This is a genomic window from Brevibacterium sp. Marseille-P9724 (genome assembly GCF_902500275.1).
In the GTDB taxonomy this organism is placed as follows: Bacteria; Actinomycetota; Actinomycetes; order Actinomycetales; family Brevibacteriaceae; genus Brevibacterium.
The window spans coordinates 173014-230684 of sequence record NZ_LR722992.1; the positions used below are offsets into that span (position 1 = coordinate 173014).

Annotated in this window: 39 protein-coding genes and 1 pseudogene (1 of these 40 running past the window's edge); 27 read left to right on the forward strand and 13 right to left on the reverse strand. The window is 61.6% G+C overall.

All coding sequences use genetic code 11. From position 1 onward, the window contains the following. Window positions 1–129 precede the first annotated feature (129 nt). Window positions 130–1026, forward strand: coding sequence for a 3-hydroxyacyl-CoA dehydrogenase (locus GC119_RS05565; RefSeq protein ID WP_151952665.1), 897 nt, complete (start codon window positions 130–132; stop codon window positions 1024–1026). Between the two features lie 249 nt (window positions 1027–1275). Here GC119_RS05565 and GC119_RS05570 read toward each other — a convergent pair whose 3' ends face one another. After that, window positions 1276–3348 carry an HtaA domain-containing protein gene (locus tag GC119_RS05570; RefSeq protein ID WP_151952666.1) on the reverse strand — a complete coding sequence of 691 codons (2073 nt, stop codon included), beginning with the start codon at window positions 3346–3348 and terminating at the stop codon, window positions 1276–1278. A 176-nt stretch (window positions 3349–3524) separates the two neighbouring features. Between GC119_RS05570 and GC119_RS05575 the strand changes: the two genes are divergently transcribed. The 8 genes from GC119_RS05575 to GC119_RS05610 all read left to right on the forward strand — a co-directional run bounded on the left by GC119_RS05575 (window position 3525) and on the right by GC119_RS05610 (window position 12714). After that, window positions 3525–4796, forward strand: a complete 1272-nt coding sequence (locus tag GC119_RS05575; RefSeq protein WP_070576074.1) for a heme/hemin ABC transporter substrate-binding protein — start codon at window positions 3525–3527, stop codon at window positions 4794–4796. 191 nt (window positions 4797–4987) lie between these two features. Next, window positions 4988–6010: a FecCD family ABC transporter permease gene (locus tag GC119_RS05580; RefSeq protein ID WP_019174173.1), complete on the forward strand. Its 1023-nt coding sequence runs from the start codon at window positions 4988–4990 to the stop codon at window positions 6008–6010. Then, a complete protein-coding gene (locus tag GC119_RS05585; protein ID WP_062020000.1) occupies window positions 6007–6858 on the forward strand; it encodes a heme ABC transporter ATP-binding protein in 852 nt (283 codons plus the stop codon). Before GC119_RS05580 ends, GC119_RS05585 begins: the two co-directional genes overlap by 4 nt. Beyond that, window positions 6855–8216 (forward strand): hypothetical protein, encoded by a 1362-nt coding sequence (locus GC119_RS05590; protein WP_151952667.1) that lies wholly within the window; start codon window positions 6855–6857, stop codon window positions 8214–8216. The genes GC119_RS05585 and GC119_RS05590 overlap by 4 nt, the downstream gene beginning before the upstream one ends. After that, a complete protein-coding gene (locus GC119_RS11025; protein WP_226829287.1) occupies window positions 8213–10405 on the forward strand; it encodes an HtaA domain-containing protein in 2193 nt (730 codons plus the stop codon). Before GC119_RS05590 ends, GC119_RS11025 begins: the two co-directional genes overlap by 4 nt. A 60-nt stretch (window positions 10406–10465) precedes the next feature. Continuing rightward, window positions 10466–11119 carry a heme oxygenase (biliverdin-producing) gene (locus tag GC119_RS05600; protein WP_061941810.1) on the forward strand — a complete coding sequence of 218 codons (654 nt, stop codon included), beginning with the start codon at window positions 10466–10468 and terminating at the stop codon, window positions 11117–11119. Between the two features lie 237 nt (window positions 11120–11356). Continuing rightward, window positions 11357–12349 (forward strand): hypothetical protein, encoded by a 993-nt coding sequence (locus tag GC119_RS05605; protein ID WP_151952668.1) that lies wholly within the window; start codon window positions 11357–11359, stop codon window positions 12347–12349. Then, window positions 12349–12714, forward strand: coding sequence for a GntR family transcriptional regulator (locus GC119_RS05610; protein ID WP_019174168.1), 366 nt, complete (start codon window positions 12349–12351; stop codon window positions 12712–12714). Before GC119_RS05605 ends, GC119_RS05610 begins: the two co-directional genes overlap by 1 nt. Window positions 12715–13075: 361 nt before the next feature. Here GC119_RS05610 and GC119_RS05615 read toward each other — a convergent pair. Both GC119_RS05615 and GC119_RS05620 read right to left on the reverse strand, forming a co-directional pair. Then, a pseudogene (locus GC119_RS05615) lies at window positions 13076–13198 on the reverse strand (DUF4411 family protein); the annotation flags it as partial. Then, window positions 13198–14355: an ImmA/IrrE family metallo-endopeptidase gene (locus tag GC119_RS05620; RefSeq protein ID WP_151952669.1), complete on the reverse strand. Its 1158-nt coding sequence runs from the start codon at window positions 14353–14355 to the stop codon at window positions 13198–13200. The gene GC119_RS05620 and the pseudogene GC119_RS05615, both read right to left, overlap by 1 nt. Before the next feature lie 228 nt (window positions 14356–14583). On the opposite strand from GC119_RS05620, the gene GC119_RS05625 reads away from it, so the two are divergent. Next, window positions 14584–15831: a trans-sulfuration enzyme family protein gene (locus GC119_RS05625; RefSeq protein WP_151952670.1), complete on the forward strand. Its 1248-nt coding sequence runs from the start codon at window positions 14584–14586 to the stop codon at window positions 15829–15831. Window positions 15832–15897: 66 nt separating this feature from the next. Here GC119_RS05625 and GC119_RS05630 read toward each other — a convergent pair whose 3' ends face one another. The 3 genes from GC119_RS05630 to panC all read right to left on the reverse strand — a co-directional run bounded on the left by GC119_RS05630 (window position 15898) and on the right by panC (window position 19450). Continuing rightward, window positions 15898–17379, reverse strand: coding sequence for an APC family permease (locus GC119_RS05630; protein ID WP_151952671.1), 1482 nt, complete (start codon window positions 17377–17379; stop codon window positions 15898–15900). A gap of 286 nt (window positions 17380–17665) precedes the next feature. Continuing rightward, on the reverse strand, window positions 17666–18466 hold the full coding sequence (locus tag GC119_RS05635; protein WP_151952672.1) for a DUF805 domain-containing protein: 801 nt from the start codon (window positions 18464–18466) through the stop codon (window positions 17666–17668). Between the two features lie 90 nt (window positions 18467–18556). Further along, window positions 18557–19450: a pantoate--beta-alanine ligase gene (gene panC, locus GC119_RS05640; RefSeq protein WP_151952673.1), complete on the reverse strand. Its 894-nt coding sequence runs from the start codon at window positions 19448–19450 to the stop codon at window positions 18557–18559. 209 nt (window positions 19451–19659) lie between these two features. Between panC and efeU the strand changes: the two genes are divergently transcribed. The 4 genes from efeU to GC119_RS05660 all read left to right on the forward strand — a co-directional run bounded on the left by efeU (window position 19660) and on the right by GC119_RS05660 (window position 24415). Next, entirely contained in the window at window positions 19660–20655 is a 996-nt protein-coding gene (efeU, locus tag GC119_RS05645) for an iron uptake transporter permease EfeU (protein WP_070576106.1), read from the forward strand. After that, window positions 20652–21902 (forward strand): iron uptake system protein EfeO, encoded by a 1251-nt coding sequence (gene efeO, locus GC119_RS05650; RefSeq protein WP_070576109.1) that lies wholly within the window; start codon window positions 20652–20654, stop codon window positions 21900–21902. The genes efeU and efeO overlap by 4 nt, the downstream gene beginning before the upstream one ends. Further along, window positions 21899–23194: an iron uptake transporter deferrochelatase/peroxidase subunit gene (gene efeB, locus GC119_RS05655; protein WP_070576111.1), complete on the forward strand. Its 1296-nt coding sequence runs from the start codon at window positions 21899–21901 to the stop codon at window positions 23192–23194. The genes efeO and efeB overlap by 4 nt, the downstream gene beginning before the upstream one ends. 90 nt (window positions 23195–23284) lie before the next feature. Next, entirely contained in the window at window positions 23285–24415 is a 1131-nt protein-coding gene (locus GC119_RS05660; RefSeq protein WP_070776520.1) for an aminotransferase class V-fold PLP-dependent enzyme, read from the forward strand. A gap of 56 nt (window positions 24416–24471) precedes the next feature. On the opposite strand, the gene GC119_RS05665 is transcribed toward GC119_RS05660, so the two are convergent. The 3 genes from GC119_RS05665 to panB form a co-directional block, all read right to left on the reverse strand. After that, window positions 24472–25677, reverse strand: coding sequence for a CaiB/BaiF CoA transferase family protein (locus GC119_RS05665; protein ID WP_070576116.1), 1206 nt, complete (start codon window positions 25675–25677; stop codon window positions 24472–24474). Window positions 25678–25775: 98 nt separating this feature from the next. Next, the gene (locus tag GC119_RS05670) at window positions 25776–26837 is read right to left on the reverse strand and encodes a threonine aldolase family protein (protein WP_070776519.1); all 1062 of its coding nucleotides are present in this window, start codon (window positions 26835–26837) and stop codon (window positions 25776–25778) included. A gap of 13 nt (window positions 26838–26850) precedes the next feature. Beyond that, window positions 26851–27798: a 3-methyl-2-oxobutanoate hydroxymethyltransferase gene (panB, locus tag GC119_RS05675; RefSeq protein WP_070576121.1), complete on the reverse strand. Its 948-nt coding sequence runs from the start codon at window positions 27796–27798 to the stop codon at window positions 26851–26853. Window positions 27799–27931: 133 nt separating this feature from the next. On the opposite strand from panB, the gene GC119_RS05680 reads away from it, so the two are divergent. From GC119_RS05680 to GC119_RS05700, 5 genes are all read left to right on the forward strand, one after another. After that, entirely contained in the window at window positions 27932–29212 is a 1281-nt protein-coding gene (locus tag GC119_RS05680) for a dicarboxylate/amino acid:cation symporter (RefSeq protein WP_176745922.1), read from the forward strand. Between the two features lie 170 nt (window positions 29213–29382). Then, window positions 29383–30858, forward strand: a complete 1476-nt coding sequence (locus GC119_RS05685; RefSeq protein WP_070576124.1) for an alanine/glycine:cation symporter family protein — start codon at window positions 29383–29385, stop codon at window positions 30856–30858. Window positions 30859–30892: 34 nt separating this feature from the next. Beyond that, window positions 30893–34627 carry a DEAD/DEAH box helicase gene (locus GC119_RS05690; protein ID WP_151952674.1) on the forward strand — a complete coding sequence of 1245 codons (3735 nt, stop codon included), beginning with the start codon at window positions 30893–30895 and terminating at the stop codon, window positions 34625–34627. 172 nt (window positions 34628–34799) lie between these two features. Then, entirely contained in the window at window positions 34800–35438 is a 639-nt protein-coding gene (locus GC119_RS05695) for an SDR family oxidoreductase (RefSeq protein WP_070576130.1), read from the forward strand. 131 nt (window positions 35439–35569) lie between these two features. After that, window positions 35570–37408: a thiamine pyrophosphate-dependent enzyme gene (locus GC119_RS05700; RefSeq protein WP_083304231.1), complete on the forward strand. Its 1839-nt coding sequence runs from the start codon at window positions 35570–35572 to the stop codon at window positions 37406–37408. Window positions 37409–37592: 184 nt separating this feature from the next. Here GC119_RS05700 and GC119_RS05705 read toward each other — a convergent pair whose 3' ends face one another. Further along, window positions 37593–38669: a LysR family transcriptional regulator gene (locus tag GC119_RS05705; RefSeq protein WP_070576132.1), complete on the reverse strand. Its 1077-nt coding sequence runs from the start codon at window positions 38667–38669 to the stop codon at window positions 37593–37595. A 218-nt stretch (window positions 38670–38887) separates the two neighbouring features. On the opposite strand from GC119_RS05705, the gene GC119_RS05710 reads away from it, so the two are divergent. The 4 genes from GC119_RS05710 to GC119_RS11030 all read left to right on the forward strand — a co-directional run bounded on the left by GC119_RS05710 (window position 38888) and on the right by GC119_RS11030 (window position 43895). Further along, window positions 38888–40078, forward strand: a complete 1191-nt coding sequence (locus GC119_RS05710; protein ID WP_151952675.1) for an NAD(P)/FAD-dependent oxidoreductase — start codon at window positions 38888–38890, stop codon at window positions 40076–40078. Between the two features lie 80 nt (window positions 40079–40158). After that, the gene (locus tag GC119_RS05715) at window positions 40159–41727 is read left to right on the forward strand and encodes an aldehyde dehydrogenase family protein (protein WP_151952676.1); all 1569 of its coding nucleotides are present in this window, start codon (window positions 40159–40161) and stop codon (window positions 41725–41727) included. Between the two features lie 272 nt (window positions 41728–41999). Beyond that, a complete protein-coding gene (locus tag GC119_RS05720) occupies window positions 42000–43280 on the forward strand; it encodes an HAD-IC family P-type ATPase (RefSeq protein ID WP_226829289.1) in 1281 nt (426 codons plus the stop codon). A 27-nt stretch (window positions 43281–43307) separates the two neighbouring features. Then, complete coding sequence (locus GC119_RS11030) at window positions 43308–43895, forward strand: HAD-IC family P-type ATPase (protein ID WP_226829291.1); 588 nt, start codon at window positions 43308–43310, stop codon at window positions 43893–43895. A gap of 228 nt (window positions 43896–44123) precedes the next feature. Here GC119_RS11030 and GC119_RS05725 read toward each other — a convergent pair whose 3' ends face one another. Further along, window positions 44124–45056 carry a hypothetical protein gene (locus GC119_RS05725; protein ID WP_070576142.1) on the reverse strand — a complete coding sequence of 311 codons (933 nt, stop codon included), beginning with the start codon at window positions 45054–45056 and terminating at the stop codon, window positions 44124–44126. 294 nt (window positions 45057–45350) lie between these two features. Next, window positions 45351–46160: a TetR/AcrR family transcriptional regulator gene (locus tag GC119_RS05730; RefSeq protein WP_176745923.1), complete on the reverse strand. Its 810-nt coding sequence runs from the start codon at window positions 46158–46160 to the stop codon at window positions 45351–45353. A gap of 125 nt (window positions 46161–46285) precedes the next feature. Here GC119_RS05730 and GC119_RS05735 point away from each other — a divergent pair, with 125 nt between their 5' ends. The 4 genes from GC119_RS05735 to GC119_RS05750 all read left to right on the forward strand — a co-directional run bounded on the left by GC119_RS05735 (window position 46286) and on the right by GC119_RS05750 (window position 57521). Then, window positions 46286–47779, forward strand: coding sequence for an aldehyde dehydrogenase family protein (locus GC119_RS05735; protein ID WP_151952677.1), 1494 nt, complete (start codon window positions 46286–46288; stop codon window positions 47777–47779). A 43-nt stretch (window positions 47780–47822) separates the two neighbouring features. Next, window positions 47823–49571: a choline dehydrogenase gene (gene betA, locus GC119_RS05740; protein WP_151952678.1), complete on the forward strand. Its 1749-nt coding sequence runs from the start codon at window positions 47823–47825 to the stop codon at window positions 49569–49571. Then, entirely contained in the window at window positions 49568–51721 is a 2154-nt protein-coding gene (gene betT / locus GC119_RS05745; RefSeq protein WP_151952679.1) for a choline BCCT transporter BetT, read from the forward strand. Before betA ends, betT begins: the two co-directional genes overlap by 4 nt. A 424-nt stretch (window positions 51722–52145) precedes the next feature. Continuing rightward, complete coding sequence (locus GC119_RS05750) at window positions 52146–57521, forward strand: SdrD B-like domain-containing protein (RefSeq protein ID WP_193215628.1); 5376 nt, start codon at window positions 52146–52148, stop codon at window positions 57519–57521. 110 nt (window positions 57522–57631) lie between these two features. Here GC119_RS05750 and GC119_RS05755 read toward each other — a convergent pair whose 3' ends face one another. Continuing rightward, window positions 57632–57671: the final stretch of a proline dehydrogenase family protein gene (locus GC119_RS05755; RefSeq protein ID WP_151952681.1), read on the reverse strand. It continues 3902 nt past the right edge of the window; the window shows 40 of its 3942 coding nt (coding positions 3903–3942); its start codon lies beyond the right edge, outside the window; it ends in the stop codon at window positions 57632–57634.

Sequence of the window (57671 nt, forward strand, 5' to 3'; positions counted from 1 at the left end):
ATCGCCAACGGAATAATTCGCGGCGCCCAGGCATTTGCGTAGATAGAGGGCCAACTGGCAGAAAGCTCGAGATCTCAGAGATGTTGACCCGCGCGAATAAGAGGACTTTTCTCTTTGGAGATGACAAATATGACTGAGTTCAAGACTGTAAGCATCCTCGGCGGCGGCGTTCTCGGATCACAGATCGCCATGCAGGCCGCATACCACGGCAAAGACGTCACCATTTACGATGCCTTCCAGGAATCGCTCGATAAACTTCCCGCGCGCTGGGACTGGATGCGCGCCGGATACGAAGAAGACCTTGAGGACTTCACTGCCGACAAGTTCGATGAAGCTCTGAAGCGGATCTCCACCACCACTGATCTCAAAGAGGCAGTTTCAGACACGGACATCGTCATCGAAGCAGTCCCAGAAAACCTTGAACTCAAGCGCGAGACGTGGGAAAAGGTGGGCAAGCTGGCTGATGAGCGAACCGTGTTTGCGACGAACACCTCGTCGCTGCTGCCGTCGCTCTTTGCTGACTCGTCCGGCGCTCCCGAACGCTTCCTTGCCATCCACTACGCCAACCGCATCTGGAAGCAGAACCTCGCCGAAGTCATGGGAACCCCGAAGACGGACGAAAAGTTCGTCGAAAAAGCACTGAAGTACGCGGAAGAAACCGGCATGGTTCCCGCTTACGTGAAGAAGGAAACCCCCGGCTACTTCCTGAACTCGATGCTCATTCCGTGGCTGAACGCAGGCAAAGACCTGTACATGAATGGAGTCGGCAACCCCGAAGACATCGACAACGCCTGGAAACTCGGAACAGGCAACCCCCGCGGTCCGTTCGAGGTCTACGACGTCGTCGGCTTCCACGTTGCCTCCCACATTGCCCGCAACTCCGGCACAGAGATCGGCAAGGGCTTCGCCGACAAGCTCCAGGAGGCCATCGACGCTGGATTCAGCGGCGTGGCTGACCGCAAGGGCTTCTACGTCTACGACGATGCCGGCAACATCACCGGCGCAAACGACTTCTTCACGAAGTAATGCGCTGAGCCCCAGTTGCTGTTTCTGCTGGGGCAAGAAGAAGCGCAGACTTCCGACCCTTCTCGGGGGAGCCGGCCCCTGGGCTTGACCTACCATCTGCGCGGATGAATCCGTGCCACAGACCCCTAATACAGATGGCATAAAGGTCTGGCGGTTCGATGCCTGTCGAAAGGGTGGGAAGCGAACGGCCGGCCGGGCTTTCGCCCGACCGGCCAGGAGAGAGTCAGTGCAGGAACTCCTGCGCTTTGCTTAGATTCGGCGACCAGAAATGATTACGGCCACTCCACCGACTGCAAGCAGTGCGATGCCAGCAAGCCCAACTGCCAGACCGGTCGCACCGGTGCGCGGCAGGCTGCCGGAGGCAGAGGAGCTCGGCTTCGTGCCATTGTCCTGTGAACCTGAAGTTCCCGAGGTGCCGGGCTTGTCAGCTCCAGGAGCTTCCGCACCGGGCTTCTGGTCTTCAGGGTCCTTGGCATCCGGCTTTCCCTTGTCGTTTTCGCCTGCTTCAGGAGCCTCTTCGGGGTCCTTAGCGTCCGGTTCGTTCCCTTCGGGGTCCTTGGCTTCAGGGTCCTTAGCCTCGGGGTCCTTGGGCTTGTCGCCGTCATTGTCCGGGGTGCCGGGCTCGTTCACATCGGGATCCTTAGTCCCGGGTTCTTTGGCGCCCGGATCCGTCGGCTTGTCGTCGCCGTTTTCCGGTGCTTCGGGCTCGGTCGGGTCCTGCGCTTCGGGGTCCTTAGCCTCGGGGTCCTCGGGTTTGTCGCCGTCGTTGTCCGGGGTGTCGGGTGCTTCGGGTTCGTTGGCTTCGGGATCCTTCGGGTCCTGCGGTTCCGGATCCTTGGGGTCGTTAGCCTCGGGATCCTTGGGGTCGGTCGGCTTGTCGCCGCCGTTTTCCGGGGTGTCAGGAGTTTCCGGTTCCTTCGGATCCTGCGGTTCGGGGGCTTCCGGTTCCTTGGGCTCTTCTGCCGGGAACAGCGAGTTCTTCTGTTCGTCGGTGAGGTTGATGTTGGAGCGGTGGAGGACGGTGTCGTCGTTCGGGTTGCCGTGGGCTACCCATACGACGGTGTCGTAGTCGGTGTCCTTGTTCAGTTTGTCTGCTGCTGCGGTCGCCTGGGCGTCGAGCTTGCCGTCCTTGATGTTGCTGCTGGGAATGTACTCAACGGCAACCGGTTCCTTCGACGACTTTTCAACGGCAGCCGACCTAGCGGACGGACGTGATAGTTCGATTTCGCTGTTCTTGACCTTACGGTCGACAATTGCGACGTAGACACCGTTGGCATCCCGACCAGTGCTGGCCTTGGGCAGCACGCCATAGCCTTCGCCGGTCACATTGACCGTCAGGCCCTTGTCAGAAACAGAGGGCGTGCTCTTAGTGGTGTTCTTAATCGTCTCCTCATCGACCTGCGGTTCAGGCTCTTCGGCCGTGTACTTCACGGTGATCTCAGTGGGCTTCTTGCGTGGGTCCGCAGCTCCGCCGGATGTGTACCAGTACTGGGTCTGGCCGGTCTGTACGTTGTAGTCCACCCAACTCTTGGGGAATGAACCCCAGCCGTCTTTTTCTTTGTTCTGGTCTGGCTGTCCGCTGTCGATGCCCTCGTAGTCCGGGGTGACGGTGAAGCCGTTTTCATCGAGCTCAACCTTGTTGTTTTCGAAGTCGGCGATGGTGCCTTCAACGGGGTTGAGCTTTTCCCACTTGGACAGGTCCTCCATGTCGGTGCCGTAGCCGGAGAAGGTGCCGGTGAGCTTGCCCTTGCCGTTCTTCACCTCGAGCTTCGGGTCACTCACCGACCAGTAGGTGTACCCGGAGTAGTACACCAGGGTGAACGAACCCTCCCACTGAATGGTTCCAGAATTCGTTTCAGGGTCGATTGTGCCTTTGCCACCGGAGATCTCAACGAAGTTGCCCGATCGCTTGGCTTTGTCGCCGTTCCACGTGTTGAGCCTCTCGCCTTCCGGGGTCTGGCACTTGTTGTCCCACGTGATCGGCTGTGTGCCGCCATCAGCGGTAGGCCGCAGGATCTTGACATTGCCCTCTTCCGGGCTGAAGAGCTTCTTAGCTTCGGCATCTTCCTTTGACCACGGCGAGGACTGCCCGGCATCGCCGGATACACCGGCGGACAGGAAGTTGCATGTGCCGGGAGCATAAGCGCCCGCACCGGATTCGGCGTTGATACCCCAGCTGAAGACAGCGTCCGAAACATTGAGTTCTGCGGCCTGGGCGGGGTGCGCGGACAGCAGACCGGCCCCGCCCAGCGCGAGTGCCACGCTTCCGGCCAGGCAGGCGCGCCAATTGCGGCGCGAAGGCGCGCTCGATGATGACTTCATTGTTCTCCTTGTGGACTTACGTCGTGCGTACAGTTCGCAACTGATTTACGAGAAACTAACTTGACCTAAAACGTTTAGGTAAGGCTATCCTTAGTGACAGTCACCCTGTAAGTCAACTCACGGTTTGGTGAATGTTTGTTGAGTGCCTCAGGCGCACCCGAACAGAAAAGGAAGCAATGAAACTCAACTCTCGAGCGTGGCGCCGGGCTGAAGAGCCCGGTCGCCCAGGAGGCCTGAATCGGGCTTTGCGCCGTATGCCTCGCCGAAGAAAACGGCGTGCCGCGGCAACCGCAGCGGTGCTCGCCGTTGGGCTTTTTCTGTGGAACAACGGTTTCCACAACGTCGGCACCCTCAATGTCGCGCACTCCCAACAGTGCGTACCCCCGCCGGCAACCTCGGCGGCGCAGCTTCCGAACATCCCGGATGTTCCCAGTTCCGAAAAACGTCCGGTCAGCAAGATCCACGGCCCGACCACTGCCTACACCCAGGCCTCCGAAATCCGGCCGATTGCAGATTTCGCAGATCAGCAGCAGACCCTCCCGGTGACTGTCACCTCGGACGATGGCCCCGAACAGACGGTGCGTGACACCTCGAGAATTCTGGCGCTCAACCAAAACGGCGGTTTGGCCGCCGCGGTTGTCGGCCTGGGTCTGGGCTGCAATCTGGTCGGCCGTGATGTTTCCACGCAGATGTCGTCGCTCATGCCGGGCCAGAAAGAACTTCCGCTGGTTACCCAGAACGGGCACGAACTCAACGCGGAGGCAATCCTCAATCTGGCACCCACAGTGGTGCTGACCGATTCGACGATTGGTCCCTATGACGTTCAGCTTCAGCTGCGCAATGCCGGCATCCCGGTGGTGTTCATTCCATCGGCGACAGAGGACGGTGTGCAGGGCGTCAGCCCGCAGATCGTTGCGGTTGCCAAAGCGCTGGGCCTGCAGGATGCGGGTGAACAGCTGGCCAAGCGCGTCGATAAGGAAATCGCCGAAACCCAAAAGAGAATCCAGGCACTCGCACCGGACAATCCGGCGGACCGTCCGCGCACGGTGTTCCTGTATCTGCGCGGCGATATCTACTACTGGTTCGGCAAAGGCTCCGGCGCAGACTCTCTGATTCAGGCAATCGGCGGACGTGATGTTGCGACTGAAGTCGGCTTTGCGGGCATGTCACCGACCAACGCGGAAGCCCTGGTGAAGGCCGCCCCGGACGTCATTTTGGTCATGACGAAGGGCCTGGAGAGCGTCGGCGGCATCGACGAAGCCCTCAAACTGCCGGGCATCGCGCAGACTCCCGCCGGCAAACACCGTCGGATTGTCGATATGAGCGACTACGAAGTCATGAGCTTCGGCCCACGCACCGCGGAGGTCATCGCCGCCCTGGGCACCGCGGTTCACGCCCCCGAATACGCCTACGTCCCACAGGAAAAGTCCGCTGAAGCGGACGCCTAAGGAGAAAACCCTTGAGCACTACTCATTCCAGATCTGCTGAGCGTTTCGATGCGCCCGCACCTTTTGCCGGTTCGCCTTTGGACGAACAGCGCACGAGGCGCCGCTCCCGTTCTGCTTCTTCGGCACCTGCCGCCCGGGTTCCGGGGGAGGGACGCGGTGAGAAGCCTTCCGGGAGGGTGTCGGCTGCTCGGGTGACCACCGTCTTCACGACTTTGGTGGTTCTGCTTCTTGGCGGAACTCTGCTTTCGGCCATGTTGGGTCAGCTCTACATTGCGCCGAAGGAAGTTGTGGGTTCCGTTCTGCAGTCGGTGGGCATCAACTGGCTGCCCGGTCCGTCGCACGAATTCGGTGCTGAGGCCCTGTGGGAGGTGCGCTTCCCGCGGATTGTTCTGACGGTCTTCGTGGGTGCTGCCTTGGCTATTGCCGGTGCTGTTATGCAGGGCATCTTCGGCAACCCGCTGGCTGAACCGGGCACGATCGGAGTGTCTTCCGGTGCTGCCGTCGGTGCGTCGTTTGCGTTTCTGCACGGCCTGAGCTTCCTGGGCGGATTCACGGTTCCGTTCCTGGCGTTTGTGTGCGGTCTGGTCACAACGATCGTCGTGTACGTCTTGGCGCGGTCGAACGGCCGGACGGAAGTCGTCACTTTGATCCTCACGGGTGTTGCGGTCAACGCGATTTCCGGTGCGCTCATTTCGTTCATCGTGTTCAAAGCCCCCACGCAGGCACGTGAGCAGATCGTGTTCTGGCAGATGGGCAGCTTCAACGGCAGCCGGTGGGAACAGGTTGCGATTGTCGTTCCGCTGGTGGTCGTGGGAATCGGCCTGACGATGTTTCTGGCCCGGGGCCTGGACCTGGTGTCTCTGGGTGAAAAGGCGGCCCGCCACCTGGGTGTCGATGTTGAGCGTCTGCGCTTGTACGCCATGGTCCTGTCGGCTCTGCTGGTCAGTGCTGCGGTTGCGTTTGTCGGCATCATCGCCTTCGTCGGTCTGGTGGTTCCGCACCTGATGCGCATGCTGTTGGGACCGGGCCACCGTCTGCTGCTGCCGGCATCGGTGCTCGGCGGCGCGGTGCTGCTGACCTTTGCCGACCTGGCTGCGCGCACGCTCATCGAGTTCGCCGACCTCCCGATTGGCATGCTGACCGCGCTGATCGGCGGACCGTACTTCTTCTATCTGCTGCGCCGCAGCCGTCGTGAGGCAGGAGGCTGGGCATGATCGAAAAGCTGCGTCGCAGCCGTGAAAGCCGTCTGCCGGAAGTCCCCGCACCGGGAAGCACCGTGCTGTCGGTGGACCAGGTGACGGTGTCCTACGACGGCGAAAGGAAGGTACTTGAGGGGGCCAGTCTGGATGTCCGGGCGGGCGAGGTGCTGGCTCTTGTCGGTCCCAACGGCGCCGGGAAGTCCACACTTCTGGGTGTCATCACCGGGGATGTTGAGGAAGCCTCCGGGTCAGTCACCATCAACGATCACCCGTCCTATGCCTGGAACACCCGCGAACTGGCTATGCGCCGGGCTGTTCTGCTGCAGCAGGTCGATGTGTCCTTCCCGTTTACGGTGTTGGAGGTCGTTGAAATGGGCCGCGCCCCGTGGCAGCGGACGCAGGCGGCAGCCGATGACGACACGATCGTGTCCGCAGTCCTGGAGCGCACGGACACGAGCCGCTTTGCTTCCCGCACCTTCACCTCGCTGTCCGGTGGCGAGCGTTCGCGTGCCGCTTTGGGCCGCGTCCTTGCGCAGGCCGCCCCGATTCTGCTGTTGGACGAACCGACAGCGGCTATGGACATCCGCCACCAGGAGCTCGTGCTGACGATTGCCCGTGAATACGCGGCCACCGGCTCCGCTGTTGTCGTGGTTCTGCACAGCCTTGATCTGGCCGGCGCCTACGCAGACCGAATTGCCCTGCTCAACAACGGCCGCATTGCCGCTGACGGCACACCGGAAGAGGTGCTGACGGCCGAGCGGATCAGCGAAGCCTACGGCCATCCCGTCACTGTTCTCACCGACCCGGTATCCGGTTCACCGCTTGTGGTGCCGGTTCGCCCTTCCAGAAAGGACATGTCATGAATCAGCCTGGACACGCACCGGGCAGCCGGAAGAAGCGGCTGGGGCTGCGGCGGTTGGCTGCCGCGGCTGCCGCTGTGCTCATAGGCGGCATGGGCGCTTTCGCGAGTGCCGCTGTCAGTTCCGAACCCGCCCAGGCGGCGGCCCGGGTTTCCGTGTCGGGGACGCCTTCTGTTGACGGCACCTCGACCCTCAAACTCTCCGGCAGCGGTTTCCAATCGGTGCAGAACGGCTTTGGCGGCATCTATGTTCTGTTCGGTGTTGCCGAAGGCACGTGGCAGCCCAGCAAGGGCGGCAAGACGGGCACAAACCTGCGCTACGCCTATGACGATGAATCGAATCCGGTGGGCTATCAGCTGTTCGTCACGTTCCCGGGATCGTCAACAGCTCACGCTGCCAACGGCGGCACACTGAAGGCCGACGGAACATGGTCAGGCGAAATCATCCTGCCGGGCGCTCGCTTCACGTCCTATGACCGCGAGCGCAATCCGGTCGATGTTGACTGCACGCGTGAGCGCTGCGGCATCATCACGATCGGCGCGCACGGCGTGGCGAACGCCAAGAACGAAACCTTCACGCCGATTGAGTTCCCTGCTGCCGCAGCGGCTGGCCAGTCCGGCGGCGAACAGCAGCAGAACAACGGCGCATCCGGCGCGGCAGCCGCACCGAAAGCCAATGCGCAGAAGGACAACAAGGACCAGAAGAACGCAGACGCCCCCGCCGCACCGGCACCGGGAGCAGCGGGTGGACAGCAGCCGGTGTCAGGGCCCCTGCTGGAGCCCGATCAGGTTGATGCGATCAACACGAACGCCAACCGCATGGTGTTTCTGCTGATGATCGGGGTTGTTCTCGCCATCTGTGCGGTTGCCCTGGCCGTGGGAGTCGGTTCCTACATGGCAGTGAAATCGCTGCTTCTGGGTGTCAGCCCCGAAGCATTGGAGCGCGTGCGCACGCGCAGGGCTAAGCGCGCTATCGCGGCAGAGCACAAGCGCGAACGCAAACTGCAGAAGTTCCGCGTGAAGCAGGATGCGCGCACCCGCAAACGCGAAAGGGCAGCCGATGCCAAGATCGCCCGCGCTGACATGGAAGACGCGGGAGTGCGCTATCCGGTCATCGCCCAACAGCACTCCTACGCTCAGCAGCCCGGTGCACAGGACCAACCTGCGGCCGGACCCATGCGGTTCTTTGAACTCATCCACAACGACGCAGGGGCCACCGGCAGCCACACGCAGCGCCAGGCGGCGGGCGGTCAGCAGGTGCATTCCGAGGGCACACCACCCGGTGCTGCAGGAGGAGATTCCCCAACGCTCGTCATGGATCGCCTGCTGGGCGAAGCAGATGCACGGGAGGATCAGCGATGAAGCGCACAGCAATAACCCTGGTGGCAGCCGCGGCAGCTTTTCTGCTGTTCCTCTTTGCTGCGGGTATCGCAATCGGCACGGCAGCTTTTGCATCGCCTGCTGACAGCGCGGAAGGGTCCGAGGCTGAGTCGTCGAAGCTGAAAATCTCAGACGCCGCCCTCACGTGGGGAATCAATGCAGAATCCGGCTCAGGTGCGTATCTGCCCGGTTCATGCAACTTCCTTTCCGCAGGTGTGGCAGGCGACAACGGGGGATCCTCGTTGTGGCCGAATGACGCCGAAAAGCGCGGACTGTTCAAGGCGAAAGACGGCAACGTGGAGATTCTGCGGCCCACCGCTGATGGCGGCACGCAGCCGATCACGTGGGACAACAAATGCCAGACCCCGGAAGGCAAACGCGTCAACACCTCAGGCGTGAACTCTGGAAACTACGTCCAGTTCTCCGGCGGTAAGGGAGAAGTGGACACCGCTGCGAACACGGGCACCATCCAGTGGGAGGGTTCGTTCACCCTGGTGTACTACTCCGGATACACCTACTGGTCGGTGAGTGATCCGAAGCTCGAGGTGAAGAACGGCAAGGGCAAGCTCACCGGCACCTTCTCCGGCTACGGGACCGACATGGAGGACCTATCCAAGTGGGAAAAGCTCAACCCCGTTGAAGGCACCATCGCCGACTTTGAAAACAACACGGTTGAGCTCGATGAAAACGGCTTCACAGTCACCCCGGACTACGAGGGCATCGACAGCGGACAGCCAGACCAGAACAAAGAAAAAGACGGCTGGGGTTCGTTCCCCAAGAGTTGGGTGGACTTCAACGTACTGACCGGCCAGACCCAGTACTGGTACACCTCCGGCGGAGCCGCTGATGTGCGCAAGAAGCCCAGCCCGCTGAGCGTGTCGTTCACGGGCACCCCGATCGTGCCCGAACAGCCTCCGACTGATTCGCAGCAGCCTAAGCCGAAACCCGACACCGGGGGAGACAGCGAGGAGAAGCCGGGCGGCACCTCGTCAGAAGAAAAGAAGCCATCGAAAACCCCGAAGGGATCAGACGCGACCCTGTTCTGGGCGATCAACAAGGAAAGCAGCGCCGGTGGGTTCGCACCCGGCACATGCAACTTCCTGTCCGCGGGCGTGTCCCCGGACAACGGCGGAGCGGTTGTGTGGGACGCACCCGGAAAGCTGTACAAGCCCAGCGACGGCAACGTGAAAATCGAAAAGCCCGACGCATCCGGCAAGTTCCACACCGCAACATGGCAGAACAAGTGCGATGACCGCTACGGCGGGCGAGTCGTGGCAGCGGACAAGAACTCGCACCACGAATCGCGGTTGAACATGGGCGCCGGAAGCATTGACTTCGAGGACGGCGGAATCACTGCCAGCTGGGACGGCGGATTCACGATCGTGTTCTACTCCGGCATGACCTACTGGTCGGTCGCCGATCCGAAGCTGACCGTCACAAAGGACGGCAAGGGCGAGCTGACGGGTACCGCATCCGGCTACGGCGCAGACATGGAAGACCTGTCGAAATGGGAGAAGCTGAAGTCCGAAACCATCACACTGGCCACATTCTCCGGGCTCGATGTGGACAAGGCAGTCAAGGACGGCGGATTCACCGTCACCCCCGACTACCAGGGAGTTGAATACGAAGCCGGCGGCGGTCTGACGCCGCAGGACCGCACCGGAAGCGAATGGGGTTCATTCCCCAAGAGCTTTGTCGACTTCAACGTCAAAACCGGGCAGAGCTCCTACTGGTACTCCTCGGGCGGAATTGCAGACGCACGCAAACCCGCGCTGCCGCTGACGGTTGCCTTTGACAACAGCTTCGAGCCCCCAGCGTCAGAACCGGCCAAACCTGGTCAAAGCGCTGCCGGTGCAGGCGCGACCGGTTCAACCGTGCCCGGCTCAAGCACCGTCGGCGGGTCCGGTGTTGGCGGCCCCGGCGCTGCCGGATCCGGCAGTGGGCCCGGCGCTCTGCCGCAGAGCCCCAATGCTCAGCCGGCAGACGTGGAAGACAAGACCGCTTTCGCTGCCACCGCAGCCGAAGCTCGCCGATCCGAAGGCATGGGCTCAATCAGTGCGAAGAGCTGGGGGCTTGGCGGAGCAACCGCAGCCGCCGGCATCGCGGCAACCGTCGGAATCGGCTGGCTGCTGCGCAGAAGTATCGGGCTCGACCCGAGCACCTGGACCTAAACCACTTACAGACAAAAAGAAAGAAACCCGGAAACCGGGCCAACACCTCGTGGAGGAAACATGACCATCACAGTCCCACCCGCGGAAACCGCGTCATTCTCACAGCGACTGCGCGAAGAAACCCAGCGCGAACACAGCGCGGCCGAATCCGAGCGCTTCATTGTCGATCTCATGGGAGGAAAACTCGACCGCGAAGCCTACATTGCGCTGCTGGAACAGTACGCAGTGCTGTATCCGGCACTGGAATCGGCTGTGCAGGCCGCATCATCGGGTTCGGTGCTCGCAATGTTCGACCACCCCGGACTGGCACGCACGCAGGCAATCAATGACGACCTCGACCAGCTGCTCGGCACTGACAGGAAGCCGCCGGTGCCGGTCACAGCAACGCGCCTGCTGGCAGAGCGCTTCCAGTCTGGACTTGAGCCCGAACAGCTGCTGGCCCACCACTACTTGCGCTACCTGGGTGACCTGTCCGGCGGCTTGGCGATCGGCAAACTGGTCAAGCGGCACTACTCGATCGAAGACGAAGCACTCAACATGTGGCGCTTCCCCGGAATCGACAAGCCGAAGCTGTTCAAGGACGACTACAGGGCCAAGCTTGACGCTGTGTCGCTGAGCGAAGCACAGCAGGAAGCTCTCATCGCCGAAGCCGAACTTGGCTTCCGCCTGAACAAGGCGATCTTCCGCGAACTCGGAGCAGCGCGCGGACTGTGACCGCTCCCAGCTGACAAGCGTGGTGGGTGTCGAGGTGATGAGCGCTTTGGTGCTGTAGCGCTGCTTCGCCGCGGCGTGCCCCGCTGGGGCCCCACCCCCATACAAAGAACGAGGTGCCGCTCACCTTCTCAGGTGAGCGGCACCTCGTCCTTTTTTCTGTGTTTTTGCTGAAGGGGGTTGCGCACCCCAACTTTGTATCAGTACATTATTTTATGTATTGATACGAAAGGAGAGGCGATGCAGACATTCTGGATTGTGATCATCATCGGCGTAGTGCTGGCCCAAGCTCCCTTCACGGGCGGGTTCGGCAAAGTGAACACCAAAGAAATCGATAAGCACGCAGCCAAACAGGGACTCCCACTTCCTGGTGATCTTCGCCCAGCGATCACCGATCGGCTGGTCAGCCGCGAAAGGTCATCGCTCCTGTGGTCGATTGGGGGCCTGCTGATCGGCTTCCTCGCAGTGGCCCTCCTTCGGATCATTGCCGGTTGGGATAACGGAGAAGCCGTTTACGCACCGCTCATTTTGGGTGGGCTCGCAGTGGGAAGCGCCTTCGGCAGTCTGCTGCCGGTGCTGCGCACGACGCCCCTTGCCGAAGACCGCCCACGGGTGGCCCGAGCAATACACACAACCGTGCCGGACTACGTCAGCAAGAGCGAGGTGATCTGCTTCTTCCTGGTCCCCGCATCACTGGTTATCAGCACCGTTGGAATGTGGGTGCTCGCCGCCAAAGTTCCGCACATGCCAGCTGAGTTCGACGGTCGATTTGCTGCTCTGACCGGGGCAAACAGTGTGCTTCTGGCCATGTGGGCCGTCATGTTCTACGCCGCTCACAAACTTGTGGCAAGCCCGCAGCACGCAGGGAACGACCTCGAACTGGCATGGGATGACGCAGAACGCACAACAGCTCTGCGCGCACTGGGTGACAACGCCGTGGCCATGGCAGTCGTCGCGGCAATCTTTTCGCTGATCAGCGTTGTTGACGTCGTATCGCGCCCAGCTGTGCGGGAAGGCGCAGAAAACCTGACAATCACGCTCGCCTTCGCAGCTTTCATCATCGGCCTTGTTGCTGCGGCGATGGTCACCCTGCCCCTTCTGCCGGGACGTCTGAACCGCACCCCGTGGCGCAAGCTGTGGCCGAACGCGCCGGCTGAGATCAGCCGCACCTCGGAAGCCGGCGCACCCGTCAACCAGAACCCAGCCGCCGGCGAACAGGGGGAGGGCAAGTAATGCTGCGCATCGACCCCAAGAGTGATGTTCCGCCGTATGAACAGCTGCGCGATCAGCTGATGGCCCAAATCGAGTCGGGTCAGCTGCCGCCGGGGGCTCGTCTGCCGGCAGTGCGTCGCTTGGCCGGTGACCTTGGGTTGGCCCCCAACACCGTGGCCCGCACGTACCGGGAACTTGAACGCCGCAGCTATGTGCGCACGGCTGGCCGAAACGGAACGATCGTTACGGAAGACACTCCCGATGACACCGATCCCGCACTGGAAGCCTCCCGCGCTCACGCCAGGGCACTCAGCGCACAGGGCATCGACGTTGACGCGGCAGTCCGACTGCTGCAGCGGGCCTTCGCGGAACTGAAGAAAGGCTGACCGGCCGGACTGACCGCTGGGCCGCAGGCCGTAGCGCCTGCCGCGCCCACTGCCGGACCGCCCACCCCAACACAAAGGACGAGGTGCCGCTCACCTGAGAAGGTGAGCGGCACCTCGTACTTTTCGCTTTCTGTGCTTTTCCTCAAGGGTTGTGCGCGCCACCAGCGGCGTATCAGGTCCTTGTTTAGTGTGTGTTGTTACGGAAGGAGCAGCGATGCTGATTGTCTTGATGGCCATCGTCATCGGCGCGATCATGGCCAGGTCCCCGATCACGGGAGGTTTGGCAAGGGCTGTGGCCGAACTGAGTCGGCCCGAACACCGGTGAACAGGGGGTCGGGAAGGTAACGCTTCGGACTGCCTCGATGCTGCACGCTAATGACTGCAGGTGGGCCTGATGGAGCCAGTCCCAGAATCCAGGTGCAATATCGAAGGCGTAGTAACGGTTCTTAGCTTCGATGAGAACGTTGGCGTCCAGGAGGTACATCAGGCCACTCCCAATTCTGTGGCCAGGTTCTCGAAAGTTGCGTGTTTCTTGGTGCCGAGTAAGCGGTAAGCCTCCCGGTAGGTGGTGGACCCTTCGAAAGTACTGGCGATCACCGCTTGGGCGAATTGGCGGCTAAGCCGAAGTGGCTGCGTGTAGTAGTAGTTGCCGCCGCTGCTTTTGTCGCGGCTAGCCGCGAGAATGCCGATCACACGGTTGTGTTCGTTCTTATAGCGCTCACGATAGTCTTCCCAGGTCAGCAGTTGAGCGTCGAAGATGCGCCTGAGTACCACGAGGGTGCTGACTCGGTATTTTCTGGCAAGGCGTTCTAGCTCTTCGGTATCCGCTTCACCGCGGTAGTCATCGAGGAGCGCAGTAAGCGGAACCAGCACCTCGGCGGCAACTTGGTTGCACCAAAGTTCCTCGGCTGCGCCGTGGCTGGTGGCCATAGCGGCATCGGACAGGGCGCTTGTTCCCAGCCATATGTGAGCCAGTTCGTGGATCAAAGTGAAAATCTGTGCGGCCTTGGTATCAGCGCCATTTACAAAGATCAGAGGTACAAGCGGGTCAGCCAGGGCGAAACCGCGGAACTCTTCGGGGTTGAGTTTGCGATGAGTATTCGCTCCGACCACCCCATTGACCATTACCAGCACACCGATGTTTTCGATGCGATCAATGAGACGGCGCAGGGCATCCTGCCAACTGACAAATGTGCTCCGCTCAGGTAGATCAAAGCCAAGCAATTCACGCATCTTGTCCGCCACGAGCACCGGCGACGCTTGGGTCGTTGCGGAGCCGACAAACTCAGGTGCGACTATGCCGTTGTCTTGCGCATAGGTTCGGTACCAGTCTTGGCGCGCCTGGCACAGGTAGATCGTGTCCAGAAGGTCAGCAGACGGCCGGGGGACAGCAGCGTTTCCGATGGTGCGCATGTCTGGGATAGGCACGTCTTCTGCAGGCGGTTCAGACAGAAACAACAGCCCGAAGGGGGTGTGAGTGTCCGCGGCGAACTTTTCCAGCTGCTTCAATGTCGGAATGCGGGAGCCAGAGAGCCACTCATCGAGTTTGGGCGCACGACGTGCGACAGTTTCGTCGTCCCACCCCGCTCTTTCGACTGCCCACTGGAGCAGATCTGGCGCGACTTCAATGTGGACAGTCATTCCGTCACCTCCAATTTCCACTTTCAAGTCGAGATCTGGCTCTGGTTAACAGTCTACGTAGGAGCACTGACATGAACTTTGCCGAGGAACGGCTGCGCAGAGGCGTTGTGGATACTTGGCGGTGTCTTTCAGGACTTTGTCCTTCTGCCCCCGGGCTTGCCTGGTCCGTGTGACGAAATCATGTACAGAAGAACACCGGGAACCACCACCGAGCTTTATCGTGACCGCATGAGCACGCACACACCTCAGTCTTTCCAGCCCCGAGCCAAACGTCCCGACAAATCCGACCCCTCAAGTCTCGACTTCACGACTCAGGCGGTGCACGTCGGCAATGAGATTGATCAAGGTTCGGGTGCCATTCGCACGCCGATTGTCTTGGCGAACTCCTACGCTCTGCCCGAGGACCCATCCAGCGTCAGCTGGTCCGGCACCGATGTCCCGCTTTACACCCGCAATTCGGGTGCTAACCAGCTGGCTTTGCAGCAGAAACTGGCAGCACTCGAAGGCGGCGAGGACGCTGTCGCGCTCGCCTCCGGTGTTGCCGCTTTGCACGCGGTGTTCTTCAGCTATCTCAAGTCAGGTGACCACATTGTCGTTGCCGATGTCACCTATGAGGCCACATGGCGCCTGTTCAAAGAACTGCTGCCGCAGAAGTACGGCATTGAGGCAACGTTCGTTGACGCGAGCGACCCCAAAGAAGTCGAAAGCGCCATTCGCCCGAACACACGCTTGGTGCACGTTGAGGTCATCGCGAACCCGACAACCAAGATCACTGACATCCCGAAGATTGCGGACATCGCCCACAGGGCCGGTGCCCTGTTGGTGGTTGATTCGACGTTCACCCCGCCACCCCTGTACCGCCCGCTGGAAGACGGTGCGGACTTGGTTGTGCACTCGCTGACCAAGTACATCAACGGTCACGGCGACGCGATGGGCGGCGCCGTCATCGGCAGCCGTGAAGCCATCCGTCCCATCAAACATGACGCGATGGTCGATGTCGGCGGCATCATCTCGCCATTCAACGCGTGGCTGATCAGCCGCGGCTCGATCACCCTGCCGCTACGGCTTCGCCAGCACCTGGACTCCGCCCAGAAGGTGGCCGAGTTCCTCGACGCTGATCCTCGAGTTGCCTACGTCGCCTACCCGGGTCTGAAGTCGCACCCACAGCATGAGGTCGCCACACGCCTCTTCGGAAACCGCGGCTTCGGCGGTGTTCTGGCATTCGCTGTTGAAGGAGATTCCGACACCCAGAACCGCTTCGTGGCGAATCTGCGCGTGGTTACCTCCGCGGTATCGCTCGGACATGACGAATCGCTCATCGTGCACGTCGGCACCGACGGTCCTCGCGTTGCCGCCTACCCGCCCGAGTTCCAGAAGTGGGGTCACCTGCGGTTCTCGGTCGGCCTGGAAGCAGCCGAGGACATCATCGGCGATCTCGCAGCGGCTCTCGATGCCACCTTCGGCCCCGTTTCCTGACTGACAAAGCACGAGGTGCCGCTCACCTGGGAAGGTGAGCGGCACCTCGTGCGTTTTAGGACTGGGTCAGCGGTGGGATTCCCGACCGAGTTTCTTCAGAAGCTCAGCTTCGGCATTCGGTCCCGGCTGCACACCGCCGGGCAGGCGGAGCATGAGGGCGACGCCGACAGCCAGCCACAGGCCGAACATCAGCCACGACGGCCATGCGAGCTGAGCCGACCACGGGGTGACCGGCAGGTACAGCACAAACAGGAACAGGCAGAGAACAGCCGAGATGGCACCGATGACGATGCCGCCGTTGCCCTTGCCGCCTACGCGCATGGGGCGTTCCATGTGGGGTTCCTTCTTGCGCAGCTGAATGAATGCGATCGACACGAGGAAATAGGTGATGACGATCATCGGCGAACCGGCGTCGACAACCCAGCCCAGCATTGCCGAACCGAGGAACGGCGCGATAACCGAGAGCGTGCCGATGAACAGCAGAGCGTTGATCGGGGTGCGGTAGGTGGGGTGGATCTTGCCGAACCATGCCGGCAGCATGCCCGACTGAGCAAGTGCCCACATGAGGCGGGATGCTCCCATGAGGAACGCGTTCCAGCTGGTGATGATGCCGGCCAGACCACCGGCAATGACAATCTTGCCCCACGTGGGGTGACCCAGCATGGCCGAAAGAGCATCAGCCGTGACGAGCCCGCCGTCGGCGTTGAGCGCCGCAATGTCGCTGTGCGGCATCGAAATCGAGGTGGTGAAGATGATGACCACGTACCAGGCGGCGGCCATGAGCACGGCCATGACGACGAGCTTGCCGATCTGGCGCGGTTTGACGTTGATCTCCTCGGCGGCCTGTGGCAGAACATCGAAGCCGACAAAGAGGAACGGCACGGTGGTCAACACCAGTGCGAAGCCGGTGAAACCACCGGAGAACCACGGTTCGACGTGCTTCATTTCGCCGCCAACACCCGCACCGGTGACCAGCAGCAGACCGACAATCAGCAGGAACGAAACAACGAACGTCTGCACGAGGGATGCAACCTTCACACCGCGGATGTTGATGTAGGTCAGAACAATCGCAGTGACAACGCCGATGAGCGCCCAGGTCAGATACACATCGAAGCCAGCAACATTCCAGAGGAAGATCTTTTCAATGTCCGGCAGCAGGTACAGCGCTGTCTTCGGCACTGCTACGGCCTCGAACATGACCACCGTGATGTAGCCGCCGACAATGCACCATGAACCGATCATCGACAGTTTCGGCCCCATAGCGCGCATGAGGTAGTTGTGTTCACCGCCTGCAAGCGGCATGGCAGCCACGAGTTCGGAGTACACAACACCGACAAACGCCATGATGACGCCACCGCCGGCAAACGCCAGAAGTGCGCCCATGGTCCCCGCCTGCTCGATCCAACCGCCGGCCAGAACAATCCAGCCGAAGCCGATCATGGCGCCGAAGCCCACAAACAGCGCATCGAGTCGGCCCATGGCCTTTTTGAAGATGGAGTCGTGGGAAACCTGTGTGTAGCTTCCCGCCTGTTGTTCCGGCGCGGTCATGCTGTCTCCTTTGTCAGCGACCCTCGCACCAAAGTGCGACGAGTCCGAGGGTCTGTGGAACTGTGCCCAGCAAGAATAAGGCCTTTTATGTTCAAATTCACATTGTGCGTTCTCAGCCCTGTCGGAAACCATGCAGCATCCGCCACGGGATCAGGGCAGATCCGCACCCAAGAGCGGGCAGCACTCAACGAGAGAACCGGCCAACAACACGCTGGGGGCGCCGGTGCATCAGCACACTGGCGCCCCCAGCCGTTATCGATTCAGCTATGTGTTCAGTTCGCGTATATCAGTCGCCGGTCGTGTCTTCCCATTCTGGGCGGCGTGCTTCCGGCTTGGTTTCCAGTGCGCACATGATAAGGACGACGATGCTGGCAACGAGGCTGATGAATGTCAGTGCGCCGGGGAATCCGGCATCCTGCAGGCGCCGCCAGCCGACTGACAGCGACGGAATCATCACGGCGAGGCTGAACAGAACGACTGCGCCCCAAATGAGGAACACGAAGATGCCGGCGATTCCAGCACCAACGGCGGCGGCGTCGGGGTTAGAAGCTGTTGCGGCTGAAACCGCGATGATGATCTGGATGATGATCACGCCGAGCAGAGGGACGAGCATGATGACGCCGTTGATCAGCTGCGGCCACCAGTACTCGGATTTCGATGCGTATCCGGAAAACCGGAAGGATTTCTTCCAGAACCGCTTATACGCCTCGATCATGGAAACGCCGTAGACCGGCTGGCTGATTGGAAGCGGCATTCCCTGCGCGCGGTACTCCTCAGCAGTCAACAGCTGAGGTGCCGGCTGGCCGTAGGCTGCATGCGCACCGAATGGACCGGGCTGGCCGTAGGGGTCCTGTCCGCCATAGGCCCCAGGCTGGCTGTAAGCACCGGGCTGGCTCGGCTGGCCGTACCCGCCAGGCTGGCTGTATGCGCCAGGCTGCTGAGAGTGGTCAGGCTGGCCGTATCCGCCGGGCTGGCTGTAGGGATCCTGCTGACCGTATGGGTTTTCGGGGGAGTTGTTCTGGCCAGCGCTGTCGTGCTGGTTGTATCCCTGATTGTAGGGGTCGTTGCTGCCTGGGTAGCTGCTCATAGTCTTTGCTTTCTTAGGTGTCCCGGCCAGTGTGGTGAGGTTCTAAGGTCAGCGGCCGGAGCATAACCAGCAACCATTATGCCGATGCCGTCAAGCTTGGCTTTCAGAAGAGGACCGACTGTCCGCACGCGCGGGAATCATCATGTTGTCAATCAGCCGGACCGGGCCGACGTGAGCGGCAATGAGCGCTAGAGCGGGCAGCTGCTCGGTCACCTCGAGCGTTGCCGGATTGACCAGGGTCAGGTAATCGAGGGTGACTCCTTCTGTGCTGTTGACTTCTTCGCGCAGCCGGTCGAGGTGGAGCTCACCACCGGCTTCGGCACGTTCGGCAAGTTCTGTGAGCACGTGGGACAGGACAAGCGCGGCTTCGCTTTCCTCCGGGGTCATCCGCTGGTTGCGACTGGACATGGCAAGGCCCTTGAGGCTGCGCTCCGTGGAGACCGGCTCAATCTCAACGTCGATGTTGAGATCGGCAACCATGCGCTTGATGATCATGAGCTGCTGGGCATCCTTCTGTCCGAAGTACGCGTGCAGCTGTGCTGGGGAGCTGAAGATGTTGAACAGCTTCGAAACGACCGTCGTCACACCATCGAAGTGTCCGGGACGCGACGCGCCGTCAAGAACGCGCCCCATGTTTCCTGCTGTCACGGAAACCAGCGGGCCGTCAGGGTAGCCGGGGTACATCTCTTCGACACTCGGTGCGAAGACGAGGTCAACACCGGCACGTTCGAGAACTTCGACATCAGCATCGAGTGTGCGCGGATAGTTCTCGTAGTCCTCGGCATCGTCGAACTGCAGAGGGTTGACGAAGATCGATGCGGCAACAACGGAATTGCCCTGGGCGGCGCGGAACAGCGCTTCGTGGCCCGAATGCAGCGCACCCATCGTGGGAACGAGGCCGACAGTGTCGCCGTCTCGTTCGCGCAGCAGACGCTGCAGAGCAGCGCGCAGCTCTTTCACGGTGCGGGCAACGACAACAGACATACAACCTCCCAGGCACAGTCGGCGTTCAACCAGCCGCACCAATGGTAGACCCGCGGCGGAATGGTGCAGAAGACATGCAAATAGGGGTATATTAGGTGAGCCTTACCTCATTACCACTGAAAAGTCTTGCGTAATGCTGATGCGCGGTGGTGAAACAGGCAGGGTTTTGTGAGAACACAGCGAATACCGCTGCCCGATAAAAGGACACCATGTTTCTAGCCGCTCTGCTCATCGGCCTGCGCGAAGGCCTTGAGGCCGCGCTCATCGTGAGCATCCTCATCGCCTACGCTCGCAAGTTGGGCCGTGATGATCTGCGCCGCCGAATCTGGTTCGGCGTCGTCTCAGCAGTCATCCTGTCGGCCGTGCTCGGCGCAGTATTCACGTTCGGTCGCTCCCGCTTGAGCTTCAAAGCGCAGGAAATCATCGGCGGATCAATGTCCCTGCTGGCAGTCGTCATGATCACCGCCATGGTCGTATGGATGGTCACCAGCGGCCCCAAACTGAAGAAAAGCCTCGAATCCGGGGTTGACGCCGCAGTCACGGCGGGCAGCGGGACAGCGCTGACCGTCCTCGCATTCGTCTCAGTTGCACGCGAAGGCATCGAAACAACCCTCATCCTGTGGGGCTGGACCGACACCGTCACCGCGCTCGCCGGCGCATTCCTCGGCATAGGCCTAGCCGTTCTTATGGGTTGGGGACTGTTCAAGGGAGTCCTCAAGATCGACCTCGGCAGGTTCTTCACCTGGTCGGGAGCATTCCTGCTCATCGTGGCCGGAGGAATCCTCGCTTACGGCATCCACGACCTGCAGGAAGCCGCCGTTCTGCCCGGACCGTTCTCCGGCGCCCCCATCAGTCCGACACACCCCCGTACGGGAGAAGTCCTCACCGGATTCGCGGACTACCCCTTCTGGGGTGCGGCGTTCCCCTTCGGATGGGCCTTCGACTTCTCCGATTCCTTCGCCCCGGACAGCTTCATCGCCGCACTGCTCAAAGGCACAGTCGGCTTCGTACCGCAGATGAGCTGGCTGGAAGTCACAGCCTGGTTCATCTACATGGTCCTGGTCATCCCACCTTTTGTGCGTCGAACCCTGGGCACCCGCAGGGCAAAGAAAAAGCGCATCGAAGACGCGAAAACGGCCAACCCGAAGACAAACACCCAAGACGAGCGGCACCTCGTCAGCTCATCAGAACAAGGAGAATCATGAAGAAAACCGGCCTTGCCTTGGCGGTCATCGCTGGAACCGCCCTGCTGAGCGCGTGCGAACCAGCAGCAGACGGCGACAGCATCAGCGTGAGCGCAGCCGACGACAAGTGCGACGTCTCAGCAGATTCTGCCGACAGCGGCACACGCACCTTCAGCATCGAGAACACCGGCACCAAGGTCACTGAGTTCTACATCCTCGGCGACGACGGCCTGCGCGTTGTGGCAGAAAAAGAGAACATCGCGCCGGGCTCAACAGCCGACCTCACCGTCTCACTGCAGCCGGGCGACTACTTCACTGCATGCAAACCCGGCCTGCGCGGCGCAAACATCGGCCAAACAGACTTCAAGGTCACCGGCGAAGCAGTCGAAGTCTCCGGCAGCGACAAAGAGCTGTTCGACAAAGTCGTCGCCGACTACGTCAAGTTCGTCCAAAAGGAAACCGGGGAACTCGAACCCAAGGTCGAAAAGTTCGCTGACGCCTACGCGGCTGGCGAAGACGAAAAAGCGCGGGACCTCTTCGCATCGACCCGCGTGCACTACGAACGGATCGAGCCGATCGCAGAAGCCCTGGGAACACTGGACCCGCGCATCGACTACCGCGAAGTCGACTACCTGGCAGAAGAAGATCAGCTGAAGAAAGACGACCCCGAAATCAAGGAGTGGACCGGCTTCCACCGCATGGAAAAAGACCTGTGGGAGCCGAAGAAGGGCGACCGCAACTCCGACGGCTCTGACGCATTTGAAGCCTGGAAGCCCAGTACCCCAGAGGACCGGAAGCGAATCGCTGACGCGCTGAAGTCCGATGTCAAGAAACTCAACGAAACCGTCAACGACAAAAACTTCATCAAAGACAACCAGATCGACGTCGACACCGTCTCCAACGGAGCCTCCGGTCTGCTCGAAGAGGTTGCCGTGTCCAAAGTGACCGGCGAAGAAGACTGGTGGTCCCACACCGACCTTTACGACTTCGCTGCGAATATCGAAGGATCGCGCATTGCGTTTGACCTCGTTCGCCCCATCGCCGAATCCAAAGGCGAAGAAGGCAAAAAGCTCGCAGACGAAATCGACACAGAATACGGAGAGCTCGAAGACCTGCTGGGCGAATACGGCAGCCTCGAAAAGGGCTTCCCCAGCTACGCGACCGTAAACGCCGAACAGCAGGCCGAACTCACCGCTCAGATCGACGAGCTGCGCGAACCGCTGTCCAAGCTCACCGGAACGGTGCTCGGCATCGAGGAAAGCGAATGACCGGCGAGGACGCCCAACCAGACGGCGGCGGTGCGAACACGCTGAGCCGCCGAGGACTCCTGGGAGTCTTCGGCGGCGGGGCGGCCGGGGCGGCAATTGCCGCAGGTGCGGTATACGCCAGCACCCGAGCACAGCACCAAGAAGAGACACCCGGCGATCTCATCTACGACTTCGACGGCAAACACCAAGCCGGGATCGTCACCCCGGCCCAAGACCGCATGCACTTCGCAGCCTTTGACCTCACAGAAAAGGCTGAGCGCGATGATGTCATCGAACTCCTTCAGAAATGGACGAAAGCCGCCCGCCGGCTGACGATGGGCGGCGACGTCACCGCCAAGGGCGCCTTCGGCGGGGGAGAACTCTTCCCACCGGACGATTCAGGTGAAGCCGTCGACCTCAGCGCATCAGGGCTGACACTGACCTTCGGCTTCGGACGCACGCTGTTCACAGACGAAAAAGGGAAAGACCGGTTCGGGCTGAAGAAGCACATGCCCGAAGAATTCGCGACCATGCCGGTGATGGTCAACGACTTCATAAACGCTGAACGCTCCCACGGCGATCTGTGTGTTCAAGCCTGCGCGGATGACCCCCAGGTGGCCGTCCACGCAATCCGCAACCTCACTCGCATAGCCGTCGGAACAGCACGTCTGCGCTGGTCACAGCTGGGCTTCGGCCGAACCTCATCAACCACACAAGACCAGAAAACGCCGCGGAACCTCTTCGGTCAAAAAGACGGAACCGCCAACATCAAAGCCGAAGACGGCGCAGCACTGGACGAACACGTGTGGATCAGCTCAGGACCAACCTGGACCCACGGCGGTTCCTACCTCGTGGCCCGCCGCATCAACATGACAATCGAAGTGTGGGACACCCTGCAGCTGGGCGAACAGGAACGCGTGACCGGCAGGGACAAAGCAGAAGGCGCACCCCTGACCGGCGGGGGAGAATTCAGCGAACCGGACTTCACCGCAAAAGACGAACGCGGCCGTCCCGTCATCGACGAACGCTCCCACGTGTTCCGCGTCCACCCGAAGAACAACGGGGGAGTGCGCATGCTGCGCCGCGGCTACAACTTCGTCGACGGCAATGACGAACAGGGCCGACTGGATGCGGGACTGTTCTTCATCGCATTCGTCAACAGCCCCGAACGATTCGCACGCGTGCACAAGAACATGGCGCGCGACGACTTGTTCGTGGAATACCTCAAGACCACCGGCACGGGAACCTACCTTGTTCCTCCCGGTGTCAGCGCAGACCAGTACATAGGGCAGGGCCTGTTCGAATCGAACTGAACCGCACAGCCCGGATGACCACACGGATCCCGAGGTGCCAAGCGGGTAGGGACAGGCACCTCGGGAGTTGCGCGGCGGTACGCTGGAGACATGAGTTTGCCACGCGAAGACGTTGACCCGGGCGGCCTGCAGGAATTCTCGGTGGTGTTCACCGACCGGGCCGTCAACCACATGTCCCAGAAGTTCGTCGACGCAATGCAGGAGTTCTACGGCCTGCTGCGTGAAACCTACAGCGCAGACGCGGCTGTCGTCATCCCCGGCAGCGGTTCCTTCGGCATGGAATCGGTTGCCCGCCAGTTCATGGAGGGCCAGCCCACGCTGATCGTGCGCGACGGATTCTTCAGCTACCGCTGGACGCAGATCATCGAAATGGGCAAACTGACCGACCACGAAGTCGTGTCCGCTGTCGCCTCTGACGATTCAGCCACACCCGCTTTCGCCCCGCCTGCAGTCGACCAAGTGGTCGACGCGATTAAACAGCAGGGCTCGAAAGTCGTTGCCGCAGCACACGTGGAAACCGCGTCCGGCATCGTGCTGACCGACGAATACATCAAGGCGCTCGCCGATGCCGTTCACGAACAGGGCGGACTCTTTGTTCTCGACTGCATTGCCTCCGGAGCGCTGTGGGTCGACATGCGGGAACTCGGCGTTGACGCGCTCATCTCCGCACCCCAGAAGGGTTGGAGCGGCTGGCCCGGCATGGCCTACGTCATGTTGAGCGAACGCGCGCTCGCCCGCCTGGAAAAAACCGAATCCAGCAGCTTCTCCATGGACCTGAAGAAGTGGCACACCGTGTCGGAAACCTACCGCGCCGGCAAGCACATGTACCACGCGACTATGCCGACCGACGCCATGCTGCACAACCTCGAAATCATGCGCGAAGCCAAAGAACGCGGACTGGACAAGATCATGCGCCAGCAGATCGAACTCGGTGAGCGCGTCCGCGCAGGGCTGACTGAGCGCGGCTACCGGTCCGTTGCCGCCGAAGGCTGGGAAGCTCCGTCGGTAGTTGTCGTCTACACCGACGACCCACAGGAACAGTCCGGTGCGAAGTTCAAGGCCGGTGACCTGCAGGTGGCTTCCGGAGTTCCGCTCAAAGTAGGCGAACCCGAAGACTTCAGCACTTTCCGCCTGGGACTTTTCGGCCTCGACAAATGGGACGACGTCGAAGGCACCGTGGAGCGCCTGCTGGACGGAATCGACAAAGCCCGCACAAGCTGAGGCCAGTCAAGCGTGATGGTGTGCGCCGCCCAGTGACCAACGGCGCACATTTGTCTTCACACTGTGCCGGAGTCGTGCATCTTAGCGATCTGTTCGGCAGTGAATCCGAACTGTGCGAGGACTTCGTCGGTGTGTTCGCCCAGTGCCGGAGGTGCTGTGGCATCGGCGCTGTCTTCGACAAGCGGGCTGCGCACCATCGGCACCGAACCGTAGTGCCCATCGGCTTCGATCTTGATTCCCCGGTGCTTGACCTGCGGATCTTCGAAGACCTTGTCCATGGTGTTGATCGGCCCAAAGGGCACACCGGCTTCGTCGAGAACGTGCGTCCAGTAGTCCATGGTCTTCTGCTTCATAATCTGGGCGACGATCGGCCGCAGATCGCCGATCAGCCGAATGCGATCGCGGTTGAACTGGAAACGGTCGTCCCCGCGCAGCAGTTCGAAGTCGGGCAGTTCAGTCAGTCGTCGGTACTGTTCGTCGTTGCCCACACCCAGGATCATGTGGCCGTCGGCAACTTCGAAAACGTCATACGGGGCGACATTGGGGTGCGAGGTGCCGGTCTGGGCTGGTGGCACACCCCCGACTAGGTAGTTGGATGCCTGGTTGGCGTTGAGTGCAACCGAAACATCAGCCAGCGTGACATCGATGCGCTGGCCCTTGCCGGTGCGTTCACGTTCGTGGAGGGCCGCAAGGATGGCGGTTGTGGCATACATGCCGGTCATGAGGTCAATGATGGCGACACCGGCGCGAATGGGCCCGGCGCCTTCTTCGCCCTGCGCCCGTCCGGTGTAGCTCATAAAGCCGCTCATGCCCTGAAACACGTAGTCATAGCCGGGGTTTTCAGCTTTCGGGCCGGTGGGTCCGTAGCCGGTGATGGACACCCAGATGAGCTCTGGGTTGATTTCGCGCAGGTCGTCGTAGTCCAAGCCCAGGCGAGCCAGCGAACCGGTCTTGTAGTTCTCAACAACCACATCGGCATCTTTCGCCAGCCGTTTGATGACGTCTTTGCCTTCTTCGGAGCGGAAGTTGACGGTGATGGACTTCTTGTTGCGGTTGGCCGCAATGTAGTAGGCCGAATAGCCGTCTTCGGGGGTTGTGCCCTCAAGGTAGGGAGGACCCCAGCTGCGGGTGTCATCACCGGGACCGGGCCGTTCAACCTTGATGACGTCAGCACCGAGGTCAGCGAGGTTCTGTGTGCACCACGGTCCTGCCAACACCCGGGAAAGGTCGAGAACTGTGATGTCCTGCAGTGAATTCTTCATCCGGCCCTAACACTCCTTAGCTCTGCGGCGAACACTTTCGCAGCCCGCGCTGCCGCTTATATGTCCCGCCCCATCGTATGTGGTGGCGTGGATCACTTTCAGGCCCGGTGTGCTGCCAACCGTTCAACCAGCATGTCGATGGCGTGATCCGGTGTGTCCCACGCGCACATAAAGCGATGGCCGCTGGGAACAGCCGGCCAGGCGTAGAACAGAAGCCCTGCGGCGTGGGCAGCCTGGGCGACTTCAGGGTCGATCTGGGCGATGACGGTGTTGGCCTGCACTTGCGTGGGCACCGTGAATCCGGCATCCGAAAGCTTCTGCGCCAGCCGGACCGCCTGCCGGTTGGCGTGCTGTGCATTGCGCTTCCAGAGATCGCCTTCGAACATGGCCAGCAGCTGTGCCGACTGGTAGCGGGCTTTAGAGGACAGCTGCAGCAGCACTTTGTGCAGATAGTCAATGCCGGAAACCCGGTCGGGCTGGAGCACCAGAACGGCCTCTGCACTCATGGCGCCGTTCTTTGTGGCGCCCAGGGACACGATGTCAGCCCCGGCCACCATGTCGGCCAAGGCGGCATCACAGCTGACTGCAGCGTTGGCCAGCCGCGATCCGTCCAGGTGAACGGCCATGTCAAGTTCGTGAGCGGTGTGGGCAACCGCCTGGAATTCTTCTGGTGAATATACGGTGCCCAGTTCAGTGGAGTTGCTGACCGAAACTGCGCAGCTTTGAGATTCGTGGATAAATGCCCGGTTGGATGCTGCAGCCCGCACGGCCTCCGGTGTGATCTTGCCGGCCTCGGTCTGTGCGGGCAGGATTTTGAGCCCCGCCGTGATTTCCGGCGCGCCGGTTTCGTCGGTGTTGATGTGCGCGGTGGGTGCGGCAATCACACTGCCCCAGCGTGGAACGACGGATGACAGCGACAGCAGGTTGGCCCCTGTTCCGTTGAAGACGGGGTAGATGAGGGCCTGCTGGCCGAAGGTGTCGCGCGCCCACGCTCGCAGCCGCTGCGTGTAGGGGTCGTCGCCGTAAGCGGGCACGTGTCCGCCGCTGACCCGCTTGAGCGCGTCGAGGACTTCCGGGTGGGCTCCCGCGTAGTTGTCCGACCCGAAGTGATAGACGCTCGGGTCGTGGGATGTCAGTTCAGGGGAATTGAGCTTTGCCATGTCCGTCCTGCAATCACTCGAGAAAGCTGTGTTCTTCGGATGGGAAGCTGCCGTCGGCCACTTCGGATGCGTATTCGACCGCGGCTTCGCGCAACAGAGAACGGGCATCGGCGTATTTCTTCGTAAACCGCGGTGTCCGGCCGGAGCCCATGCCCGCAAAGTCAGTCCAGACGAGCACCTGAGCGTCGCAGTCCGGGCCCGCGCCGATCCCCACGGTGGGAATGCGCAGCGCTTCTGTGACGGCGCGGGCTGCAGCCACCGGCACCATTTCCAGGACGACTGAGAACGCACCGGCTTCCTGCAGCGCCAGCGCGTCAGAAACGAGTTTCTGCACTGCGGCATCGCCGCGACCCTGCACGCGATAACCGCCCAGACCGTGTTCGGACTGCGGTGTGAAGCCCAGGTGCGCCATGACGGGGATTCCGGCGTCGGTCAGCAGTTTGACGGTTGGGGCCATCTGCACTCCGCCTTCGAGTTTGACCGCGTGGGCAAGACCCTCTTTCATCAGGCGGACAGCGGAATGGAAGCCCTGTTCAGGGCTGGCCCCGTAGGACCCAAAGGGAAGATCCGCCACAACCAGCGTGTGCGGCGCAGCTTCCACCACAGCCCGCGTCAGCGGGATCAACTGGTCGAGTGTGACAGGCAGGGTTGTGGAATAGCCGTACACGTTGTTGCCCGCGGAATCGCCCACGAGCAGGGCGGGGATCCCGGCTTCGTCAAAAATGTTGGCCGTGAATTGGTCATAGGAGGTGAGCATGGCCCACTTCCGACCTTCGTCTTTCATACGCTGCAGGTGCACAATCCGGGTGCGCCTGCGCGGCTGCTGTGCCTGTTCCGCGCCTCCGGGGGCGGGGGAGGCACCACCTGCCGAGGCGCCCTCGGCTTCCCGCTTCTGACTTCCGGGGGCCGGGGCTTGGCCGCCGTAGGGGTTCGGCTGTTCCTCTGCGCTCTGAGCGTTCATGGCCCTAACCATAGTCGGGGGCTCAGACATGAGCTCAGAGACTGACACCGACTGAGATCGTGAAAGAATCAGGCGCGAAGCCCGGTGAATCCGGGCCGCATCGCCCACCGGCGAAAACCTTCGAAAGGACAGTATGAGCAACGACGGCGTGAAGAACGGCTGGCGCAACTACAGGTTCCCCATCTTCGTCTTATCCGGGATTGCCCTCGGCGCTGTCATCGGGTTGGTGGTTGGTGAGCAGGCCGCTGTTCTCAAGCCTTTGGGCTCGCTGTTCATCAACTTCATGTTCACGCTCGTGGTGCCGATGGTGTTCTTCTCCATTGGCTCTGCCGTGGCGAATATGGATTCGGCTAAGCGGCTGGGCAAGATCATGGGTTCGATGATGGCGGTGTTCATCAGCACCGGAATCGTCGCCTCGATCATCATGCTTGCGGCACTGGGGACTTTCAGGCCGTTTGACGGGCTGAAAGTCAGCATGGACGAAAAGCCCGATGCCGGTGAAGAGGTTTCACTGGGCGACCAGATTGTCGGCGCGTTCACGGTTGACGACTTCAGCAAGATCCTGTCGGCGGAGAACATGCTGCCGCTGATCATCTTTGCGGTGCTGGTGGGGCTGTCCTGCGGTTCTATCGGCAAGCTGGGCCAGCCCTTCAAGACGTTTCTCAATTCCGGCAACGAAGTGTTCATGAAGCTCACGAGCCTCGTGATGTTCTACGCGCCCATTGGCCTGGGCGCGTACTTCGCGGCACTCGTCGGCGAACTCGGCCCGCAGCTGGTGGGAGGCTACGTCAAGGCGTTCGCGGTGTACTACCCGGTGGCGATCGTCTACTTCTTCGCGGCCTTCACCCTGTATTCCCTGCTGGCCGGCGGTGTTCCGGCTATGCGCCGCATGTGGCGCAACATTTTGGAGCCTGCCGCAGTGTCCTTGGGTACGGGAAGCTCTGTAGCATCGATTCCGGCGAATCTGCGGGCGGCCAAGCGAATCGGGGTTCCGCAGGATATTCGCGAAACGATCATTCCCATTGGTGCGACCATCCACATGGAGGGTTCGTGCCTGTCGGCGATCCTCAAGATCGCGTTCCTGTTCGCCGTGTTTGAGCGCGATCTCTTCACTCCGCAGGCGATTCTCATTGCGGTTCTCATCGCCCTGCTGTCGGGCATGGTGATGTCCGGTGTGCCGTCGGGCGGTTTCCTGGGTGAGCTCATGATCATCACCATGTACGGCTTCCCACCGGCTGCGCTGCCGGTCATTTCGGTCATCGGCACCGTGGTCGACCCGCCTGCTACCACGGTCAACGCCGTGGGCGACAACGTGTCATCAATGCTGGTGGCACGAGTTGTCGACGGGAAGGACTGGATGCACAAGAAGGACGAGGTCGCCGAGGATCCCACTGCCGAGGCGCCGGACGCCTGACCTGCTTTCTCGCCTGCTTTCGGCTCTTGTGAGCCGAATGTCGGCACTGCCGTGAGTGTTCTGTGTGACTCACCGCGCACATTTTTGGTGGTTTGTGTCACATGGTGTACATTTCTTCCATTCGTTTCCGAGCGTTTGCTCAGAAATCTCACATACTCACGGAGAAGACGATGGTCGAATCAATCAACAACGCGCTGGTTGCCGTCAGCGGCGTTATCTGGGGACCCTTCCTGCTCATCCCCCTGCTGCTGGGCACTGGTCTGTACCTGACCATCCGCCTGGGTGGCCTGCAGTTCGTCAAGCTGATCCCGGCTATCAACCTGGGTCTGGTCAAGCGCAAGGACAAGGGCGAAGAGGAAGGCGACATTTCGCAGTTCCAGGCGCTCACCACAGCGCTGGCAGCCACCGTCGGCACCGGCAATATCGTCGGTGTTGCCACCGCCTTGAGCATCGGCGGACCCGGCGCGCTGTTCTGGATGTGGATGACCGGTCTGCTCGGTATGGTCACCAAGTACGCCGAAGCATTCCTCGCCGTGCGCTTCCGCACGACTGACACCGCCGGTGAAAAGAGCGGTGGCCCCCAGTATTACCTCGAACGCGGCATCAAGGGCCCGCTGGGCAAGGTTCTCGGTCTGTCCTTCGCCATCTTCGCTGCTTTTGCCTGCTTCGGCATCGGCAACCTCACGCAGGGCAACTCGATTGCCTCGAATGTTGAGAACTCCTGGCACGTGCCCACCTGGGTCACCGGTCTGGTGCTGACTGTTCTGGCCCTGGTTGTTCTGGTCGGCGGCATCCGCTCGATCGGTTCGGTCACCTCGGCCCTTGTGCCGATCATGATCGTCTTCTACGTCGGCGCTGCCATCTACATCCTCCTTGCGAACATCTCTGACGTTCCGGCCGCTTTCGGTGAAATCTTCCGAGGTGCCTTCTCCGGCACCGCTGCTGCCGGCGGCTTTGCCGGTTCGGTCATCCTGGTTGTCATCCAGATGGGTGTTGCCCGCGGTCTGTTCTCCAATGAATCCGGTCTGGGTTCGGCTCCGATCGCAGCCGCTGCCGCCAAGACCTCGCACCCCGTGCGCCAGGGCCTGGTGTCGATGACCCAGACGTTTATCGACACGATCATTGTTGTGACCTTCACCGGTCTGGTCATCATCACCACCGGCGTGTGGAAGGCAACGGACGAAGCCGGCGAACAGCTTTCGGCGTCGCTTATGACCGGTGAGGCCTTCAGCTTCGGCCTGCCCGGTCAGTGGGGCCACTGGATTGTCACGATCGGCCTGGTGCTGTTCGCCTTCTCGACCATCCTCGGCTGGTCCTACTACGGTGAGCGCAACATCGAGCGCCTGTTCGGCCGTCGTGCGGTCGTTCCCTTCCGCATCTTCTTCTCGCTGGTCGTGTTCGTCGGCTGCACCACGGAACTTGAGGTTGTGTGGAACTTCGCTGACGTGGCCAACGGGCTTATGGCTCTGCCGAACCTTGTGGGCATCCTGATCCTGTCGGGACTCATTGCCCGCGAAACCCGGTTCTACCTCAAGCACGACCCCAAACTCGTCGCCTCGAAGGACGAAATCGAAGCCTTCATGGCCGACCAGCCAGGTTGGGCCGAATGGAAGGCGGGCAATCGCGTAGGTTCCTCGCGCGGCTGAGTGCCGTGTCAGTGGGCAGTGGCATGATGGGCCCATGCGAACACCGCCACTGCTGCTGCCCGCTGTTGCCTACCGGGAACTGACTGAATATTTTGATCCCGGGTCACTCAACCGCGGCGTTGCCTATGCGCAGGAAAAGCGGATTGTCGAAGTTGCGTGGTTTCCTGACGACAGCGTGATCGAAGCGTTCGTTGACGGAAGCTATTCCTACTCTGTTCATGTCGAGCTCGTGGAGGCTGAAGGTCCCCGCGAGCTCGACTTTATGGATCTGCCCCTCCTTGCACGCGATCGCGCGGATGAACTCCAGTGGTTCGCACCCTCGATGTGCTTTTGCACGTGCCCGGTGCAGCGGGACTGCAAACACGCGGCAGCCCTTCTGCGCTGGGTGACCGCGCTGGCCTGTGTTCAGAAGTTCGGGGGAGTGGGCCACCTGTCGCCTCTGGCAGACGCACCGCTGGGCTTTGCCGTAGACAGCGTGGCTGAAGCCGTGGTCTGCCGTAATGAAGCTGAGGCTCCCTTCCGCCAGCTGGCACCCATTCCACACGACCGGCGCGGGACTCTGGCCAGCGAAAACCCGGTCGGACTGCCTGCCGAAGAGCCCGTGCAGAACACCCCGCCTGCGTGGCGGAAGGCCCTCCAGTCGCTCTATGTTGAGGATCCTCCGGCACGCGGCGGTTTGGCGATTGCCTTTGAACTGCAGCAGCGCACCAGCTGGTTTGAACACCGCTCAAGGGGCAGTGCTGTGGTGTCTGCTGAAGACGCCGTGGACTCAGATGTGCACGTGATCATTCGGCCCATGTGCCGTGGGCAGCGTGACTCCTGGATCAAAGGAGGGCTGACGTGGCGTTCCTTTATGTCCGGCGGGGACTTCCGGTTCGACCGCGAACAGGCCAGTATGCTGGGCCAGATCTACCGCCTGTACCTGTCTGAGGGTGTTGGTCGAGCTATGAGCGAGGACCACATCAACCTGAGCATCGCCGGCAGCAAGTTCATGTTTGAACTGCTGGATCGTGCCCGGCAGATGGGTGTGGCGTTTATTGGCGTGGCGCCCATTGAATCCGTGCAGTGGGCAGACAATGCTTCGTTCGAGTTCTCGATTTCCAATGCGGAGGGTACGCGGGAACACAGCGGACTCCAGCTGACACCGACTCTGACCATCGACGGCGAACCCGTGCGGAGGCCTAAGTTCCTGGGCTCACATGCGCTGGCCGACATCATCATTCCCGGTGAGGACGATGCGGCGGGGGAGTCTGACGACACAGCCTCCGCTGGCGAAGGCGCTGCAACTGGACTCACGGCTGCGTCCCGGCCGGGTGTGCAGTTGCGGCGCGGAGTTCAGCTTCGCATTGGCCGTCTGGACCGCACGGCGCACGAAGGCATGCAGCAGCTGCTGCTGTCAGACGGTTTCACTGTCCCCGCTGAGGACCGTGAGGAGTTCTTCGATGAGGGGCTGTCGGTGCTGAGTCAGGCAGCTGGTGTAGTCAGCGCGGATCCCTCGATCGAACTTCCGGATTCAAGTACTCCGCAGCTGAATCTCACAGCCTCGTTTACAGGGGATTGCGTGGACCTGTCATGGCAGTGGCGGTATCAGCTGCCCAACCGGCGTCTTCCGCTCAACCCGCCGGCCGGCAGTGGGCTTGAAGGCTCCGCGGGTGTTGCAGGCAGTGCCGGTGCCAGTGGGCAGCGCAATATCCAAGCTGAACGCGGCATACTCGCCGAAGTCCACCGGCAGTGGCCAGATCAGGCGCGCGAAGACACGCTGGTGTTCGAAGGTGGGGAGGCCGCCCAGTTCACGGCCGAAGTCCTGCCGCAGCTGGAAGCCTCGCCGCTCATCGAAGTTTCGGTTTTCGGCACGCGGCCCGACTACGTTCACATCGAGGGCACACCGAACGTCAGCGCGGTGGTCAATGAGCGCAACGACTGGTTTGACCTTGCCATGTCGGTGCACGTGGGGGAGCGCGAACTTCCCTTTGCCACGGTCTTCACGGCTCTTGCCCGGGGTGAAGACGCAGTGCTCATGCCGGATAAGTCCTACATAACACTGGACCACCCGGTGTTTGACAAGCTTCGCGACCTCATTCGCGAAGCCACAGTCCTGCAGGAATGGACGCCCACCAAGCAGCGCATCGACAAACACCAGGTCGATCAGTTCAAAGCACTCGAAGACATTGCGGACAGCATAGAAGGCGACACGGAATGGTTTGAGCGCATCCGCGGGCTCGCGCAGGCAGAAGAACTGCCCACCGCTGCGCTGCCTAAGGGGCTGCACGCCACACTGCGCGACTACCAGCGCGAAGGCTTCCAATGGCTGAGCTTCCTGTATGACGCGGGTCTCGGCGGAATCCTGGCCGATGACATGGGCTTGGGCAAAACCGTTCAGACGCTCGCACTCATCGCCCACGCCTGCGAAACAGCGGCGGGCGAGGAAGCAGAACCGCCAGCCGACACCTCGGCCCCGGCAAGCACAGACCACCCGGCGGGTGCGGATAGCGTGACCGGCACCTCGGCCCCGTTCCTCGTGGTGGCGCCGTCTTCGGTTGTGAGCGTGTGGCAGGCGGAGGCCGCTCGGTTCACCCCCGGGCTCGATGTTCGGGTGATGAACCAGACCAGCAAGAAGCGTGGAACGTCGTTAGAACAGGCGCGCAGCGGGGCGGATGTCATCGTCACGTCCTACACCCTCATGCGGCGCGACTCCGAGGAATACACCGCGCTGCCGTGGGCCGGTGCGGTGTTTGACGAAGCGCAGGCCATCAAGAACCGACAGTCGAAGGGCTTTGCTGCGGCCTCCAAGATCCAGGCGCCGTTTCGCCTGGTCATCACGGGTACGCCCATGGAAAATGCGCTCGCAGATTTCTGGTCGCTGCTGCGGATTGCGGTGCCGGGGCTCATGGGCGCCTACCGGCGGTTCAACCAGGAGTTCGCCAAGCCGATCGAATCCGGCGAAGCCCCCGAACGCATGTTGCTGCTGCGGCGGACGGTGCGGCCGTTTATGCTGCGGCGCACCAAGGAACTCGTGGCAAAAGACCTTCCGGCAAAACAGGAATCGATTATCAGTGTCGAACTCACGCCCGCGCATTCACGGGCGTACAACACGCTGCTGCAGCGGGAGCGCAAAAAGGTTCTGCGGCTGTTGGACGACATGGATGTTGACGGCAACCGGATGACGGTGTTCCGGTCGCTCACACTGCTGCGGATGATGGCGCTCGACCCGGCAATTGTCGAAGGCGGCAGCTATTCGGCGATCGAATCGTCGAAAATGCAGACGCTGCTCGAATCTTTGGCACGGGTGATCGACGAGGGCCACCGGGTGATTGTGTTCAGCCAGTTCACGTCGTTCCTGCAGCGCATCTCCGATGAACTCACTTCCCGAGGTGCCGCCCACCTGTACCTGGACGGTTCGGTTCCCATGAGCGCACGGGCGGATCTGGTCACCGAGTTCCAGGAAGGCAGTGCGCCGGTGTTCCTCATATCCCTCAAAGCCGGAGGCTCCGGGCTCACACTCACTGCCGCTGACTATGTGTTCATCATGGACCCGTGGTGGAATCCGGCAGCCGAAGCGCAGGCGGTCGATCGCGCCCATCGGATCGGCCAGGACAAAAAGGTCATGGTCTACCGGCTGGTGGCGCAGGGGACCATCGAAGAAAAAGTCGTCGAACTGCAGCAGCGCAAGGCGCACTTGTTCGATTCGCTCATGGATGGCGGAGCAGGCTTTGCGCGCGGAATCTCCGCGGATGACCTGCGAGAGCTCTTCGGGGAGGCCGACGGCTGAGGGGATGCTAGGCGGAGGCGACGCCTAAGCGGAGTCTGGGCGGTGGTGACGGCTAGGCGGTGGCTGGGATCCGCCTCGTTGGCCTGGGCGGTTTCCCTTCAGCCCGCAGCAGATGGAATAAGCTGCCCGGCTGCCGTGCTGTACGTGACGACCACGATCCGAGGAGGTCTTCATGGCACGCATTACGATCATCGGCGGACACGGAAAGATCGCCCTGTTGGCAGCACCCCTGCTGGTCAAGGCAGGCCACGAGGTCACGTCGGTGTTCCGCAACCCCGATCACGAAGCCGACGTCGCCAAAACCGGCGCAGCCCCGAAAGTCGCCGACGTCGAACAGCTCGACACCGCACAGCTTGCCCAGCTGTTTGATGGCCAAGACGCCGTCATCTGGTCAGCTGGCGCAGGCGGAGGAAACCCGGCCCGCACAAAAGCCGTCGACCAGGACGCCGCAATCCGTACGATGGACGCCGCCCAACACGCTGGTGCCAAGCGCTATGTGATGGTCTCCTACTTCAACTCCAGCCGTGATCACGGCGTGGACCCCGAAGACGGGTTCTGGCACTACGCAGAAGCCAAAAGCATTGCCGACGAACACCTGCGCGGGACGGATCTCGACTGGACCATCCTCGGTCCCAGTCTGCTCACACTCGAACCGGGCAGCGGCACAATCACCGTCGACGGAAAGGGCAGTGAGGTCTCGCGCGAAAACGTCGCCCAGGTCATTGCCGCCGTGGTGGAGGATGCCAACACCATCGGCCGCACGATCAACTTCGACGACGGCGACACCCCCATTGCCGAAGCGATTCACTGATCAAACCCGCACGTCCGCGGTGCTGAGCCAGCCCGCTCAGCACCGCGGAACCGCAACTCTGGTATAGGTGCTGTGCTGCGATTAGGGTAGAGCCAGACATCAACGACGAACCACTGCGAGGGGGCACGAACGTGCAGTCCGCCAAGCCGTTTCACACCTCAGCCCAGACCAGCCTGAGCACGGAAGTGCACCATGACCCCGCCTCGTGCGCGGGAGAACACGACAGCCCCCTCGACTGTGCGGTCCGCGAAGGCGGGCACGCCCTTGTCGAACAGCTGGTGGCCAGCGGTGTGACGCGCGTATTCGGGGTGCCTGGCGAAAGCTACCTGTCGGTAATCGACGGACTGTACGACCACACCGACGACATTGAAATCATCGTCACCCGACAAGAGGGCGGTGCGGCAATGGCCGCGGCCGCCCACGGTGCGCTCACCGGTGAGCCCGGCATCTGCATGGTCACGCGCGGACCGGGTGCGACAAACGCCAGCATCGGTGTGCACGTGGCCAAACAGGACGCCAGTCCGATGGTGCTGTTCATCGGCCAGATACCGCGCGATCACCAGCACCGCGAATCCTTCCAAGAGGTCAACTACCGGCAGATGTTCGGTGAACTGGCCAAAGAAGTCATCGAAATCAACACGGTTGAGCGGATTCCCGAACTCACCGTGCGGGCGCTCAACTCAGCGGTATCCGGCGAACCCGGTCCGGTTGTTGTAGTCCTGCCGGAAGACATGCTGGTCGAACAGACCGACGCGCCGCTGAAATCGCGCACAACCCCAGCGCCCGTGTTGCCGGATGCGCACTCGGTACAGGAAGCCTACCGTCTGCTGGCCGAGGCCGAAAAGCCGCTCATCATCCTGGGCTCCACCGGCTACGCGCCGGAACTGGGCCCGCTTGTCACGGACTACTGCGAGCGGAACGGGGTTGCGCTCGCCGCCGCGCACAGGCGGATGCACCTGGTGGACAATTCCTCGCCCGCCTACGCGGGCACCTTTGAGTTCGGCCGGTCAGTGCTGGAAGCCAATGCTGACGAGGCGGATGTCATCTTCTTCCTCGGCTCTCGCCCCGATCCCAACACGGGTGAGGAATGGGAGAACTACCGTGGCGGATGGGCGAACTACCGCGGGGGAGCAGCAGGAGCTGATGGTCAAGCGGGGCCCGACGTCATTCACGTCTACCCAGATCCGAACGTGATCGGCCGGTTCTTCCCCGCCCACGTCGGGACGGCCGCCAGCCCGCTTGAGTTCATGCGCGCACTGGTTGAATACGGCGCGGGCGCTGCTGTGGGCGCTTCGGCCAGCGGTGCTTCCGATGGTCGCGTTGTAGGCGGTGCGGCAGGCGCCGGGGTCGATCGTTCTGATTTCGAACTTTCCGATGCTCGCCGGGCCTGGCAGAAGAAGCTGCACGACGACTGGGTCGGCTACATTGAGCGCAACCTGCAGTCCTCCCTGGGCGGGCCGTTCATGCAGAAGTTCAACGCTCGGTTCGATGCTGGAACCATCATCACCAACGGTGCCGGCAACTACACATCGTGGGTGCAGAAGAACCGCACCTACTCGACGTACCCCTCGCACATTGCTTCGCAGTCTGGGTCAATGGGCTACGGGATCCCGGCGGCACTCGCGGCCGCACTGGAGCACCGAGACCGGACGGTTGTGACATTCGCCGGTGACGGCTGCTTCATGATGAACGGCCAAGAACTCGCCACCATGGCCGCCAATAACCTCAACGTGCTGGTGATCGTTGTGAACAACTCGCTCTACGGCACCATCCACATGCACCAAGAGCGCGAATACCCGGGCCGACCCGTTTTCACTGCACTGAACAACCCGGACTTCGCTGCCCTCGGAGCGGCCTACGGGGCCCGCACCGCCAAGGTGAGCACACCGGAAGAGTTCGATGCAGTCCTTGCCGAGTTCGCCTCGGAACCCGGTCTGCGGTTCATCGAAGTCGTCACAGAAGGCTACTGAGCAGCGGGGGCGCTGGGTGCAGGGTGCTCAGCACGTTTCCGGCGCCCAGCCGTCCCTTCGCCGACGCGTTCTCACGCGCAAATGCAGAGTCACGCTTTAATGCAGCGCATTAGCGCGTGACCCTGCATTAAAGCGTGAATCTACACCACTTAGACGGCAGAGTAGCTTTCAGCGGCACCCACCCTCAGGCGCTGAAAACCGACGTCAGCACGTCAACGACGGTGTGTGCGGCCTGTGTCAGCGGCGCATCAGTTGACGTGAGGATGGCGATGTCGCGGCTGCCGCAGATGGTCCTGGGCAGAATGTGGACGTTTGCCGGTGCCATCAGCATGAGGTACGGGGTCGCCAATGTGACACCCAGACCGGATGACGCCATGGCCAAGGCCACCGCCGAATCAGTGACAACGTGCTTTTCACGAGGCATAAGACCAAGTTCCCGGCAGGCTAAGCGGAATGCTCGTCCCCACGTGGAATCCGGTGGCGGCAGAATCCACGGTACGCGGTTGAGTGCGCGGCGCAGCATTTCTTGATCGCGGAAAACATCGCCGCGGCCAGGAGCAAACGCCGCCCCGGCGGCAGCTGCCGCCGTCCCATCAGCCACGTCAGCCTCACCAGCCTCACCGGCAGCCAGAGGTGCGGCGTCGGGCCCGGACTCATCAACCTCGTCAGCTTTAGCGAGTGCAGGACCAACGTCAGCCCCAACATGTTGCCCTTGGGCCACGAGGGCGTCCATGCCGCCGGGTCCGACGGCAACTGACAGGCGTTCGCGGCGGACGGGCTTCATGTGGACACCACGCCGCGGTGGCAGCCGCGCATCCAGGTAGTCAATGCCGATTCCGATGTCGATCAGGCCCGACGCGACGGCCTCCTGCATTTCCTCGACGTCCACCTCAATGGTCTGCACATCAACGCCGGTGCCTTCCAGCTGCCGTGAGGCCGGCTGCATGGCGGCAATCGATGCTGACCCGAAAACGCCTACGGTCACGGTTGTGTCGGCGGAGGCCCCGCGCATGGCTCGGGCGGCTTGGCGTTCGGCGGCGACGACGGCCCGGGCACGGGGCAGCAGCGCTCGCCCGGCTTCGGTGAGGACAACAGACCGTCCACGAGGTGAAACGACGGGCGATCCGACGGCTCGGCTGAGTGCGGACACGTGTTGGCTGACGGCGCCTGCCGTGTAGCCCAGTCGGGCAGCGGCTGCGGCCATTGTTCCCTGTTCGGCGACTGCGACGAATGTGCGCAGTTGGGTCAGTGTCCACTGCATATCAGCAAGCTACACGACCCGTTAGAAAAGCTAAACGGAATCTTAAAAATATATCGCTTGTCCTTATTGCTCGCCGGGTTCACCATTGGGGTGTGGCCCGCTGGGTCCACCGGCGAAGAGGTCAGCGTCGCTCTCAACGCCGCACCCTCGGGCACTGTTCAGCGTTGAACAGCCCGCTGCCATCAGCGTTGATCGGCAGCCTGACGAGAGGAGCTTCCGTGATTGTGAATGTTCCCCAGACTGTTCCCGCATCTGCTTCCGTAGTCATCATCGGCGGCGGCATTATGGGCACAGCCACTGCGTACGAACTTGCAAAATCCGGTGTCGAAGACATCGTGCTCATTGAGCGCGGCGAACTGGCCGGCGGTTCCACAAGCCGCGCTGCCGGTGGTCTGCGCTGTCAGTTCTCAGATGAAGCCAACATCATGCTGGGCGCGCGCAGTCTGGAGATCTTCCGCCGTTTTGAAGAGCAGATGGGCCAGAACATCGACATGGTCCAGTCCGGCTACCTGTTCCTGTTGGACAACGAAGCCGATGCCGACAAGATGTCCGCCAATGTCGACCTCCAGGCCTCCCTGGGTCAGGCCTCCAGGATGATTTCACCGGCCGAATGCGGCGAACTCAACCCCGTCATCCGCACCGAGGATCTGGTTGCCGGTGCCTACAACCCCTTTGATGCCCACTGCACTCCCGAGGCTGCCGTGGCCGGCTACGCCAAGAACGCCCGCCGGCTGGGTGTGAAAATCCTGCGCGGGGTGGAAGTCACCCGGGTCATTGCAGAGGGTGACGAGGCGGAGCTCGGCTCCCGTCGGATCACCGGGGTTGAAACATCGGCTGGGCCGATAGCCGCTGACACCGTGGTGTGCGCGGCCGGTGCGTGGTCGAAGAAGATCGGTGCCGATGTGGGCATTGATCTGCCCGTCGAACCGCTGCGCCGCCACATTGTGGTGAGCGAACCGGTGAACTTCGACCCGCGCAGACTGCCGTTCACCATCGACTTTTCAACCTGCTACTACTTCCATTCCGAAGGCGGCGGCCTGCTGTTCGGCGCCCCGGAGGTCGAAGACTCGTGGGGCTTCAGCACCCAACAGGACCCCGCGTGGCTTGAACAGCTGGCTGAACTCATGGACAGGCGCACTCCCGCACTGGCCGATGTTCAGCTGCGCCGCGGTTGGGCGGGCCTGTACGAGATCACGCCGGATCACAATGCGCTCATAGGAAAGTCTGCGCAGGTAGAGGGCTTCATGTACGCCACGGGCTTTTCCGGCCACGGCTTCCTGCAGGGCCCGGCGGTCGGCGAAATCATGGCCGACCTCTACCTGGACCGCACCCCGCTGATCGACATTTCGGGCCTGAGCTTGGACAGATTCGCGTCCGGTGAAGTCCGCAAGGAAATGAACGTCGTGTAGGCACCGCAGCCACCCACATCACAAATATACGAATTTCGAACTGACAGCGACCGATGAACCGACTCAGAAAGGACACGCACATGTCACTGCCGACACAGCAGCAGATCCTCGAAACCACCAAAAAGGCGCTCGCAGCGTGCGGTGCCGATTTCGATCAGCTGACCTCCGCCTCGTCAGGGGAAGCTGCCGCAGACAGCGGTGCGGGCAGCAGCTCGGCCAGCCTGACCCTGCGCTCGCCCATCAACGGAGCACAACTCGGCCAGATTCCTGCCGATGACGAAGCCGCCATGGGGCGCAAGCTCGACGCCGCACGCGAAGCCTTCACACAGTGGCGCGATGTTCCCGCGCCCGTGCGCGGCAAAGTCGTGCAGCGCTGGGGTCAGCTGTTGGAAGAGCACAAGGCTGACCTGGGCGAACTCGTCACGATTGAGGCCGGAAAAATTCCGTCGGAAGCTGCTGGCGAAGTGCAGGAGATGATCGACATCTGCGAACTCGCACTTGGCCAATCGCGTCAGCTGTTCGGCAAAACCCTGCCCTCGGAACGCCCCGGCCACCGGCTGATGGAAACCTGGCACCCGCTGGGCGTGGTCGGAATCATCACGGCGTTCAACTTCCCCGTGGCCGTGTTTGCGTGGAACACCGCGCTTGCGCTCATTGCCGGTGACACGGTGGTGTGGAAGCCGTCCGAAACCTCGTCGCTCTCGGCGATTGGCGCGGAGGCTCTGCTGCGCCGTGCCGCAAAGGACTGCGGTGCGCCGGAAAACCTCAGCCAGGTGCTGCTGGGCGACCGTGACCTCGGTGCGGCCATGGTTGCCGACAAGCGCGTCGCCTTGGTTTCGGCCACCGGTTCGGTTGCCATGGGTCGCAAGGTCGGTCCGGTTGTGGCTGAGCGCTTCGGCCGGGTGCTGTTGGAGCTCGGCGGCAACAACGCGGCAATCGTCGCCCCCAGTGCCGACCTTGACCTGGCTCTGCGCGGTGTTGTCTTCGCCGCCGCGGGCACGGCCGGTCAGCGCTGCACCACGCTGCGCCGCCTGATTGTGCACTCGTCAATTGCCGATGACCTCGTTGACCGTGTCGCCAAGGCCTACGGCACGCTGGCCATTGGTTCGCCCACCGACGACGGCACCCTGGTGGGCCCGCTCATCAACAAGGCCTCCTTCGACGCCATGCAGAGCGCGCTGAGCGCGGCAGAAGAACAGGGCGGAACGATTGTCTGCGGCGGTAGGCGCGTCCTAGCCGACGAAGCCGATGACGCCTACTACGTCGAACCGGCCGTCGTCCGCATGCCCTCGCAGACGGAGATCGTGGAAGACGAAACCTTCGCACCCATCCTCTACGTCATGGAATACGACGACTTCGACGCCGCCGTAGAACTCAATAACGCGGTTCCGCAGGGCCTGTCGAGTGCCGTGTTCACGGCGGAGCTTGCAGAAGCCGAAGGGTTCCTCACTCGGTCGGACACCGGCATCGCCAATGTCAACATCGGAACGTCCGGAGCTGAAATCGGCGGCGCGTTCGGCGGCAACAAGGAAACCGGCTGGGGCCGCGAATCCGGCACCGATTCCTGGCAGGCCTACATGCGCCAGGCGACGAACACCATCAACTACTCGGGCGAACTGCCCCTGGCTCAGGGCGTCGAATTCATCTGAGTTCTGCTTGATGGGCCGAGTGGCTAATGGGTCAGTTGGCTGACCGGCAGAACAAATCACGAGGCGCCGCACCTTTATCACCCTCCCCTCCCCGTACGCTCGGGGAGGGAGAAGCGGGAGGGGGCGGCGCCTCGTGATTTGTTTTTCCTGGGACAGGGGGAGTGAAAGCAGCGCTGGAGGGTCAGCACTCAGTTGTTGCCGCGGCGGCTTAGGTGGGGCTCAGTAAGGCGGTGCTTGGTGGCGGTATTTCGAAATCTGAGCAGTATTGAAGTATGGGAACAGTGGCGCGCATCTTCCGTGAATACAGGCTGTTGGCCGCGGTGCTGGTTGAGTTGATCGTGGTGCTCGTGCTCCATTTTTCGGGGCACACGGGTGCCGCGCAGCTGGTGGCGACGGCCTTCGTTGGGTTCGTCATCCTGCTGACCGTGATCGACATGGTCAAGCAGCTGCTGCGCAAAGAATTCGGGCTCGACATTCTTGCCGTGGTGGCGATGACCGCCTCACTGGCGGTCGGCGAGTATTTGGCGGCGTCGATTATTGCGCTCATGCTCACTGGCGGTGAGGCACTGGAAGACTACGCTGCTGCCCGAGCCAAGCGGGATCTGCGCAGCCTGCTGGACCGCGCACCGCAGCGGGCGCACCGCCTGCCCGGGGTTGACGCCCCTGTTGACCAGGCCGAAAACATTGAAATCGATCAAGTGGAGCCCGGCGATGTTCTGCTTGTGCGCCCGGCCGAAGTTGTTCCCGTTGACGGCGAGGCGATTGACGCGGGGTCGTTTGATGAATCGTCTTTGACGGGTGAATCTGCTGCTGTCGCGAAGGACGTTGGCGACACGATTCTGTCCGGGTCGGTCAATGGAACGCAGGCCGTGCGGATGCGGGCAACACGTTCGGCGGCGGATTCGCAGTATCAGAAGATCATCACGCTGGTACGGCAGACGGAGGACCAGCAGGCGCCGATTGTTCGGGTGGCCGACCGCTACGCCATGCCGTTTACGGCGGTGTCTCTGCTGATCGCGGGGCTTGCCTGGTGGTTCAGCGGTGACCCGGTCAGGTTTGCCGAAGTGCTGGTTCTGGCCACGCCCTGCCCGCTGCTGATCGCGGCTCCGGTTGCGTTTCTGGGCGGTATGAGCCGGGCGTCGAATGCGGGAATCATCGTCAAGGGCGGTGCTGTCCTCGAAGCACTGGGTTCGGCTTCGACTGCTGCCTTCGACAAGACGGGCACCTTGACCTACGGACGGCCGACGGTTGCTGCCGTCCACGCCGTTGGCGTGTCCGAAGACGAACTGCTGGCGGCTGCGGCTGCGGCCGAGCAGTTCTCATCGCACGTCTTGGCGCTCGGTGTGATTGAGGCCGCTGACGGGCTTGCGCTGCCCGAGGCGCGAAATGGTCGCGAGGTTGCCACGGAAGGCGTTGAGGCTGAGGTTGATTTTGTTGCAGGTTCGGCTGGTTCGGCTGGTGAGGCGGGCAGCGCTGGTGCTGGCTCGACCGTGGTTCGTGTTGGCACGCTTGATTTTGTTCGCGGCATGGCGTCCGACGCCTCCGAGGTTTAGTTTGAGGCCGTTCAGACTGCGGCTTATGTGTCGATCGGCAATGAGTACGCCGGCGCGCTGATACTCAATGACCAGGCGCGCGACAATGCCGGACAGCTGGTTTCGGAGCTGAGGCGTCATGGCTTTGAGAAGGTCACGATGCTCACTGGCGACAACCCGCACACTGCGCAGGCGATTGCTGCTGAGGTCGGGATTGACGAGGTTCACGCTTCGCTGCTGCCAGAGGACAAAGTTCGTCTGCTGCACGAGATTGAGCCGAAGCCGGTGATCATGGTCGGTGACGGTGTTAACGACGCCCCGGTTCTCGCGGCTGCTGGGGTTGGCCTTGCGATGGGCGCTTGCGGCAATACCGAGGCGTCCGAAGCTGCTGATGTCGTGATCACCCGTGACGACATTTCGCGTGTTGGCAAGGCTGTCGACATTGGGCGTTGGACTTTGGCGGTGGCGAAGAGCGCCATTTGGATCGGCATTCTGCTGTCGCTGGTGCTCATGGGCTTTGCGTTCTTCGGCTTCATTCCGGCCGTCGTCGGTGCGCTGCTGCAGGAAGTCATCGACCTGGCCGCAATCGTCTACGCCCTGCGAGCCCTGAAAGGCCCCGAACGCTTCAAGGTGTGACGGGCTGCCCGCCGGGGCGCTCGCCCTTGCGGTCGCGCCCGCCCCGGCGGCAAACTCTGCTCTGTAGGTGGAATATTGATGCGAAATCGCCGTTTTTGCCGCATTCTTCCGCCTAGACGGCAGAGTAACTTGTGGTGCCGGGCTGTCGTGTCGGGCCGGGCTGAGTTGCAGAGCTGGGCGCCGGGTCAGTTGGGTAGCGGTGTTTTAGTGTCTGGCCGAGCGAGCTGCTCACCCACGCCAGCCGCGGGACCGCAATGCGTCTCTAATCGCCGCGAGGTATTCGACGGGCTTCATTGATTTAGTCACCCGGATGACAATCCAGCCCGCTGCTTCGAAAGCGCGGTGCCGGCGGATGTCGGTGGACCACTGTTCCGCGTCGAGCATGTGGTGGGCGCCTTCGTACTCGCAGCACACCTTGTAGTCCTCCCAGGCCAGGTCGGGTTTTCTGTAGTCGCCGAAGCTGGGCAGATAGACGCGCGGGTTGACCGTCGGTTCGGGCAGTCCGGCGCGAACGATCTCGAGGCGCAGGCTCGTTTCCCGAGGTGACTGCACCCCCGGCCTGGCCAAGCGGAGGGCTTTGCGCAGAGTTCTGTAGGCGCGGGACTGGGGCAGATCCCGTATGAAGCTTTTGAGTTTGGCGTGTTCGACTCTCGGGTCGCCGTTCCACGTGCCCATAAGCCCATCCAACAGTCGGACCATGTCATCGAGCTCCAGCATCGGAGCGAGTTCGAGCACCGCTGCGGAAGCAGTTGACAGACGCACGCCGAAAAAAGTTCCGACTGATTCCGGCGTCTTGCGGTATCCGCGGACTCCTTTTCTCTCGATCTTGTTACCGCGAGTGCCGGTGCTCACGTGAAGCGTGGACGACTGCTGCATTCTTCGAGGCAGGATTAATCCGTGGAGCAGCGCTGCAGTCGAGTGCGAACCAATCGCATCGGGCCGGATCATCTGCAGAGCAGCCAAGTCAGACCACTGCTGGAACCACCGTTCATCAATCCGGGGCGGGAACGAGGGTGGCAGAGGTCCGCCGTCAACGATGCGCACACCGTGGTGCGCGCTGCCGGTCTTTGTGCGAATCCGCCATTCCGACACTCCCGCTTGGCGCAGCAGCTGGTTGGATGCCCATTGCCCATAGGGCGAGGCGTTCTGCAGAAACTCCATGCGCCGAAGCTAGTAAGACCACAACCCCGCGGCCATCCCCGTGTGAGCCCTGGGGATAGCTGGCTGGCCGTCAACAGCCCAAAGCGCACGAGTCACTGCGCAACGTCAGAGCCACCCACCCCGACGGCAAACTCTGCTCTGTAGGTGGAATATTGATGCGAAATCGCCGTTTTTGCCTCGTTCTTCCGACTAGACGGCAGAGTAACTTGTGGCGCCGGGCTGGGCTGGAGCGCCGGGCTGGGTGGCCGGGCTGAGGTGCTGGATAGGGCCGAGCGCCTAGCAGAGTCAGCCGGTTTACGCCCCAGCGAATGCCTCGATTAGTGCTTGGGCGCTCGCACGACCCTCGGCAATCGCCGTCGGATAGTCTTCCCGCAGCATCAAGGCCATCGTGCCGGTGTAGACGACCATGAGCGCCGACGCCAAAGCCTCCGCCCGACTGCCGGACCCCGCCGCACTTCCTGGGGAGCCAACACCCGCCGAGGTGCCGCTCACCTTGCCCGCCGCACCAACACCTTCCGAGGTGCCGCTCACCTCACCAGCCCCACTTTCCGGGGCGCCACCTGCCTGACTGGACGAGGTGCCACTCGCCTCAGCCATCCGCTCACCGCCAGGCTGCTCGCCTGTGATTTCGCGGGCGGCGGCCAGCAGTCGTGTGCGCAGCAGTTGGGTTTCTTCGTCGAGGACTTCCTGCAGTTGGGCGCTGGGGTGTTCGATGGCGGCGGCGGCTCCGCTGAAGGCGCACCACCGTTCGGTCATGTGTTCGCCCTGGTAGGTCGAAAGTGCGTCCCACAGGGCAAGCGCCCGTCCTTGCGGGCTGTCAGCGGCGGCGATTTCGGCGTTCCACACCTCTGTCCAGATGTACAGGCGGCGGCGAAGAGCTGCTGCTATCAGTCCTTCTTTGCTTCCGAAGTGTGAATACAGACTCGGCGGGGATGCCTGTGCGTTCTTGAGGATCCGGTCGACGGGAGTGGATATGACACCGTGGACGAAAAGCAGCGCGTCGGCGGAGTCCAAAAGTCTTTCGCGCACCGGCTTTGTCGCCCGTTTGGTGGCGGGCTTGCTCGCCTGCTCAGTTGCTGGCTTGGTCGGTTTTATGGCTGGCAATCCTGCTCCTGCACCTCTTCTGTGCGGCTCACTCAAGGCACCCTAAGTATAACGGTCGTTTCATTTTCGATATAACGTACGTTATCGTGGCTGAGAAGCATACAGTCGATCAGCGAAGGAGTGCCGTGCCGAGCATCTACATCAACGGACAGTGGCAAGAAGCGGAATCAAAGCAAACCCGAGACATCCTCTGCCCGGCCGATGGATCGCACGTGATCACTGTCAGCGAAGGCGACCGCGCTGACGCCCGACGGGCAATCGAAGCAGCTCGCCAAACTTTCGACGAAGGCACCTGGGCAACCACCCCCGCCGCCCAGCGCGGCGCAATCGTTGATCGTCTGGCCGATATCCTTGAGCGCGACAAAGACAAGGTCGCCCGCATGGAATCGCAGGACACCGGCAAGCGCTTTGTCGAGTCCCAGCAGGACATGGACGACATCATCAACGTCTTCCGCCACTTCGCGGCCCTGGCCAACAAGCACGCGGGCCGCGTGGTCGACCCGGGCGATCCGACAATCTCCAGCCGGGTCGTCACCGAACCGGTGGGTGTGTGCTCACTCATCACCCCGTGGAACTTCCCGCTGCTGCAGACGGCCTGGAAGATCGCCCCGGCCATCGCCGCGGGCAACACCTTCGTGCTCAAGCCGGCCGAACTGACTCCGCAGACCGCCATGTGGCTCATGGATGCCCTTGACGAGGCGGGGCTTCCGGCAGGGGTTGCCAACCTCGTCACCGGTCCGGGTGGAACCGTGGGTGCCGAAATGACGGAAAACCCGCAGGTGGACCTCGTGTCGTTCACGGGTGGTCTGGAAACCGGCCGCGTCATCATGGCCGCTGCCGCTCCGACCGTGAAGAAAGTCGCCCTGGAACTCGGCGGCAAAAACCCCAACATCATCTTCGCCGACGCTGATCTCGAAGCGGCAGTCGACAACGCGCTCACCGCGATCTTCCTGGACTCCGGCCAGGTGTGCTCGGCCGGTGCGCGCCTGATCGTCGAAGAGTCCATTCACGATGAGGTCGTCGACGAACTCGTGCGCCGCGCCGAACTCATCCGCCTGGGCGGTCCCTTCGACGACAATGCCGAAACCGGCCCGCTCATCAGCGAAGACCACCTGAACAAGGTCCACCGCTACGTCGAAGAGGCCATCGAAGACGGTGCTGTTCTGCGCACCGGCGGCAAGCGCGGCGAAGGCGAACTCGCGCAGGGCTCGTACTACCTGCCGACCATCCTTGACCGCTGCGACCAGTCGATGCGCTGCGTCCACGACGAATCCTTCGGCCCGGTGTTGACAGTCGAAACCTTCTCAGGCGACACGACGGAGGCCGCCGAAGACGCCGCAGTGGCCCTGGGCAATGACACCGTCTACGGCCTCGCCGGTGCGGTGTGGACTGAAAACGCCGGCCGCGCCGAACGAGTTGCCGGTCGCCTGCGCCACGGCACTGTGTGGATCAACGACTTCCACCCCTATGTGCCGCAGGCCGAATGGGGCGGCATGAAGCAGTCGGGCATCGGCCGTGAACTCGGCGAAGACGGCCTGGCTGAGTACCAGGAGGTCAAGCACATCTGGCACAACACGAAGCCGGCACCGGCCGACTGGTTCTCCGGCCGCAAAGCCTGACCCACCCCACAATCTTCTGTTCACAACTCCAAGGAGCGTTTAAGTGAAGCAACACTATGACTATGTAATCGTCGGCGGCGGATCGGCCGGTTCGGCGCTGGCCAACCGCCTGTCGGCAGACCCCAGCACCAGCGTGCTGGTGCTTGAAGCCGGTCGCGCGGACTTCAAGTTTGACCCGCTGATCCACATGCCCGCTGCGCTCATGTTCCCGTCGGGCAACCCGATGTACGACTGGCGCTATGAAACCGACCCGGAACCGTACATGGGCGGACGCCGCGTGTCGCACACCCGCGGTAAAGTGCTCGGCGGTTCAAGCTCCATCAACGGCATGATCTTCCAGCGCGGCAACGCCGGCGACTACGACAAGTGGGCCACGTTTGAGGGCATGGAGGACTGGGACTACGCCCACTGCCTGCCGTACTTCAAGCGCATGGAAACGACACTGGCCGGGGCCGATGAGTGGCGCGGCGGTTCGGGTCCGCTGACCCTTGAGCGCAAGCCCGCCAACAGCCCGCTGTTCCAGGCGTTCTTCGAAGCCACCCGCCAGGCTGGCTACGCCCCGACCGATGACGTCAACGGCTACCGCCAGGAGGGCTTCGCCGCGTTCGATGCCAACACCTACAAGGGTTCGCGTATGAGTGCTTCGCGTTCCTACCTGTGGCCGGTCAAGAACCGCAAGAACCTCGACATTGCGACTCTGGCCTTCGTCACTCAGCTGCGCTGGAACGGCACCCGTGTGACCGGAGTCGACTTCGTACGAGGCGGAAAGAAGCCTCACAGCGTCTCCGCCGGTGAAGTGATCCTCTGTGGGGGTGCCTTCAACTCGCCTCAGGTGCTGCAGCTGTCCGGTGTGGGTGACCCCGACCACCTGCGTTCGGTTGGTATCAAGCCGCGGGTCGAACTGCCGGGTGTGGGTGAGAACCTGCAGGACCACCTGGAGGTCTACCTGCAGCACGAATCGGTGCAGCCGGTTTCGATTCAGCCGTGGCTGAAGATGTGGAAGGCCCCGTGGATCGGTGCTCAGTGGCTGTTCGCCAACGCCGGTGTGGGTGCTTCGAACCACTTCGAGGGCGGCGGCTTCATCCGCACGAACGACGATGTCGTGTACCCGAACCTCATGTTCCACTTCCTGCCGATCGCCGTGCGCTACGACGGTACCGGTGGTGATCACGAACACGGCTATCAGGTCCACATCGGCCCGATGAACTCGGATGTTCGCGGTCACGTGAAGATCAAGTCGAACGATCCCAAGCAGCACCCGTCGATCCTGTTCAACTACCTGTCAACCGAAAACGACCGCCGCGAATGGGTTGAGGTTGTGCGCGCAGCACGCCACATCCTGTCCCAGCCGGCGTTCGCACCGTTCGACGGCGGCGAACTGTCGCCCGGCAAGGACGTTGAAACCGACGAGGAGATCCTCGACTGGATCCGCCGCGACGCCGAAACCGCTCTGCACCCGTCGTGCTCGGCGAAGATGGGTGTTGACGACATGGCGGTTGTCGACCCGTCGTCCATGAAGGTCCACGGTACTGAGGGTCTGCGCGTTGTGGACGCCTCCGTGTTCCCGACCATCACCAACGGCAACATCTACGCACCGGTGATGATGGTGGCCGAGCGCGCTGCCGACCTCATTGCCGGCAACACCATGCTCAAGCCGGAACACCCGCCGGTCTACAAGGCCAAGTCCGGTATGCCGCTGTACCCCGAAGGCGATCCGCGCAACAGCGCGTGGAACGCCCGCAAGGACATCCCGAGTGCCCTTGAGGCCATGGCTGCGGGTGATGACCAGTGAGCGGTACCCCACCAAACTCCAAGCCGCAGGCGCAGACTGCGGCGAACGGCACCTCGTCAGCTGGGGGCTCTGCGGAAGGCGGTTCGGCAGAAGTCGAACCCGAGCTTCAGCCCCAGGTGACAAGCCCCAAGATCAAACCTGTTGTGCTCGGCGTGACCGGCGTGTTCATCGCGCTGGTCGCCGGGTGGGCGCTGTTCTTCACAGAGTCCGCCGAGGCGACACTCGGCTTGCTCGTGGGCTGGATCGGCAACTGGTTCGGCTGGTTCTACATCCTGCTGGCCACCGGGATCCTTGTGTTCGTGGTGGTGCTCGCCCTGCGGTACTCCAAAATCCGCTTGGGCAAGGACACCGACCGTCCCGAATATTCGACGTTCGCCTGGGCGTCCATGCTGTTCGCAGCCGGCATCGGCACCGACGTGATGTTCTTCGCGGTTGCCGAACCCGCCTCGCAGTACCTGGCGCCGCCCGTAACGGAGCCCGGCACGGTCGATGCCGCGCGCGAAGGCACCGTGTGGACGCTGTTCCACTACGGCATCACCGGGTGGGGAATGTACACGCTCATGGGCATCGCCCTGGGCTACTTCGCCCACCGAAAGGGACTTCCGCTGGCTGTCCGTTCGGCGCTCTACCCGCTGTTCGGCAAGCGAATCAAGGGCGGCATCGGCAACGCCGTCGACATCGCGACGGTGCTTGGAACCATCTTCGGTGTTGCAACCTCGCTGGGCATCGGCGTGGTCATGCTCAACGTGGGCCTGGATCTGCTGTTCGGCATCGAGCAGGGCATCCCCGCACAGATCGGACTTGTGGTTGTCGCGGTTCTCGTGGCAATCGTGTCGGCAACATCGGGTGTTGACAAGGGCATCCGCATCCTCAGCCAGCTCAACGTGGTGCTCGCACTCGTGCTGGCCGGATGGGTGCTGGTGTTCGGCGACACCGCGTTCCTGCTGCGCGCAGCCACCATGAACGTCGGTGACTTCGTCAGCATGTTCCCCGGAATGACGCTGGACACGATGGCATTCGACCACCCGGACGAATGGATGAACCTGTGGACTCTGTTCTTCTGGGCCTGGTGGGTTGCCTGGGCGAGCTTCGTCGGAATGTTCCTGGCCCGCATCTCCAAGGGTCGCACACTGGGACAGTTCGTCATCGGCACGCTGACCATTCCGTTCATCTACATCCTCATGTGGGTGACCATGTTCGGAAACACCGCCATTGAGCGCATCCGCTCGGGTGACGTCGCATTTGCCGAAGCCGCTGTCGAAACACCGGAATCCGGTTTCTACATGCTGCTGCAGCAGTTCCCCGGAGCGTTCTTCCTGGTGGGACTGGCAACTTTCGTCGGGCTGCTGTTCTACGTGACATCTGCTGACTCCGGTGCGCTGGTCATGGCCAACCTCACCAGCCGCCTGCCGGATGCTGAAACCGACGCCAAACCGTGGGTGCGCATCCTGTGGGCTGCGGCAACCGGAGTGCTGACAATCGCCATGCTCGTTGTCGGCGGCATTACCGCGCTGCAGTACGCGACGGTGGTCATGGGACTGCCCTTTGCAATCGTCATGATCCTCGTTGCCATCGGACTGTTGCGTGCGCTGGAAGGTGAGCGCAAGCAGACGAACGCCATGATGGACTCGCTGCGCTCGCAGGTTGTCGGTGCTGGCAGCATGGTCGGCAGCGGTGTTGCCGGTGGTGCTGGTTCGGCTGTCAACTGGCGCAACCGTCTGCGCCGTCAGTTCGGCAGTGTGTCGATGCGCTCGACTCAGGAGCGCATGACCGAGGTTGTCATTCCGGCGCTGGAAGAGGTCGCAGCCGAACTGCGCGCCCAGGGTGTTGACGCGCAGATCAACCGTGAAGACGACGTGTCGAAGAACATCAAGCACTCCGTGTCGCTGACCGTGCTCGGGACTCACGACATGCTTGAGAACTTCGACTACACGGCACAGATCCGCCAGATCAAGGCTGCAACCTACGGCACTCGAATGCGCGAAGCCGACGATGTTTCAAGTCAGCTTGAAGTGAAGGTTCCCGGCGGAGGAACCTACGACATCCTCGACTATTCGCGCGAGCGGATCGCCCATGACGTTCTCGACCACTACACGTGGTGGCTCAACTCGAACGTCGCGGTAACAGAAGACACTGGCCGGGCGGATTAAAGCTGGTTTAAGCCGGGGCCACGGCTGTGCTTGAGGGCGCAGGCGCGGGCTTTCGGTCGGGCTGTGCTGGAGCGCGGCCCTTTAGCCAGGCGCTGCCTGTTAGGCAATAAAGGGGAGGCGGAAACGTGGTTTCCGCCTCCCCTTTATTGCCCTCAGAGAAGAGTTATTGCGGCACTCGGCGGGTCGATTAGGTGCGCAAGGCCTGTTCGTTGTATATACTCGCTGGTAATCTTATGATATTCGGCCTTTTCACTCCATTTTCACGTCAAGCGTTCAGGCCAGCGCTGGACAGCAATAAGGACGCCTTATGGGTTCACGGATGACTTCCTCTCTGCTTACGCGAATGACTGCCGTTTTCGCGGTGCTTGCTCTTCTCTGTGCAATAGCAGTGCTTGTGCCACAGCCAGCAGAGGCCGTGGGGGAAATGGGAAAGCCTGGAGAATCACAGGCAGTCGAAATCGGCCAAAGCAATATTCAATATGGCCTGAGGCTGGCAAAAGACGGCGGATCAGGCTGTCTGATCACCAAGTCCAATGGCTATGAGCCCGGTGACAACACCTCGAACGACGGCAATATCTGTGCCGGGGATATCGCCCACTACAGCATCGACCTGAACGTCAAAACAGCAGCTGATCCGATTACGTTCACGGTTACGCCAACGTGGCTCAGTGCCGAAGCTCGTGCGGCTGGTCTGCCCGAACCCACCGTGAAGCCGACTCTGAAGACTGGTTCAGCAAGCTATGCCGGCGTTTCGGCCACGGTTGATGCTCAGGGCGCCATAACTGTGAAGGCGGAACCGAATAAGAACGCGACTGTTTCGCTGGAACTCACAGCATCGACAATCCAGGCACTGGAACTCCGGGGCGGCGAAAACCCTGAGGGCACGTTCAATCTTGGGCTCAAAGCCGCTAAGGAAGACGGCTCTGCGCTGAAGACCGCGGTCGCAGACAAGAAGCTCAACGTGCTGGTCGAACCGCGCTTTGATCAGCTCATCGAAGATCCGCAGAGCGGGGTCACCACCACTGTGCGTGACGGCGTTGAATATATCGGCATCAGTGCTCGATCCGGATTGCCGGCTTATCCCGCCGACCAAAAGCACAGTCCTGCCCCCAGCGGTGCGACACCGAAAGGTCGGATTCTGCCGATCGATCCGGAAACCATCAGCCGCTACACCCTCGTGATGCCGGAAAATGCTCCCTTTAAGGGCGACGAGGTGCTGGTGTCCTATGACGGCAGCGATTGGAAGAAAGCCACGGTCGACGCGAATGGCAACCCGTACGTCGACGGCAAGTACGACAAGTCCAATCCGCCCTTCCGTTTTCTCATCCCAACCAAGGGCCTGCCCTCGGGCAAGACGGATTTCATCACCCGCATGGACATCGTGGATGAAAACGGCAAGCCTGCGCGGGTGAAAGACAGCCGCGGAGTGCCGTCGAACATTCCAACCGCGAAGGGTAATAGAGCACTTGGCGATAACACTGCCGACCCCGGCGGCTTGACCGAGTGCAGCGCATCCACCGCTGACGCCGGGCAGGGTCTGTTGGCGGGCAAATACGGCTTCCCGAACAACAACTGTGCCAAGCAGACGGTTGACCTGACCAAGTGGAAGTGCACGCACCCCGGGGGCTGTCCTTCAGCCAAGTACGACGTCGGAATCAACTGGGTGGAGACCGAAGAAAAGGGCAAGCAGGCTTTCAACTACAAGCAGGCTCTTACAAGCGCGAATGTCCGCATGGAAGTCACGCCCGTCGACGTTAAGGACAACCCGACCATCTGTTCAGTGTGGCAGCCCGGAGTTCAGCGCGTTGTCTCCACCGCGAACAACATCTACGTGCCCACGGTCCAGATTGGCAACCAGGGCAAGGTCAACATCCAGGACGTCTTCCCGGATGCCAAAGTGTACATCACCAAGGCTGATAAAACCAATAAGGGAACAGCTCCTGACTGTTCTGGCGACGCCGATTGGGAAGTCTTCTACGACGCCTCCGCCAAAGTGACGGGCAATAGCTTTGCCGACCCGGGAAGCATGAAGTCCAATGAAATCGCCGGAATCAAGATTGTCATTCCCGGCGAGAACGTCATTCAGAGACCGACGACTTTCCGCTACGTGGCTACAACGGGTGACCCGCGCGTGGTGAGCACACAGGACACCGTCAAGGCTAAGGAAGGCGACGCGGAGTACTACAAAACAACGAACTTCGCGCAGGTCTTTGAAGGCGATAAGAAGAAACGCGACTCGAAGGACGTAATCCTTGCCGAAAAGCCGTCGGCAGGAGTTCGCGACATCTGGGGCAGCGTTGGCGAAAAGCGTGTTGGCGGTATCGGCCAGCAGAAGCAGGAGCTCATCACGGCCGGTCAGGTTGTTGTCAACAACGGGACCAATATTGCAGTGAATTCGAGCACCGCCGATGGTAAGCCCACACGTGTTCACATGCGGATCTATCTGTCCAAGTGTGTCACCGCTGACGAAGAATCGCTGTCACGGGGAATGAAGTATCACAAGGGTCAGATCTCCAATGACCCGAAGGACTGTGCTCCCTCCACAGACAACTACATTGAACGAACGTGGGCGCTGTCAGACAAGAAAAACGAAACTGACGACCCGAACAACGACCCGTTCTTCCCCATCGGCTGGGCCGACAAGAATGCCGGAAAGTCCTCGGACTTCTTCCAGCCGTGGGACAACGGTCAGCCGAAGCCGACATTCACGGTCATGACTCCGGCGTGGGCAGGACCGGGCCAGCAGTTCGACATCGTGCACTCGTACCGCATAACGGGAACGCCAGAGCTGAAACTGGATGAAGCTGTCAAGGCGCTGAAGGAGAACGCATCCATCAAGACCGTCACTTCCTCCGCCAATGAGAACGCCTTTACACCGAGTGAAGATAAGGCGAAGGACTACACTCCGCTGGACTCGCGTGCAGCGCTGACGACTCTGACTGTCCCCAACGTTGTCGCTGTGGGCCTGCAGAAGTCTGCTGAGGACAAGCTCGTTGATCATGACGCTGCGTTTCAGCACTCGCTGAAGCTGACCAACCACACCGATGCACAGCTGGGAGCCACGCAGTTCATTGACGTGTTGCCGTTCAACGGCGACTGGCGGGGCACTGAGTTCAATGGTGAGTATTGGCTGAAAGACGTGCCGGAATATGTAGGCACAAGCGGCGTGGAAGGCCGTCAGATCTACTACACCTACGACGACCCGAAGACTGTGTCGGTGTGCCCGACCAACGCGAAGGGCAAGGGAGACCTCAACGCGTGTGAAAACGCGGCTAAGGCCACCAAGCGGGATATTGACAAGGCCCCGAGCAACACCAACTGGGAGCTGCTGACCAAGGAAGTCATCGAGGAACAGGCGAAGCCCGGGGCTAGGCACATTACAGCGCTGCGCTTTGACAGCCCCCTGGTGAAAGCGAACTCCAACGATGCCTACCAGCTGAACTTCCAGCCGCACGGAAACAAGCACGGCGACCTGTACGTCAACTCCACGGGTGTTGCCACCATGCACGCCACCTATGGAGACACTGCAGAGACAACGGGCGTTGGGGCACTGCCCGTGCCGCAGCCTGATCCCGTCAAGACCGAGGTCTACGCTGCGAAGGTCTCGGGTACCGTCTATCACGACAAGAACCGGGACGAGAAGCAGCAGGACGGCGAAAAGAACCTGTCTGGCTACACCGTGACCCTCTACGAAGTAGACGAAGACGGTGAGGTCAAGAAGGACGACAACGGTGAACCCGTTGTGGCGGGAACCACCAAGTCGGATAAGGACGGCAACTACACGTTCGAGTCCGTAAAGCGCGGCAACTACCGTGTGGTGGTCAGCCCGCTTGAGGAAACCGACATCAACACCGAAGCCGGTAAGGGTACTCCCGGTTCGTGGAACGGCAAGGTCATTACCGTGACTGAATCGAAGCCGGAGGAATACGACGCCAGCAAGCCGCAGGCGCACACCAAGTACGACTTCGGCGTGTTCAAACCTGCTCCGAAGATCACGCTGGAGAAGACCGTCAACGAAAAAGAGTCTGCCGAAGTCGCTGCTGATGGCAAGGCAAAGTTCGTTCTGGCCGGTGAGAACAGCGGCAATGTCGATCTTGAAGACGTGAAGCTGGCAGATGACTGGGTCGAGGATAAGGAACCCCTTGATCTGTCCTGCACCATCACGCCGAAGGCCGGAGGCGTGTACAGCGGCGATGCCACGGAAGACTTCAAGGAAGGCAAGGCCAAACTTGCGGTAGGCGATGCCTACAAGTGCACCGGCACCTACACCGTCACGCAGGATGACGTTGACGAGCAGGTCACGCTGCCGAATAACGCTGATGTGACCGGCAAGTACCCGTACAAGTCGGCCACCACCGGCGAGGACAAAGAACTGCCTGTCGAAGACAAGAGCAAAGCGACGGTCACGGTGCCGGAAGCTAAGCCGGCGCTTGATGTCACCAAGACCGTAGACGGTGAGAAGTCGGTCCAGAAGAAGGCCGGTGAAAAGGCAGAATGGTTCATTACCGGCAAGAACACCGGCAATGTCACGCTGCACAATGTGAAGCTGGCTGATGAATGGGCCGGTGGGGACATTGATCTCACCTGTAAGCAGGGTGAAGAGGAAATCGACGTGCTTGCTGGTGGAGTGACTCTGCCCGTCGGCGCTGAGTTCACGTGCACCGGTGAAAGTGAAATCACTCAGGATCAGGTCGATGCCGAAGACCCGCTGCCGAACAATGTCACGTTGACCGGCAACACGAAGAAGGACCCTGAAGCTGGCACGAAGGTCAGTGCGCAGGACACTGCGACTGTCACGGTTCCCAAATCCGAACCTTCGCTGTCACTGGAGAAGACTGTCACCAACTGGGCAAAGGGCGCAGAGCCACTGACCACAGGTGACAAGGTCGAGTACAGCTTCATTGTGTCGAACAACGGCAACGTCACCGTAAAGGATGTCAAGATCGACGATCCGAAGGTTGACGACATTGACTGTGGTGACGCCAGCACAACTCTTGCTCCGGGAGAGTCGATTGAGTGCACTGCTTCGCACGTTCTGACTGCTGCCGATGTTGACGGACAGACGGAGTACGTCAATAAGGCAACGGCAAACGGTGAAGACCCCAAGGGCAAGAAGGTCAAGTCCAATGAACCTTCTGCCAGTGTTGAGGTCGGCACTCCGAAGCTGGAGCTCGAAAAGAAGGTCAAGGACAAGAAGGACAGCTACCGTGCTGGTGACGCAGTGAAGTACACCTTCACTGTCACCAACAGCGGCAAGGTCACCGTAAATAACGTCGCGGTCAACGACTCGATGCTGGATGAGGCTGGCGTTGAAGTGACGTGCGAGGCTGCGACTCTGGCACCGGGTGAGGCAACCACGTGCGAATCCAATGAATACACAGTCACCGAGGCCGATGCCAAGGCTGAAGAGGTCGTCAACACGGCCGTTGCAGTCGGCACATCGCGCGGCGGTGGCGAGGATGACGGAACGCCAGTTCAGTCCAATGAATCGTCCGCTGTGATCACGATGGACAAATCACCCACACCGGAAGAAACGGGCACCGAAGAGCCGGGTGAGCCGGGTACCGATGAGCCGGGTGAGCCTGGTGATTCGGGACCGACTAAGCCTGGCGAACCGGATGAACCAGGTAAGCCCGGTGCTCCTGGACCGGCTAAGCCGGATCAGTCTGGTGGCGCTGATAAGCCAGGTTGGATGCCGCGGACGGGTGTTGAGGTGACGGCCGCCGTGCTTGCCGGACTGGCTCTGGTTGCTACAGGTGGGCTGGTGATCCTGGGCTCCCGCCGCAAGCGCCAGAACTGATCAGATGGCTGGCCTGATTACAGCGAAAGCCTGCTGATTCGGCAATAAACGGGGCGAACACTCAAGTGTTCGCCCCGTTTATTGCCACAAGAGCAGAGTTGGCTGTTTGCTTAGGCGGTTCGGCCCAGGCGCTGAGCTAGGCGGTGGAAG

Excerpts from the sequence above, each read along its gene's own strand:
- GC119_RS05565 (WP_151952665.1), top strand. The coding sequence starts at position 130 with ATGACTGAGTTCAAGACTGTAAGCATCCTCGGCGGCGGCGTTCTCGGA.
- GC119_RS05570 (WP_151952666.1), bottom strand. The coding sequence starts at position 3,348 with ATGAAGTCATCATCGAGCGCGCCTTCGCGCCGCAATTGGCGCGCCTGC.
- GC119_RS05575 (WP_070576074.1), top strand. The coding sequence starts at position 3,525 with ATGAAACTCAACTCTCGAGCGTGGCGCCGGGCTGAAGAGCCCGGTCGC.
- GC119_RS05585 (WP_062020000.1), top strand. The coding sequence starts at position 6,007 with ATGATCGAAAAGCTGCGTCGCAGCCGTGAAAGCCGTCTGCCGGAAGTC.
- GC119_RS05590 (WP_151952667.1), top strand. The coding sequence starts at position 6,855 with ATGAATCAGCCTGGACACGCACCGGGCAGCCGGAAGAAGCGGCTGGGG.
- GC119_RS11025 (WP_226829287.1), top strand. The coding sequence starts at position 8,213 with ATGAAGCGCACAGCAATAACCCTGGTGGCAGCCGCGGCAGCTTTTCTG.
- GC119_RS05600 (WP_061941810.1), top strand. The coding sequence starts at position 10,466 with ATGACCATCACAGTCCCACCCGCGGAAACCGCGTCATTCTCACAGCGA.
- GC119_RS05605 (WP_151952668.1), top strand. The coding sequence starts at position 11,357 with ATGCAGACATTCTGGATTGTGATCATCATCGGCGTAGTGCTGGCCCAA.
- GC119_RS05610 (WP_019174168.1), top strand. The coding sequence starts at position 12,349 with ATGCTGCGCATCGACCCCAAGAGTGATGTTCCGCCGTATGAACAGCTG.
- GC119_RS05620 (WP_151952669.1), bottom strand. The coding sequence starts at position 14,355 with ATGACTGTCCACATTGAAGTCGCGCCAGATCTGCTCCAGTGGGCAGTC.
- GC119_RS05625 (WP_151952670.1), top strand. The coding sequence starts at position 14,584 with ATGAGCACGCACACACCTCAGTCTTTCCAGCCCCGAGCCAAACGTCCC.
- GC119_RS05630 (WP_151952671.1), bottom strand. The coding sequence starts at position 17,379 with ATGACCGCGCCGGAACAACAGGCGGGAAGCTACACACAGGTTTCCCAC.
- GC119_RS05635 (WP_151952672.1), bottom strand. The coding sequence starts at position 18,466 with ATGAGCAGCTACCCAGGCAGCAACGACCCCTACAATCAGGGATACAAC.
- panC (WP_151952673.1), bottom strand. The coding sequence starts at position 19,450 with ATGTCTGTTGTCGTTGCCCGCACCGTGAAAGAGCTGCGCGCTGCTCTG.
- efeU (WP_070576106.1), top strand. The coding sequence starts at position 19,660 with ATGTTTCTAGCCGCTCTGCTCATCGGCCTGCGCGAAGGCCTTGAGGCC.
- efeO (WP_070576109.1), top strand. The coding sequence starts at position 20,652 with ATGAAGAAAACCGGCCTTGCCTTGGCGGTCATCGCTGGAACCGCCCTG.
- efeB (WP_070576111.1), top strand. The coding sequence starts at position 21,899 with ATGACCGGCGAGGACGCCCAACCAGACGGCGGCGGTGCGAACACGCTG.
- GC119_RS05660 (WP_070776520.1), top strand. The coding sequence starts at position 23,285 with ATGAGTTTGCCACGCGAAGACGTTGACCCGGGCGGCCTGCAGGAATTC.
- GC119_RS05665 (WP_070576116.1), bottom strand. The coding sequence starts at position 25,677 with ATGAAGAATTCACTGCAGGACATCACAGTTCTCGACCTTTCCCGGGTG.
- GC119_RS05670 (WP_070776519.1), bottom strand. The coding sequence starts at position 26,837 with ATGGCAAAGCTCAATTCCCCTGAACTGACATCCCACGACCCGAGCGTC.
- panB (WP_070576121.1), bottom strand. The coding sequence starts at position 27,798 with ATGAACGCTCAGAGCGCAGAGGAACAGCCGAACCCCTACGGCGGCCAA.
- GC119_RS05680 (WP_176745922.1), top strand. The coding sequence starts at position 27,932 with ATGAGCAACGACGGCGTGAAGAACGGCTGGCGCAACTACAGGTTCCCC.
- GC119_RS05685 (WP_070576124.1), top strand. The coding sequence starts at position 29,383 with ATGGTCGAATCAATCAACAACGCGCTGGTTGCCGTCAGCGGCGTTATC.
- GC119_RS05690 (WP_151952674.1), top strand. The coding sequence starts at position 30,893 with ATGCGAACACCGCCACTGCTGCTGCCCGCTGTTGCCTACCGGGAACTG.
- GC119_RS05695 (WP_070576130.1), top strand. The coding sequence starts at position 34,800 with ATGGCACGCATTACGATCATCGGCGGACACGGAAAGATCGCCCTGTTG.
- GC119_RS05705 (WP_070576132.1), bottom strand. The coding sequence starts at position 38,669 with ATGCAGTGGACACTGACCCAACTGCGCACATTCGTCGCAGTCGCCGAA.
- GC119_RS05715 (WP_151952676.1), top strand. The coding sequence starts at position 40,159 with ATGTCACTGCCGACACAGCAGCAGATCCTCGAAACCACCAAAAAGGCG.
- GC119_RS05720 (WP_226829289.1), top strand. The coding sequence starts at position 42,000 with ATGGGAACAGTGGCGCGCATCTTCCGTGAATACAGGCTGTTGGCCGCG.
- GC119_RS05725 (WP_070576142.1), bottom strand. The coding sequence starts at position 45,056 with ATGGAGTTTCTGCAGAACGCCTCGCCCTATGGGCAATGGGCATCCAAC.
- GC119_RS05750 (WP_193215628.1), top strand. The coding sequence starts at position 52,146 with ATGGGAAAGCCTGGAGAATCACAGGCAGTCGAAATCGGCCAAAGCAAT.